The 52,067-nt window shown below is 61.1% G+C and carries 43 protein-coding genes and 1 other RNA gene; 26 read left to right on the top strand and 18 right to left on the bottom strand.

The genetic code is table 11. The features are described 5' to 3' along the window. Positions 1-216: 216 nt before the first annotated feature. The 4 genes from AC1RAC_RS26700 to AC1RAC_RS26685 all read left to right on the top strand — a co-directional run bounded on the left by AC1RAC_RS26700 (position 217) and on the right by AC1RAC_RS26685 (position 8,539). Entirely contained in the window at positions 217-1,899 is a 1,683-nt protein-coding gene (locus AC1RAC_RS26700) for a fatty acid--CoA ligase (RefSeq protein WP_054897009.1), read from the top strand. A 332-nt stretch (positions 1,900-2,231) separates the two neighbouring features. Continuing rightward, positions 2,232-4,091: a DUF1302 domain-containing protein gene (locus AC1RAC_RS26695; RefSeq protein ID WP_003188640.1), complete on the top strand. Its 1,860-nt coding sequence runs from the start codon at positions 2,232-2,234 to the stop codon at positions 4,089-4,091. A gap of 42 nt (positions 4,092-4,133) precedes the next feature. Continuing rightward, on the top strand, positions 4,134-5,498 hold the full coding sequence (locus AC1RAC_RS26690; RefSeq protein ID WP_034126328.1) for a DUF1329 domain-containing protein: 1,365 nt from the start codon (positions 4,134-4,136) through the stop codon (positions 5,496-5,498). A 311-nt stretch (positions 5,499-5,809) separates the two neighbouring features. Next, complete coding sequence (locus AC1RAC_RS26685) at positions 5,810-8,539, top strand: winged helix-turn-helix domain-containing protein (protein WP_054919308.1); 2,730 nt, start codon at positions 5,810-5,812, stop codon at positions 8,537-8,539. A gap of 9 nt (positions 8,540-8,548) precedes the next feature. Here AC1RAC_RS26685 and AC1RAC_RS26680 read toward each other — a convergent pair whose 3' ends face one another. From AC1RAC_RS26680 to AC1RAC_RS26665, 4 genes are read right to left on the bottom strand one after another with little or no spacing between them, the layout of a single operon-like run. After that, complete coding sequence (locus AC1RAC_RS26680; protein ID WP_492617127.1) at positions 8,549-9,106, bottom strand: PqiC family protein; 558 nt, start codon at positions 9,104-9,106, stop codon at positions 8,549-8,551. Between the two features lie 14 nt (positions 9,107-9,120). Continuing rightward, the gene (locus AC1RAC_RS26675) at positions 9,121-10,770 is read right to left on the bottom strand and encodes a PqiB family protein (protein ID WP_054897006.1); all 1,650 of its coding nucleotides are present in this window, start codon (positions 10,768-10,770) and stop codon (positions 9,121-9,123) included. Next, a complete protein-coding gene (locus tag AC1RAC_RS26670; RefSeq protein WP_014716963.1) occupies positions 10,751-11,395 on the bottom strand; it encodes a paraquat-inducible protein A in 645 nt (214 codons plus the stop codon). Before AC1RAC_RS26670 ends, AC1RAC_RS26675 begins: the two co-directional genes overlap by 20 nt. Beyond that, positions 11,392-11,982: a paraquat-inducible protein A gene (locus AC1RAC_RS26665; protein ID WP_034126332.1), complete on the bottom strand. Its 591-nt coding sequence runs from the start codon at positions 11,980-11,982 to the stop codon at positions 11,392-11,394. The genes AC1RAC_RS26670 and AC1RAC_RS26665 overlap by 4 nt, the downstream gene beginning before the upstream one ends. Before the next feature lie 155 nt (positions 11,983-12,137). On the opposite strand from AC1RAC_RS26665, the gene AC1RAC_RS26660 reads away from it, so the two are divergent. Both AC1RAC_RS26660 and AC1RAC_RS26655 read left to right on the top strand, forming a co-directional pair. Continuing rightward, entirely contained in the window at positions 12,138-12,782 is a 645-nt protein-coding gene (locus AC1RAC_RS26660; RefSeq protein ID WP_034126333.1) for an MBL fold metallo-hydrolase, read from the top strand. A 178-nt stretch (positions 12,783-12,960) separates the two neighbouring features. After that, positions 12,961-13,731 carry a YiaD family glycine zipper/OmpA-like lipoprotein gene (locus AC1RAC_RS26655; RefSeq protein ID WP_019816951.1) on the top strand — a complete coding sequence of 257 codons (771 nt, stop codon included), beginning with the start codon at positions 12,961-12,963 and terminating at the stop codon, positions 13,729-13,731. Positions 13,732-13,933: 202 nt separating this feature from the next. Here AC1RAC_RS26655 and AC1RAC_RS26650 read toward each other — a convergent pair whose 3' ends face one another. The 4 genes from AC1RAC_RS26650 to AC1RAC_RS26635 form a co-directional block, all read right to left on the bottom strand. Continuing rightward, the gene (locus AC1RAC_RS26650; RefSeq protein ID WP_003188655.1) at positions 13,934-14,515 is read right to left on the bottom strand and encodes a BON domain-containing protein; all 582 of its coding nucleotides are present in this window, start codon (positions 14,513-14,515) and stop codon (positions 13,934-13,936) included. Further along, on the bottom strand, positions 14,512-15,105 hold the full coding sequence (locus tag AC1RAC_RS26645; RefSeq protein WP_007904374.1) for a phosphoheptose isomerase: 594 nt from the start codon (positions 15,103-15,105) through the stop codon (positions 14,512-14,514). The genes AC1RAC_RS26650 and AC1RAC_RS26645 overlap by 4 nt, the downstream gene beginning before the upstream one ends. 93 nt (positions 15,106-15,198) lie before the next feature. Continuing rightward, positions 15,199-15,570, bottom strand: coding sequence for a YraN family protein (locus tag AC1RAC_RS26640; RefSeq protein WP_034126335.1), 372 nt, complete (start codon positions 15,568-15,570; stop codon positions 15,199-15,201). Continuing rightward, positions 15,570-17,381, bottom strand: coding sequence for a penicillin-binding protein activator (locus AC1RAC_RS26635; protein ID WP_492617126.1), 1,812 nt, complete (start codon positions 17,379-17,381; stop codon positions 15,570-15,572). Before AC1RAC_RS26635 ends, AC1RAC_RS26640 begins: the two co-directional genes overlap by 1 nt. Positions 17,382-17,557: 176 nt before the next feature. Between AC1RAC_RS26635 and rsmI the strand changes: the two genes are divergently transcribed. From rsmI to lpxC, 18 genes are all read left to right on the top strand, one after another. Further along, positions 17,558-18,463: a 16S rRNA (cytidine(1402)-2'-O)-methyltransferase gene (gene rsmI / locus AC1RAC_RS26630; protein WP_087149550.1), complete on the top strand. Its 906-nt coding sequence runs from the start codon at positions 17,558-17,560 to the stop codon at positions 18,461-18,463. Positions 18,464-18,559: 96 nt separating this feature from the next. Beyond that, positions 18,560-18,913: RNase P RNA component class A (gene rnpB / locus AC1RAC_RS26625), an RNA gene on the top strand. A gap of 355 nt (positions 18,914-19,268) precedes the next feature. After that, entirely contained in the window at positions 19,269-19,724 is a 456-nt protein-coding gene (gene mraZ / locus AC1RAC_RS26620; protein WP_004371993.1) for a division/cell wall cluster transcriptional repressor MraZ, read from the top strand. Beyond that, positions 19,721-20,668, top strand: coding sequence for a 16S rRNA (cytosine(1402)-N(4))-methyltransferase RsmH (gene rsmH, locus AC1RAC_RS26615; RefSeq protein ID WP_003188661.1), 948 nt, complete (start codon positions 19,721-19,723; stop codon positions 20,666-20,668). Before mraZ ends, rsmH begins: the two co-directional genes overlap by 4 nt. After that, a complete protein-coding gene (gene ftsL, locus AC1RAC_RS26610; RefSeq protein ID WP_003188663.1) occupies positions 20,665-20,958 on the top strand; it encodes a cell division protein FtsL in 294 nt (97 codons plus the stop codon). Before rsmH ends, ftsL begins: the two co-directional genes overlap by 4 nt. After that, a complete protein-coding gene (locus AC1RAC_RS26605; protein ID WP_019816949.1) occupies positions 20,958-22,700 on the top strand; it encodes a peptidoglycan D,D-transpeptidase FtsI family protein in 1,743 nt (580 codons plus the stop codon). The genes ftsL and AC1RAC_RS26605 overlap by 1 nt, the downstream gene beginning before the upstream one ends. Continuing rightward, complete coding sequence (locus AC1RAC_RS26600) at positions 22,700-24,163, top strand: UDP-N-acetylmuramoyl-L-alanyl-D-glutamate--2,6-diaminopimelate ligase (protein WP_492617125.1); 1,464 nt, start codon at positions 22,700-22,702, stop codon at positions 24,161-24,163. The genes AC1RAC_RS26605 and AC1RAC_RS26600 overlap by 1 nt, the downstream gene beginning before the upstream one ends. After that, entirely contained in the window at positions 24,156-25,526 is a 1,371-nt protein-coding gene (locus AC1RAC_RS26595) for a UDP-N-acetylmuramoyl-tripeptide--D-alanyl-D-alanine ligase (protein WP_072447108.1), read from the top strand. Before AC1RAC_RS26600 ends, AC1RAC_RS26595 begins: the two co-directional genes overlap by 8 nt. Further along, a complete protein-coding gene (gene mraY / locus AC1RAC_RS26590; protein WP_003188670.1) occupies positions 25,526-26,608 on the top strand; it encodes a phospho-N-acetylmuramoyl-pentapeptide-transferase in 1,083 nt (360 codons plus the stop codon). Before AC1RAC_RS26595 ends, mraY begins: the two co-directional genes overlap by 1 nt. A 6-nt stretch (positions 26,609-26,614) precedes the next feature. After that, positions 26,615-27,961, top strand: a complete 1,347-nt coding sequence (gene murD / locus AC1RAC_RS26585) for a UDP-N-acetylmuramoyl-L-alanine--D-glutamate ligase (protein WP_034126339.1) — start codon at positions 26,615-26,617, stop codon at positions 27,959-27,961. Beyond that, entirely contained in the window at positions 27,958-29,181 is a 1,224-nt protein-coding gene (gene ftsW / locus AC1RAC_RS26580) for a putative lipid II flippase FtsW (RefSeq protein ID WP_003188673.1), read from the top strand. Before murD ends, ftsW begins: the two co-directional genes overlap by 4 nt. Continuing rightward, on the top strand, positions 29,171-30,241 hold the full coding sequence (murG, locus tag AC1RAC_RS26575) for an undecaprenyldiphospho-muramoylpentapeptide beta-N-acetylglucosaminyltransferase (protein ID WP_003188675.1): 1,071 nt from the start codon (positions 29,171-29,173) through the stop codon (positions 30,239-30,241). The genes ftsW and murG overlap by 11 nt, the downstream gene beginning before the upstream one ends. Then, positions 30,234-31,682: a UDP-N-acetylmuramate--L-alanine ligase gene (gene murC / locus AC1RAC_RS26570; RefSeq protein ID WP_003188677.1), complete on the top strand. Its 1,449-nt coding sequence runs from the start codon at positions 30,234-30,236 to the stop codon at positions 31,680-31,682. The genes murG and murC overlap by 8 nt, the downstream gene beginning before the upstream one ends. Further along, entirely contained in the window at positions 31,679-32,635 is a 957-nt protein-coding gene (locus tag AC1RAC_RS26565) for a D-alanine--D-alanine ligase (RefSeq protein WP_072447110.1), read from the top strand. The genes murC and AC1RAC_RS26565 overlap by 4 nt, the downstream gene beginning before the upstream one ends. Positions 32,636-32,639: 4 nt before the next feature. Beyond that, on the top strand, positions 32,640-33,509 hold the full coding sequence (locus AC1RAC_RS26560) for a cell division protein FtsQ/DivIB (RefSeq protein ID WP_019816943.1): 870 nt from the start codon (positions 32,640-32,642) through the stop codon (positions 33,507-33,509). A gap of 15 nt (positions 33,510-33,524) precedes the next feature. Then, the gene (gene ftsA / locus AC1RAC_RS26555; RefSeq protein WP_003188682.1) at positions 33,525-34,787 is read left to right on the top strand and encodes a cell division protein FtsA; all 1,263 of its coding nucleotides are present in this window, start codon (positions 33,525-33,527) and stop codon (positions 34,785-34,787) included. Between the two features lie 75 nt (positions 34,788-34,862). Then, entirely contained in the window at positions 34,863-36,059 is a 1,197-nt protein-coding gene (gene ftsZ / locus AC1RAC_RS26550) for a cell division protein FtsZ (RefSeq protein ID WP_003188685.1), read from the top strand. A gap of 112 nt (positions 36,060-36,171) precedes the next feature. After that, positions 36,172-37,083, top strand: coding sequence for a UDP-3-O-acyl-N-acetylglucosamine deacetylase (lpxC, locus tag AC1RAC_RS26545; RefSeq protein WP_003171886.1), 912 nt, complete (start codon positions 36,172-36,174; stop codon positions 37,081-37,083). Between the two features lie 172 nt (positions 37,084-37,255). Here the strand turns inward: lpxC and AC1RAC_RS26540 are convergent, their stop codons facing one another. The 6 genes from AC1RAC_RS26540 to AC1RAC_RS26515 all read right to left on the bottom strand — a co-directional run bounded on the left by AC1RAC_RS26540 (position 37,256) and on the right by AC1RAC_RS26515 (position 46,930). Beyond that, positions 37,256-38,752 carry a GGDEF domain-containing protein gene (locus tag AC1RAC_RS26540; RefSeq protein ID WP_054898815.1) on the bottom strand — a complete coding sequence of 499 codons (1,497 nt, stop codon included), beginning with the start codon at positions 38,750-38,752 and terminating at the stop codon, positions 37,256-37,258. 161 nt (positions 38,753-38,913) lie between these two features. Continuing rightward, the gene (locus AC1RAC_RS26535; RefSeq protein WP_034126341.1) at positions 38,914-40,236 is read right to left on the bottom strand and encodes an OprD family porin; all 1,323 of its coding nucleotides are present in this window, start codon (positions 40,234-40,236) and stop codon (positions 38,914-38,916) included. Between the two features lie 381 nt (positions 40,237-40,617). Further along, on the bottom strand, positions 40,618-41,982 hold the full coding sequence (locus tag AC1RAC_RS26530; protein ID WP_054898816.1) for a heavy metal sensor histidine kinase: 1,365 nt from the start codon (positions 41,980-41,982) through the stop codon (positions 40,618-40,620). Beyond that, positions 41,972-42,664 (bottom strand): heavy metal response regulator transcription factor, encoded by a 693-nt coding sequence (locus tag AC1RAC_RS26525; protein WP_003188690.1) that lies wholly within the window; start codon positions 42,662-42,664, stop codon positions 41,972-41,974. Before AC1RAC_RS26525 ends, AC1RAC_RS26530 begins: the two co-directional genes overlap by 11 nt. Before the next feature lie 7 nt (positions 42,665-42,671). Beyond that, on the bottom strand, positions 42,672-45,767 hold the full coding sequence (locus AC1RAC_RS26520) for a multidrug efflux RND transporter permease subunit (RefSeq protein ID WP_492617124.1): 3,096 nt from the start codon (positions 45,765-45,767) through the stop codon (positions 42,672-42,674). Next, complete coding sequence (locus AC1RAC_RS26515) at positions 45,764-46,930, bottom strand: efflux RND transporter periplasmic adaptor subunit (protein WP_492617123.1); 1,167 nt, start codon at positions 46,928-46,930, stop codon at positions 45,764-45,766. The genes AC1RAC_RS26520 and AC1RAC_RS26515 overlap by 4 nt, the downstream gene beginning before the upstream one ends. 214 nt (positions 46,931-47,144) lie before the next feature. Between AC1RAC_RS26515 and AC1RAC_RS26510 the strand changes: the two genes are divergently transcribed. Continuing rightward, positions 47,145-47,378, top strand: coding sequence for a hypothetical protein (locus tag AC1RAC_RS26510; protein ID WP_034126350.1), 234 nt, complete (start codon positions 47,145-47,147; stop codon positions 47,376-47,378). 162 nt (positions 47,379-47,540) lie between these two features. Continuing rightward, entirely contained in the window at positions 47,541-48,323 is a 783-nt protein-coding gene (locus tag AC1RAC_RS26505) for a transporter substrate-binding domain-containing protein (protein WP_034126351.1), read from the top strand. Positions 48,324-48,586: 263 nt separating this feature from the next. Here AC1RAC_RS26505 and AC1RAC_RS26500 read toward each other — a convergent pair whose 3' ends face one another. The 4 genes from AC1RAC_RS26500 to AC1RAC_RS26485 form a co-directional block, all read right to left on the bottom strand. Next, positions 48,587-49,330: a YkgJ family cysteine cluster protein gene (locus tag AC1RAC_RS26500; protein WP_054898819.1), complete on the bottom strand. Its 744-nt coding sequence runs from the start codon at positions 49,328-49,330 to the stop codon at positions 48,587-48,589. Positions 49,331-49,438: 108 nt separating this feature from the next. Beyond that, on the bottom strand, positions 49,439-49,921 hold the full coding sequence (locus AC1RAC_RS26495) for a GNAT family N-acetyltransferase (RefSeq protein ID WP_034126353.1): 483 nt from the start codon (positions 49,919-49,921) through the stop codon (positions 49,439-49,441). A gap of 3 nt (positions 49,922-49,924) precedes the next feature. Next, positions 49,925-50,827 carry a chemotaxis protein CheV gene (locus AC1RAC_RS26490; protein WP_014716988.1) on the bottom strand — a complete coding sequence of 301 codons (903 nt, stop codon included), beginning with the start codon at positions 50,825-50,827 and terminating at the stop codon, positions 49,925-49,927. A 176-nt stretch (positions 50,828-51,003) separates the two neighbouring features. Next, positions 51,004-51,978: a 2-hydroxyacid dehydrogenase gene (locus AC1RAC_RS26485; protein WP_054898821.1), complete on the bottom strand. Its 975-nt coding sequence runs from the start codon at positions 51,976-51,978 to the stop codon at positions 51,004-51,006. Positions 51,979-52,067 lie beyond the last annotated feature (89 nt).

The raw sequence follows: 52,067 nt of genomic DNA, 5'->3' as shown, positions 1-52,067 counted from the left end.
CGAATGCGGTGCTTCAGTCAAAGATATACCGGCTGACACTCCGCATTCGCGAGCAAGCCCGCTCCCACATTGGGTCTCATTAGGTCCTCGGTAATGGCGTAACGCTAGCATTTACTGGCCCCTGCAAATCATTCCTTTGGCTGATTTGGCTGAAACATAAGCGCTCTACAGTGCAGGTCTTCAAGCCAAGACCGTGCAGTCATTAAAGGGATTCTTATGTTGCAGACCCGTGTTATCCCGCCCGCCGAAGGTGCGTACCAATACCCGCTGTTGATCAAGCGCCTGTTGATGTCCGGGACTCGCTACGAGAAAACCCGGGAAATTATCTATCGCGACAAGCTGCGCTACAGCTACCCGACGCTGATCGAGCGCGTCGCTCGCCTGGCCAATGTGCTGACCGAAGCCGGGGTCAAGGCCGGTGACACGGTGGCGGTGATGGACTGGGACAGCCACCGTTACCTGGAGTGTATGTTCGCCATCCCGATGATCGGCGCGGTGATTCACACTATCAACGTGCGCCTGTCGCCAGAACAGATTCTGTACACCATGAACCACGCCGAAGACCGCTTTGTGCTGGTCAACAGTGAGTTCGTGGGGCTCTACCAGGCGATTGCCGGGCAGCTCACTACCGTCGACAAGACCTTATTGATTACCGATGGTGACACCCACACCGCCGAGCTGCCCAACTTGGTAGGTGAGTACGAAACCCTGCTGGCCGCCGCCAGCCCCACCTATGACTTCAAGGACTTCGACGAAAACTCGGTCGCCACCACCTTCTACACCACCGGCACCACCGGCAACCCCAAGGGCGTGTACTTCACCCATCGGCAACTGGTGCTGCACACCATTGGCGTAGCGACCATCATGGGCAGCGTCGACAGCGTGCGGCTGCTGGGCACCAACGACGTGTACATGCCGATCACGCCGATGTTCCACGTACACGCCTGGGGCTTGCCGTATGTGGCGACCATGCTCGGGCTGAAACAGGTGTATCCCGGCCGCTACGATCCGGAATACCTGGTGGAACTGTGGCGCAAGGAGAAGGTGACGTTCTCCCACTGTGTGCCGACCATTCTGCAAATGGTGCTCAACGCCAAGGCTGCGCAGAACGTGGATTTCGGCGGTTGGAAAATCGTCATCGGCGGCAGCGCCCTCAACCGTTCGCTGTACGAAGCCGCCAAGGCCCGAGGCATTCAACTAACCGCCGCGTACGGCATGTCCGAGACCGGGCCGCTGGTATCCTGCGCTCACCTCAATGATGAGTTGATGGCTGGCAGCGAAGATGAGCGCACCACCTACCGCATCAAGGCCGGTGTGCCGGGGCCGTTGGTCGAGGCGGCAATCATGGACACCGACGGTCGTTTCTTACCCGCCGATGGCGAAACCCAGGGCGAACTGGTGCTGCGCGCGCCGTGGCTGACCGAGGGTTACTACAACGAGCCGCACAAGGGCGCCGAGCTATGGGCCGGTGGCTGGCTGCACACCGGTGATGTGGCCACGCTGGATGCCTTCGGTGTGATTGATATCCGCGACCGCATCAAGGATGTGATCAAGACCGGCGGCGAATGGATCTCTTCCCTGGCACTCGAAGATCTGGTCAGCCGCCACCCGGCGGTACGGGAAGTGGCGGTGGTGGGCATTGCCGACCCGCAATGGGGCGAGCGGCCCTTCGCCTTGTTGGTGGTGCGTGAAGGGCATGTGATCGATGCGCGAGAGCTCAAGGAACACCTCAAGCCTTTTGTCGAGCTGGGCCATTTGAGCAAGTGGGCGATCCCGAGCCAGATCGCCGTTGTTACTGAAATTCCCAAGACCAGTGTCGGCAAACTCGACAAGAAACGTATCCGTGTCGACATCATCGAATGGCAGGCCAACAACAGCACGTTCCTGTCCACGCTCTAAACCCTCTCGCCGCGCCCGTTCGGGCGCGGCAATGCTCTATATCAAGCCTTTACTTGTGATTTGCCGAATTTCAGCCATCCTTCCCGCGTCGACCTTCGTCGGCGTGGCGAAAGGGTTGTGGCAGACAGGTTGGTGATGCAAATCACACTTTAGAGGGATCAAGCACTACCCCCCTCTGGCTATAGTCCCTTTCAGAGTTTTTCGCGGATGTTGCGCTTCGAGCCATGGAGGCTCGGTGGCGATGCGGCATTGGAATCGTTGTATCCCGGCCGTTACATCTGAAGAAAGGGCTCACTGCCATAACAATAAAATATGCACATGGAGTAGCGTCGATGACCTCAGTAAACCAGTTCTGGCGCCGGGCAAGACTGCCCCTGGCCGTCAGCCTCGCTTCTACGCTCGCCGGGCCGGCATTCGGCGTCAGTTTCAACATTGGTGAAATCGAAGGGAGCTTTGACTCGTCGCTTTCCGTGGGGGCGAGTTGGTCCACGGCCAAACCCAATCGTGACCTGATCGGTGCCAACAACGGCGGCAAGGGCCTGTCCCAGACCTCCGATGACGGCCACCTGAACTTCAAGCGCGGCGAGACCTTCTCGAAGATCTTCAAGGGCATCCACGACCTGGAACTGAAGTACGGCGACACCGGTGTGTTTGTGCGGGGCAAGTACTGGTACGACTTCGAACTCAAGGACGAAAGCCGTCCGTTCAAGGACATCAGCGACAACAACCGCAAGGAAGGCGCCAAGTCTTCGGGCGGGCAGATTCTCGATGCATTCGTCTACCACAACTACTCGATTGCCGATGCGCCGGGTTCCGTGCGTTTTGGTAAGCAGGTCGTGAGCTGGGGCGAAAGTACCTTCATCGGCGGCGGCATCAACTCCATCAACCCGATCGACGTGTCGGCGTTTCGTCGTCCGGGGGCCGAGATCAAGGAAGGCTTGATCCCGGTGAACATGTTCTACGTGTCCCAGTCGCTCACCGACAACCTGTCGGCCGAGGCGTTTTACCAACTGGAGTGGGACCAGACCGTGACCGATAACTGCGGCACGTTCTTCTCGCAGCCGGACGTGATCTCCGATGGTTGCAGCAACAACCTGCGGGTACTGAACAAGCGTTCCACCATTCCTGCTGCCGCCCTGCCAACTCTGGGTGCCTTGGGTGTGGACGTGAACAGCGAAGGCGTACTGGTGCGTCGTGGTCCGGACCGTGATGCACGCGACAGCGGCCAGTTCGGCGTCGCTATGCGCTACAACTTCGAACCGCTGGATACCGAATTCGGCGCCTACTTCATGAACTACCACAGCCGTGCGCCGATCTTCAGTGCGCAGGGCGCGCCATCGGCGGCCTACACGCGTCCGCTGGGGCCACTGGGGGCCTTGCGGCCGTTGATCGTGGCGGGTAGCTCGAACTACTTCGTCGAGTACCCGGAAGATATTCGCCTCTACGGCCTGAGCTTCTCCACCACCTTGCCTACCGGCACCGCCTGGAGCGGTGAGTTGAGCTACCGTCCGAATGCGCCGGTGCAGTTGAGCACCACTGACATTCTGTTCGCCGGCGTCACGCCGATCCCCGGCTTTGGCAATGCGTCCGTGCTCAAGGGCACGCCAGGCCAGGACCTGCACGGCTACAACCGCAAGGAAGTCACCCAGTTCCAGACCACTTTCACGCACTTCTTCGACCAGGTCATGGGCGCCAGCCGCCTCACCACCGTCGGTGAAATCGGCGTGACCCACGTGGGTGGCCTGGAAAGCAAATCCCAGGCTCGTTACGGCCGCGATCCGGTGTTCGGCCCAGGCACGCTGCCAGGTGGGTTCTGCAACGCCCTCAACAACTCCACCGCCAACGGCGCCGGCTTGCCCAACGCTGCTGGCCTGAACACCAATTGCAATAACGACGGCTATACCACCGCAACGTCATGGGGCTACCGCGCCCGTGCCATCTGGGAATACCCGGACGTGTTCGCAGGCGTGAACCTCAAGCCCAACGTGGCCTGGTCCCACGACGTCAAAGGTTACTCGCCAGGCCCTGGCGGCAACTTTGAAGAAGGTCGCAAGGCGGTCAGCCTGGGCCTGGATGCCGAATACCAGAACACCTACACCGCGAGCCTGGCGTACACCAACTTCTTTGGTGGCAAGTTCAGCACCGTGGATGACCGCGACTTTGTCGCCTTGAGCTTCGGCGCCAACTTCTAAGCACACTCTTTTCAAGTGGCATGTATTCAGGAAGACCAGAGCATGAAAATAACAAAAAGTCTGTTGCACGTGGGTGTGCTTGGGCTGTCGATCCTGGCGAGTAACGTCATGGCGGCAGTCTCGGCAGATGAAGCCGCCAAGCTCGGCACGACCCTGACCCCGATGGGCGCCGAGATGGCCGGTAACGCGGCCGGCACCATTCCTAAATGGTCGCCATTGCCGACCAATGCCGGCGCGGTGGACGCCCGTGGTTTCCTCGCCAACCCGTATGCCAGCGAGCAACCGCAGTTCACCATCACTGCGCAGAACGTCGAGCAGTACAAAGACAAGCTGGCCCCCGGGCAATACGCGATGTTCAAGCGTTACCCGGACAGCTTCAAGATGCCGGTGTACCCGACCCATCGCGGCGCCACCGTGCCGGCCGAGGTGTTTGCCTCGATCAAGAAAAACGCCACCACCACCAACCTGGTGTCCGGCGGCAACGGCCTGGAAAACTTCGAAACCGCCGTCCCGTTCCCGATTCCCAAGAGCGGCGTTGAAGTGATCTGGAACCACATCACCCGTTATCGCGGCGGCAGCGTGACCCGCCTGGTTACCCAGGCCACCCCGCAAACCAACGGTTCCTATAGCCTGGTGTACTTCCGCGACCAGTTCGTGTTCCGCGACAAGATGAAGGACTTCGATCCGAAAAACCCAGGCAACGTGCTGTTCTACTTCAAGCAGCAAGTGACTGCGCCAGCGCGCCTGGCCGGTGGTGTACTGCTGGTGCACGAAACCCTGGACCAGGTCAAAGAGCCGCGTTCGGCCTGGGTCTACAACGCCGGGCAGCGCCGTGTGCGTCGGGCGCCGCAAGTGTCCTATGACGGGCCGGGTACTGCCGCCGATGGCCTGCGCACCTCCGATAACCTCGACATGTACAACGGTGCGCCGGACCGCTACGACTGGAAGCTGGAAGGCAAGAAAGAGATGTACATCGCCTCCAACAGCTACAAGGTCGACGATCCCAAGCTCAAGTACGCCGACATCATCAAGGCTGGCCACATCAACCAGGACCTGGCTCGCTATGAGCTGCGCCGGGTCTGGCACGTGGTCGCCACCTTGAAGGAAGGCCAGCGCCACATCTACGCCAAGCGTGACTTCTACATCGACGAAGACACCTGGCAAGCAGCGGTGATCGACCACTACGACGGTCGCGGCCAACTGTGGCGCGTTGCCGAAGCCCATGCCGAGAACTACTACGACAAGCAAGTGCCGTGGTACGCCCTGGAAACCCTCTACGACCTGCAGTCCGGCCGCTACCTGGCCCTGGGCATGAAGAACGAAGAGAAGCAGGCCTATGACTTCGGCTTCACCGCCAGCACCAGCGACTTCACCCCAGCGGCCCTGCGCCAGGACGGCGTTCGCTAACTGATCGCTCCCACGCTCTGCGTGGGAGCGCTTCCCGTGACGCTCTGCGTCACGCCTCAAAAGTCGACGCGCAGCGTCGAAGTCTGTATTCCTACGCAGAGCGTGGGAACGATCATTCCTGGATGGGCGCGTTGTTTTTGAGCGCTTCGCGAGCAAGCTCGCTCCTACTTCTTTCCAGGAGGCTGGACGGGATATTTCTTGTCGCAGTTCTTTTTCAGCCATTTGTTGCAAAGATCTACAATCCCGCCGCTTTTACCGCTAGTCTGCGGACATCTGCAATGCCGACAACAGCCTTCTACAAGAGCCCGGCGATGACTGATCTGTCCCGAACCCATGGGCCTGCCAGTGTGGTGATGCCGACCCTGGAAGGCCGCTTCTACCGGCCCCCGCTGCCTGACGGCTACGTGCTGCGCCCGCGCCTGTGCGAACGGCTGAATGCGGGCCTTGATGGGCGACTGTTGCTGGTCAGCGCGCCCGCGGGGTTTGGCAAGAGTTCGTTGGCGGTGGAGTTCTGCCAGGGCTTGCCTGCCCAGTGGCAAAGCCTGTGGTTGGGCCTGAGCCCTCGGGACAGCGACCCCGGCCGTTTCCTGGAGCGGCTGCTCGACGGCTTGCAACAGTATTTCCCGCAACTCGGCGCCCAATCCCTGGGGTTGCTGAAAATGCGCCAGCGTCACCAACCCTTTGCCTTCGAAGAATGGCTCGATGGCCTGCTCGACGAACTGGCAGTGCACCTGTCTGCACGTTCGCCGTTATTGCTGGTGCTGGATGACTATCACCTGGCCCAAGGCCCGGTGCTGGATCGCTGCCTGCAGTTTTTTCTCAATCATTTGCCTGATGGCCTAGTGGTGCTGGTCACCAGCCGGCAGCGTCCGGACTGGCACCTGGCACGCCTGCGCCTGTCGCGGCACCTGTTGGAACTGCATGAGCAAGACCTGCGCCTGACCCATGACGAGTCCCTGGCGGTGCTGGATGGACACGGCGATGCATTGCGCGGCGAGGCGTTGGAAAACCTGATCCGCCGTAGCGAGGGCTGGGTCGCCGGCCTGCGCTTCTGGCTGTTGGCGGCCTCCGAAGCCGGCAGTGAGAGCGCCTTGCCGCAAAGCCTGCACGGTGGCGAGGGTCTGATTCGCGATTACCTGCTCGAAGAAGTCATCGACTGCCTGCCTGCGGAGGTACAAGCGTTCCTGTACGACACCGCACCGCAGGAGCGCTTTTGCAGCGAACTATGCGACGCCGTCCGCGAGGCCCATGACAGCGCAGAAATCCTGCGCTATTTGCAGGCTCATCAAGTGTTCCTGGTGCCGTTGGACGAGCAAGGCCATTGGTACCGCTACCACCACTTGTTCTCCGACCTGCTGCGCACCCGCCGCGAGAAAAGCGCCACCTTGCCGCCGGCCAGTTTGCACTTGCGCGCCTGTCGCTGGTTTAACGCCCAGGGCTTGATCGACGAGGCGGTGGAGCAGGCGCTGCGGGCCGGGCATCTGGATGTGGCGGCGAACCTGGTGCAGAACCTGTCCGAAGAGCAACTGCTGGCAGAGCAGAATGTGGGCATGCTGTTGCGTTGGAAGATGGATTTGCCCGACAGCCTGCTGATCAGCACGCCACGTTTGATCGTGCTGTATAGCTGGGCGTTGGGGCTGGCGTGCCAATTGGATGCGGCACAGGAGCTGTCCAGTTACCTCAGCCGCTTCCTGCCTGCCCCGTCGGCCACCGCGCAAAAATCCATGTTGGCCCAGTGGTTGGCGCTGAGCGGGATTATTGCCCGTGGGCGTGGGGACCGTGAGCTGACCCAGCGCTATTGCCAAGAGGCGTTGGAAAGCCTGCCGCAAAAGCGTTACGGCCAGCGCCTGATGTGCCTTTCGACCCTGTCCAACCTGGCGATCGTCGATGCCGACCTGTGGCGCGCCCGTGGCCTGAACCGCGAATCGTTGGAACTGGCGCAGCGCGTCGGTAACCCCTTGTTTGAAGCCTTGGCCCATTACGACCGGGCCCGGGTACTGCAGGCGCGGGGGGAGATCCTGCGTTCCCTGGATGAAGTCCGTCAGGGCCTGGAGCGCTTGCATGGGCTCGCCTCCCAACGCCTATATGCCGTGCGCGCGCGCCTGTCGCTGTACGAAGGCTACCTGCTGCTGGTGCGTTACCAGCCCGAGGCCGGCCTGGCGCGTTTGCGCGCCGGCCTGGCCGAGGCCCGTGCCTGCCGCGATATCAGCGTGCTGATCGGGCACTGCGTCATCGCCAGCTTCGAAGGGCGGCGTAGGGAGTTTGCCAATGCTTTTGCCGAACTGGCCGAGGCCGAGCGCTTGATGCACATCTGGGATGTGCCGCCGATCTATTACCTGGCGATGATCACCCTGATCAAATGCGAGTTGTGGCTGGCCCAGGGGCGCACTGACCTGGCCGACGCCTGGCTGGCCCGCCTGGGGCAGACCTACAACGGCGAGCACGCCGCGGCGGCCCCCGAGTTTCATCCGCACCTGCCGCAACATATCGAGCTGCAACAAGCTGCGCTCGATGCCACGCGCCATCAGCCCGACAGCGCGCTGCAACGCCTGGAAGCGTTGGCCCAACAGGCCCATGACAGTGGGCGCCAGATGATTGCCCTGATGGCGCTGGTCCAGCAGGTGCAGTTACTTCTGGATAATGGCCTGGAAGCCAAGGCCCGGCCGGTATTCGCCCGTGCCCTGGAAGCCGGTTCGGGCGGTGCGTTGCAGCCGTTTCAACGGTTGTTGGAGGGTTATCCGCAGTGGATACGCGATCAGTTGGGCAAGGATTCCCATGGGCTGCTCAATCAGAGCTTGCTGGCGTTGCTGCCCCAAGCCAGCGCAGTTGAAGCCACACCTCAACAGGAAACCCTCAGCACCCGAGAGCTGGCGGTGCTGCAACTGATTGCCCAAGGCTGTTCAAACCAGGAAATCAGCAACCAGCTGTTCATCTCCCTGCACACGGTGAAGACCCACGCCAGCCATATCAACAGCAAGCTCGGCGTGGAGCGTCGTACCCAGGCGGTGGCGCGGGCCAAGGCCATGGGGTTGTTGGCCTGAGCCCTGGGTTTATGGCGTGGTCGGGCAGCCTTTGAGTGAGGTGTCGACGGTCTGATTGATCAGCGCCGCGAAACGCTTGAGGTTGTTCTGATGCGCCACCACCAACTCGTCGATGCTCGGCCCGGCAGGTGATTGCAAGGTGGTGCGGCAGGTCAAGGCCGGGCGATCGCCATTGACTTGCCTCACGCGCCAGCGCACATCGAGCAATGCGTACTGCCCCGGTACCGAGTCAAACCGCTGCACGTCTACGCGCAAAGCCACGGCTCGCCGGGCATTGCTGTTGGCTAATTGATCCACCAAGGCGCTCCTCAGTTCATCGGCGAGGGTGGCGGCCCACCACTGGGTTTCAAGAATCGCCAGGCCGCTGTCGCCCTGGCGGATAACGATCTGCGCGCGGTCTACCTGAGGCGGCACGCTGATGCTCTCAATGCGCACACCGCCGGCCTCTGCTCGCGTACTCGGGCTCAAGTGCGCCGGGGTCAGGGTGTGAAAGGCGATGGGTTCACTGCGGCAGGCACCGAGCAGCAGCAGGGCGCTCAGCAACGTGATCTTCAACGGCAATGTCATGGCGGCTCCAATGGTCATTTGCGGGGTGGCCCTTGCAGGTCCGTCGGTGCGGCGTTATCGGGGCGGCCGCGAATCAGCGACTCCGGATGCCGGCCCAGGTAATCCGAAAGCTCGCGCAGGGAGCGCGACATGCGCCCCAACTCGTCGAGGGTCTGGGTCAGTTGTTCACGCTGCGGCGAGTCTTCGGCCAAGGTTGAACTGGCCGATTGCAGGGTCTTGCTCACGTCGGCCAAGGTCGTCTGCACACCCGGCAGCGTCTTGGCGTTGAATTGCGCCAGGCCCTTGCGCAGTTCGACCAGGCTGGCGTCGAGGTTGCCGGCAATGCGCTCGACAGGCAGTTGGCTGATCTTGTTGACGATGCCTTCGAACTTCTCTTGCAGTTGTTCCAGGTTGCCCGGGATCGTGGGGATGCCCACGGGGCGCTGGTTCGGGTCGAACGCGACTTTCTCGGCCTTGGGGTAGAAGTCCAGGGCGATGTACAGCTGGCCGGTCAGCAAGTTACCGCTGCGGGCCTGGGCGCGCAGGCCGTTTTCGATGAAGGTGCCGATCAGGCGTACGCCGGCTGCCTCATCGTCAGGGTTATTGTTCATGGCCTTGAGCAACTTGGTGTGGGCCTCGCCGAGCAGTTGCGGGTAGATCACGATGCCGACATTGACCGGGAAGGTGCGTTTCTTCGCATCGAAATCCAGGTTGATCGATACAACCCTGCCGAACTCGACGCCGAGGAACTCCACCGGCGCGTCGACTTTCAACCCACGCAGGGCCTGATCGAAGCGCAGGACCATGTATTGCCCCTTGCCGTTGGGCGGGGCGAGGGCGCTTTGCTGGTCTTCGAACAAGTCAAAGCTGCGACTTTCTTCGGCCGGTTTGTCATTGGGGTTGTAGGGCGGGGCCTGGAAGGCAATCCCGCCCATCAACATGGAGGACAAGGATTCGGTTTTCAGCGCGAAGCCATTGGCACCGACGCTCAAGTCGACGCCGCTGGCATTCCAGAAACGCGTGTTCTCAGTGATGTACACATCATTGGGCGCATGCACAAAGATTTCGACATTCACGCCCTTGCCCTCGTTGTCCAGCTCATAGGCCACTACCTGGCCCACCGGGATCTTGCGGTAATAGACGGGGGAGCCGATATCCAGGGAGCCCAAGGCCTGGGTGTGCAGGGTGAAGCGCTTGCCCGGCTCGCCGTAGGTGATGGGCGGCGGGTTTTCCAAGCCGGTGAAGTGTTTGGCGCGAGTCTCGGACTGGCCAATGTCTGCGCCGATGTAGTCGCCGGACAACAACGTGTCGATGCCCGACACGCCGCCTGCGCCGATGCGCGGGCGCACCACCCAGAATTTTGAATCTTCGCGGGTGAAACTTTCGGCCTGTTTGACCAGCTCGACGGTGGCATTGACGCTTTTCTGGTCATCACTCAGGGCCACGGCGGTTACCTGGCCGATCACCACGTTGCGGTATTTGACCTCGGTTTTGTTGGCAACCAGCCCGCTGCCGGTCTTGAAGTTGAGGACGATGGTCGGCCCTTGTTGCATGACGCTGTGAATCACCAGCGAGATCCCCACCAGTACGGCGACAATCGGCACGATCCAGACCAGCGAGACACTGAAACGACGCGTCTTGATCACGGGTTGCCCCGCAGGGGTGTCAGCCTTGGATGAGCTCATCCGAGGTCTCCTCGTTATGTGGATTTTCCCAGATTAGCCGGGGATCAAAACTCATGGCCGCCAGCATCGTAAACACGACCACCAGGCCAAAAAACAGAATGCCCAGGCGCGGTTCGATCGTGCCCAGGGCTTGAAACTTCACCAGCGCGGCCACCAGGGCAACCACGATGACATCGAGCATCGACCAGTAGCCGATCAGTTCGATAAACCGAAACAGCTTTGAACGCTCCTTGCGCGCCCACTGGCTATTACGCTGCACGGTGACCAGCAGCAGCCCCAGCGACAGGAACTTGATACCCGGCACGGCAATGCTGGCGATGAAAATGATCAGCGCAATGTCCCAGGCGCCATGCTGCCAGAACTCCAGCACGCCACTCATGATGGTGCTGTCTGCGCCCGAGCCGAGCATGGTGGTGTTCATCACCGGCAGTAAGTTGGCCGGGACATAAAAGGCGAGGGCGGTGAGCATGTAGGCCCAGGTTCGGGTCAGGGACTGCACCTTGCGCCGATGCAGTGCGGCGCCACAGCGATCGCACTCGGTGGGCTCAAGGCGCATGTCGCAGGGCTGGCCGCAGGTATGGCACAGGCACAGGTTCAGCTCGCGGGCGGTGGGCGGTGAATTCATACGGTGTCCCACAGGTCGCGTACATCGCGCCCGGCAATGCGGATCAGCAACAGGCTCAGGGCGGCCAAGGCGAACAGGCCGGTGCCAGGGATCACATCCAGCATGCCGGCCAGCTTGAAGACCGCGACCATCGCGCCCAGCAGGCACACCTCCAGCATGCTCCAGGGCCGGAGTGCTTCGAGCCAGCGCATGCACAGCTTGAATGCCGGCGAGCGCTTGCCGGCCAACGCGAAACTCAGCACCCAGATCAGCAACAGCAACTGAAACACTGGCGCGATAATGATGGAAATCGCCGCGACCAAGGCAATGAACGTAATCGGCCCCAGGCTCAATGCAACGACTGAATCCCAGAGCGTCGCGCTGTTTTTCAAGCCCTGCAGGCTGATGCTCATCACCGGATAAAAGTTCGCAAAGGTCCACAGCACTGCGGCGGTCACCGTCAGGGCGAGACGTTGCTGCACCGACAGGCCGTTATAGCGCTGCAGCACGCCAAAACAACGCACACACAGGGCTTTTTGATGTTTGGCGAGCGTGACTTTCTCGTACACGCAGTCGCAGTGTTCGCAGATGATCTGTTGATTCGCCATGGGTGTTGCTCCAAATGCGACTGACTGCAGCAGGGGATTTCAATGGCGCTTGCGTAGCTTAGCAGCGGATGGACCGCGTAATCGACTCCTTCCAGAGCAGGGCCAAGCTACACCATACTGCACTTGGAACGCGCCAGAGAGCTTGCAGGACACCCATGACTATTGAAAAACAACCGTTGATTCGCGAAACCTTTCCCGTCGGCCCGTTGCAGTGCAACTGCACCATCATTGGCGACCCGATCACTAAAAAAGCCATCGTAGTCGACCCCGGTGGCAATCACGAGTTGATCCTGGCGCGCCTTGATGCGCTGGGACTGAAGGTGGTGAGCATTATCCACACCCATGCTCACCTCGATCATTTCCTCGCCTCCGGTCAATTGAAAGAAAAGACCGGCGCCACGCTGCATCTGCACAAAGATGATCAATTTCTATGGGACAACCTGGAAATGCAATGCCAGATGTTTCGCGTGCCCTACGTCCCGGTACCGTCGCCGGATCGCTGGCTGGAGCATGACGAAGAACTGGCCTGCGGCTGTGGCGTAGCCTTGCACACCCCAGGGCATACGCCGGGCTCGATGAGTTTCTGGTTCGCCGACGCCAAGCTGTTGATCGCCGGCGATACCTTGTTTCGTCGCGGCGTAGGGCGCACGGACTTATGGGGCGGCGACCAGGCGACGATCGTGCGGTCGATCAAGCAGCGCTTGTATACGCTGGACGAGGGCGCGACGGTGGTCACTGGGCATGGGCCGGATACTTTGCTGGGCGATGAGATGCGGGAGAATCCTTTCGTGCGTGCGTGATGGGTTGTCGGCTCTGATACAAGCCGGTACAGACACACAGACACAGGCCCGAGCCAAAGACAGCTATGCTTTACGCACCCCTCCACGGAATTTTTGCCGTTTGTCGCGTTCCAAACTCGGCACAGGTCCATTGCCAATGTCCTCTGCATCACAGAATGCAAAAGTAGGAGCTTCCTTCATGTTCACTCCGCGTCGTCTGCTTGTTGTCGCTACCGCCGTAGCCCTGTTGTCTGGCTGCGCCTCACCTAACCCTTATGACGGCAGCCAGGGACAGGCCAGCAATGGTTCCGAAAGCGGCATGAGCAAAACCGCCAAGTACGGCGGCCTAGGTGCGCTGGCTGGTGCATTGGCCGGTGCGGCCATCGACCATAACAACCGTGGCAAGGGCGCGCTGATTGGCGCAGTCGTTGCGGGTGCCGGTGCGGCGGGCTATGGCTACTACGCCGACCAGCAAGAGAAAAAACTGCGTGAAAGCATGGCGAACACCGGGGTCGAGGTGCAGCGCCAGGGTGACCAGATCAAGCTGATCATGCCGGGCAACATTACCTTCGCCACCAACTCGGACGCGATCTCCAGCAGCTTCTACCAGCCGCTGAACAACCTGGCCAACTCTCTCAAGCAGTTCAACCAGAACACCATCCAGATCGTTGGCTACACCGACAGCACCGGTAGCCGCCAACTGAATATGGACCTGTCCCAGCGCCGTGCGCAGAGCGTGGCCAACTACCTGACCTCCCAAGGCGTCAATGGTGCCAACCTGAGCGCACGCGGTGCCGGTCCGGATAACCCGATTGCCAGCAACGCCGACGTGAATGGCCGTGCGCAGAACCGCCGCGTCGAAGTCAACCTCGGCCCGATCCCTGGCCAGCAATACGGCCAGCCTGGTCAGCAGCAGGCACCACAGCAGAACAACCAGTTCCAGGGCAATCCGTACCAGCAATACCAGTAAACCCTGGGCACTAAAAAGGGCGCCGTGCAGTCAATGCACGGCGCCCTTTTTTGATCGTTCCCACGCTCTGCCTGGGAATGCCCGCTCGGACGCTCCGCGTCCCACTGATGGCGCAAAAGTCGAGGCTTGTGGGGTGACGCGGAGCGTCACGGGATGCGTTCCCACGCAGAGCGTGGGAACGATCAGGCAGCTTCGATCTACATCAGTCGATGTATTCGAATACCTTGACGATCTTCTGTACGCCCGACACACCTTGCACCAGGTTGGCGGCGCGGGTGGCTTCTGCCTGGGTCAGCAGGCCCATCATGTAGACGATGCCGTTATCGGTGACGATCTTGATTCGCGAGCCTGGCACTGCACTGTCGGTCAGCATCTGGGCCTTGATCTTGGTGGTCAGCAAGGCATCGTTGCTGATGGCCAGCAGAGTGATCGGGTCCATGACCTGCAGTTCGTTGTGGACCTTCTTGACGCGTTGCACGCCGGCAGCGGCTTGCTCGGCCTGGGCCTTGAGATCGGCGCGGGGTGTTTGGCCTGCCAGCAGGACCACGCCGTTGAAGCTGGTCACCACGATGCGCGAGGCACCGTTGCCCAGGTCGGTAGCAGCCTTGGCGACGTTGACCTTGACCTTGGTTTCGATCAGCGAATCATCAATGGTGCTGCCGAAGGTGCGTGTGCCCCGGTCGTCCTGAATAGGGGTGTCCCGTGTAGCGGTGATAGCCGAGCTGCAGCCGCTGATGGCGACGCACAGCGTAATGGCCAAAAGACTGAGGCGATTAACGGTCATTCTTCACTCCCGAACAGTTGGCTGTCGATCAGATCGCACAGGCAGTGGATCGCCAGCAGATGAACTTCTTGGATACGTGCAGTGACATTGGCCGGGACGCGAATCTCCACGTCCTCGGGCAGCAGCAGCGAAGCCATGCCGCCGCCGTCGCGACCGGTCAAGGCTACGACAATCATTTCGCGATCATGTGCGGCCTGGATCGCTTGAATAATATTCGCCGAGTTGCCGCTGGTGGAAATCGCCAGCAATACATCGCCCGGCTGGCCTAGGGCGCGGATCTGCTTGGAGAAGATTTCGTTGTAGCTGTAGTCGTTGGCGATCGAAGTGATCGTCGACGAGTCGGTGGTCAATGCAATGGCCGGCAGGCTCGGGCGCTCGCGTTCGAAACGGTTGAGCAGCTCGGAGGAAAAATGCTGGGCATCGCCGGCCGAACCACCGTTGCCGCACGAAAGCATTTTGCCTTCGTTGAGCAAGGCATTGACCATGACCTGACTGGCTTGCTCGATGTGCGGTGCAAGTACGTCCATCGCCTGTTGCTTGGTGTCGATGCTGGCCTGGAAAAGCTGGCGAATTCGGGATTGCATGTCCATCTGTGTGACCTTAAGTAGCGCGGCTGTTTGGCACAGGTAGTGTGCAGCCCGCAATGCAAAGAGCAAAAGTGAGTGGTGAGGGTGCCCGGCGAATCAGCTGTCGAAGGCATTTTTAAGCCAGGTCAGATCAGCTGTGCCTGACGGGGTGCTTTCCATTGCAACCACATCGAAACGGCAGGGGCGGTCAGCCCAGCGATGCTCTTTTTGCAGGAAAAACTGCGCAGCGAGTATCAGCTTTTGACGCTTGCGCTCGTCGATACTGGCGAGCGCGCCACCCCATTGTGCGTGTTTTCTGTAGCGGACTTCGACGAATACTACTGTATCGCCGTCAAGCATGACCAGATCAAGCTCGCCGCGTCTACATAACCAGTTCTGCGCCAGAAGGCGCAGACCCTGTTGTTGCAGGTAATCGAGAGCATGCAGTTCGGCATCCTTGCCGCTTTGTGCGCTGGACCGCTGGGGCATCAGCGTGGGGTATCGGGCAGGCGCTGTATTTCGCCGCCGACGAACTTCGCCCAAGGCATCTGGCGGTCCACGCGCTGGTTGGCGCTGATGCCCAGGTTGCCCGAGAGGCCGTCGACACGGGTGTCAGGCAGTGCCTTGAGCTGGCCCAGGCGTGGTGCCAGGCGGTAGGCATCGACGCCCATTGCGTAGAGGCGGCCCAGGCTGCCATTGGCTTGCGGCCATTGCGCCGCAACCTGGTTGCGCAGTGGGTCGGTGGTGTTGAGCAACCAGGGGGTTTCGCAGAACATCACGTTGGTCATGTCCAGGTACTGGTTACGGTCACCGCTGGCACTGAACACGTGGGAGGTTGCGTACACCGGCACATCGCCGGCGTATTGGAAGTTCAGGGTCGGCTTGATCTGCTGGGCCAGTTGTGGCGTGACAGCCAGGAACATGAACTCGATGTCCTGGCGACGCGAAGGCTGGGCGGCTACGTCGGTGCCTACTGTGCTTTGCAGGCTCTTGGCGCGGCCTTCGCTCTTGCGCAGTTGGAACAGATCGGCGATCTGCTGGGCCAGGGCAACAGGCTGATCGACATATTCAACGCCCATGACAGTGCCGCCATTGGCTTCCCAATCCTGGCGGAACGCTTTGTAGACGCGCTCGCCCCATTCGCCACGGGGCACCATGGCGGCGGCACGGTGCAGGCCGTCGGCACGTGCACGGCGCGACACTTCGCGGGCTTCGTCTTCAGCGGCCAGGCCGAACTGGAACAACTGCGCCGGGCCTTGATCGGTCTCGCTGTAGTTCAGGGCGAGGGTGGTGATCGGCAACTGCGGGCGTGCGCTGAGTTGCTTGACCAGCGGTTTTTCCAGCGGGCCGACCACCAGTTGCACGCCGGCGGCCTGGGCCTTGGCGTAGAAGTCGTCGAGGGAGCCCAGGCGCGAGCTGTCATAGAACTCGATGACCGGTGGCTTCTGCCCGGCTTGTTCAGCCTGGTAGTGAGCCGCCATGAAGCCTTCGCGCAGCGCTTTGCCCACAGCCGCCAGCGGCCCTTCCTGCGGCAGCAGCAGGGCGATCTTGTTCAGGGGCTGGCTGGCCAGTTCCTTGAGCTTGGTCAGCGGCGCTGGCAGTTGCACTGCAGCCGGGTGGCCCGGGTTCTGTGCGCGCCAGGTGTCGATGGCGGCTTGTTGTTGCTCCAGCGTACCGGCGCCCTTGACCGCCTGGGCCAGGGTGATCCAGCCATCGAGTGTCGGGTTGCCAGTGGCTTGCAGCTGTTCGGCTGGCAACGCGGCAATCAATACCCAGATGGCCTCGTGGTTGCTGTTGGCAGCCTCACCCGTCAGCAGGGGCGCCATGGACACCCGCTCGCGAGCGGCGGCGAGGGTCTGCCCATCGGCTTCATAGGCACGTGCATGTACGGTACCGGTGCGGATCTGCTGGTCGGTCGGCAGTTCCTTCAGGCTTTGCAGGCTGGGGTGGTTCAGCGCTGCCAAAGCCGCCTTGGGCTGGTTGCGCCCCATGGCCAGTTCTGCGGCCAGGGTGCTGGCAAATACTTGCGCGGCTGGCTTCAGGGCGTCCAGGGGCACTTGCGCAAGGATCTGCGAGGAGCGGCCGGGGTTGTTCTGCTGGTAAGCCAGGTCCGCCGCGCTCAGGCGCAGCAACGCGGCTTTTTCTGGCGTCTTGGCGTTCGTCGCCTGTTCGAGCAGTTGCTCGATACTGGCATCGGGCGTGCGTGGCAGTTCGCCAAGACTGGAGGAGGGCGAACTGGCGCAAGCAGCCAGCAAGGCAGCGAGGCAGAGGGCGGAGAGCAGCCGCAGGCAAGCGATCATGTAAGTGTTCCTGATACCGATCAAATTAGCGTGGAAGTGTACCCAAGCACTGGCCCAGGCGCGATGTTCATGGCGTTAAACCGTGGATTTAGGTCGTGCAAATGTTGTGTTTAGCTAATGGTGGCTGAAACGGCATCGGCCGTGATGGCATATTTTCAAGGCGTCTACGCGCTACAATGTGGCTTTTGCCAACCATCGAGGTGTGCGCTTTGACTGCTCCAGGTCTTTTGAATTCCACTGCTGGCTCGCTTTTTGTGGTGGCGACGCCCATTGGCAACCTGGACGACATCAGTGCCCGGGCGCTGAAAGTGTTGCGCGAGGTGAAATTGATCGCGGCAGAAGACACGCGGCACTCCCAACGGTTGATGCAGCATTTTGGTATCAGCACGCCATTAGCGGCCTGCCACGAACACAACGAACGTGAAGAGGGTAGCCGCTTTATCACACGTCTTTTGGCGGGTGATGACGTCGCGCTGATTTCCGACGCGGGCACGCCCCTGATTTCCGATCCTGGTTACCACTTGGTCCGCCAGGCCCGTGCCGCAGGTATCAATGTAGTGCCTGTTCCGGGAGCCTGCGCGCTGATTGCTGCATTATCGGCCGCCGGGTTGCCCTCGGACCGCTTTATCTTCGAAGGCTTCCTGCCCGCCAAGGCTGTAGGGCGTCGGGCGCGTCTGCAGGCACTTAAAGAAGAACCGCGCACCTTGATCTTCTATGAGGCTCCGCATCGTATCCTTGAATGCCTGCAAGACATGGAGCTGGTGTTCGGCGGTGAGCGCCTGGCCTTGCTGGCCCGAGAGTTGACCAAGACCTTCGAAACCCTCAAGGGGTTGCCGCTGGAGGAGCTGCGAGCGTTTGTCGAGGGCGACAGCAATCAACAACGTGGAGAATGCGTGGTGCTGGTAGCAGGCTGGACCGCGCCGGAGAATGAAGATGCGGTGGGCAGCGAGGCCATGCGCGTCCTCGATTTGTTGCTCAAGGAAATGCCACTCAAGCGCGCCGCCGCCCTGGCAGCGGAAATTACCGGCGTGCGCAAGAACGTGTTGTATCAGGTCGCGCTCGATAAGCAGAAGGCCGAATAGTTCCTGGGGCAAATCTGTATTTCGTCTGAACGTGATGGCAATGCCGCACTTTTAATACTTGTCCTCAAGCCGCCGTGCCGTTAACCTGCGCGGCGGAGAGTCGATTGGACAGTCGCTGCCCTCTATGAAAATTAGGGGGGGGAGGAAAGTCCGGGCTCCATAGGGCGAAGTGCCAGGTAATGCCTGGGAGGCGTGAGCCTACGGAAAGTGCCACAGAAAATAACCGCCTAAGCACTTCGGTGCCGGTAAGGGTGAAAAGGTGCGGTAAGAGCGCACCGCACGACTGGCAACAGTTCGTGGCTAGGTAAACCCCACTTGGAGCAAGACCAAATAGGGTCCCAAGGCGTGGCCCGCGCTGGGACCGGGTAGGTTGCTAAAGATGTCCAGTGATGGCCATCGTAGACGAATGACTGTTCAAGACAGAACCCGGCTTACAGATCGACTCTCCACCTTTTTTCCTTGCGTTCGAATCTCGTGCGCAAACCCGGTAGTAACGCAAGAATCCCTTCCTGCCAAATCATTGGCAGATGCATCTTCGTAATACCAAAAAAATCTTACTCTTAATAAATTACTTTAACTTTAGCCTCTAGCTCTCTGAGCCATTTGCCGTTGTTGAGTCAAAAACATCGCCAAACTCTCGTTTCTCCTCCTTTTGCACTCCTAAATCTCCGTTCTGTAAGGCTTTTCCTTGAATACGCGCCTTGACGGTGTGGTGGGCGCATTCCTATAGTGTGCGCAAGTGGCGGAAAGTGGCACAAAGTGGGTTTTTTGAACGTAAAACGCTAAAATTTGGAGAAACGCATCTGTGTTTCGCGGAGCTAACGCTATCAGTCTCGATGCAAAAGGCCGTCTCGCCATGCCGAGCCGGTATCGTGACGAGCTCATTTCGCGAAGTTCAGGGCAGTTAATCATCACGATTGACGCCGTTGACCCCTGTTTATGTGTTTACCCTCTCGATGAGTGGGAGTTGATTGAAACCAAGTTGCGCGCGCTGCCTTCATTGCGTGAAGAAAACCGCCGCCTCCAGCGTTTGCTGATCGGTAATGCCGTCGACCTTGAGCTCGATGGCAGCGGTCGTTTCCTGGTGCCGCCGCGACTGCGCGAGTACGCCAGGCTCGACAAGCGCGCAATGCTGGTAGGCCAGCTGAACAAGTTCCAATTGTGGGACGAAGATGCCTGGGATGCTGTGTCTGCAGCGGACCTGGCTGCTATTCAACAACCGGGCGCCATGCCTGATGAACTGCGTGATTTGATCCTGTGACTATTGATAGCGGCTTTAACCACATCACCGTACTGCTTGACGAAGCCGTTGAGGCTCTCGCCGTACGTGCCGATGGCTGCTATGTCGATGGCACATTCGGCAGGGGCGGGCATAGCCGGTTGATACTCAGCCAGCTCGGGTCCGACGGCAAACTCCTCGGGTTCGACAAAGACCCTCAAGCGATTGCCACCGGGCAAGCGCTAGCGGCCGAAGACGGCCGCTTTGTCGTTGTGCAGCGCAGCTTTGCCGAGCTGGGTGCCGAAGTTGCCGAGCGCGGTATGGCGGGCAAGGTGGCCGGGGTTCTGCTCGACCTGGGCGTGTCTTCGCCACAGCTCGACGACCCGGAGCGCGGCTTCAGCTTCATGAACGACGGCCCCCTCGATATGCGTATGGACCCCACTCGTGGGGTCAGTGCCGCACAATTCATCGCCACCGCGCCGGTAGAAGAAATCGCCCGTGTGTTCAAGGAATACGGTGAAGAGCGCTTCGCCGGTCGAATGGCGCGTGCCGTGGTCGAGCGCCGCGAAATCCAGCCGTTCGAACGCACCGCTGACCTGGCCGAAGTGCTCAAGGTCGCCAACCCTGCCTGGGAAAAGGGCAAGAACCCGGCCACCCGCGCATTCCAAGGGTTGCGCATTCACGTCAATAACGAATTGGGCGATCTGGAAGCCGGCCTCGAGGCCGCTCTGGATGCTTTGGAAGTGGGCGGTCGCCTGGTGGTGATCAGCTTCCACTCCCTGGAAGACCGCATCGTCAAACTCTTCATGCGTCGTCTGGTAAAGGGCGAGTCCGATAACCTGCCGCGTAACCTGCCGGTGCGTTTCGAAGCCTTCGTGCCGAAAATCAAAATCCATGGCAAAGCGCAGTTCGCTTCCGAAGCCGAACTCAAGGCCAACCCACGTTCCCGTAGCGCCGTCATGCGTGTTGCGGAGAAATTGCGGTGAGCAAGCTTTTCGCCAAGCCCCTCCCGGGCGGTAGCTTCTTTATGTTGCTGCTGTTTGTCGGCGTGCTGGTGTCCGCGATAGCGGTGTCCTACAGCGCCCACTGGAACCGTCAGTTGCTCAATACCCTTTACGGGGAATTGAGCGTGCGCGACAAAGCCCAGGCAGAATGGGGCCGGTTGATTCTTGAGCAAAGCACCTGGACGGCCCACAGCCGTATCGAAGTGCTGGCTACCGAACAGTTGAAGATGCACATCCCAGGCGCGGCTGAAGTTCGCATGGTGGCGCCATGATGAAACTCGAAGGGGCACTCTACCCATGGCGCTTTCGCCTGATGCTCGGCTTGCTGGCATTGATGGTGGGCGCGATCGTCTGGCGCATCTTCGACCTTCAGGTCGTCGACCGCGACTTCCTGATCGGCCAGGGTGACGCTCGCAGCCTGCGGCACATCCCGATTCCTGCACACCGTGGCCTGATCACCGACCGTAACGGCGAGCCTCTGGCCGTCAGTACCCCGGTGACCACCCTGTGGGCCAACGCCAAAGAGCTGCAAGTTGCCAAGGACAAGTGGCCTGAACTGGCCGCTGCCCTCGGGCAGGACCGCAAGGCCCTGACCGAACGCCTGGAAGCCCAGGCCAATAAAGAATTCATCTACCTGGTTCGTGGGCTTACCCCTGAGCAAGGCCAGCAAGTGCTCGATCTCAAAATTCCCGGCGTCTACGGCATCGAGGAATTTCGGCGTTTCTACCCGGCCGGTGAAACCACCGCGCACATGGTGGGTTTCACCGACATCGATGACCACGGCCGCGAAGGGGTCGAACTGGCCTATGACGAATGGCTGGCCGGGGTTCCGGGCAAGCGTCAGGTCATCAAGGATCGGCGCGGCAGGCTGATCAAGGACGTCCAGGTCACCAAGAACGCCAAGGCCGGCAAGCCTCTGGCGTTGTCGATCGATTTGCGTCTGCAATACCTGGCCAACCGCGAACTGCGTAACGCGATCATCGAGAACGGCGCCAAGGCCGGCAGCCTGGTGATCATGGATGTGAAAACCGGCGAGATCCTCGCCATGGTCAACCAGCCCACCTACAACCCGAACAACCGCCGCAACCTGCAGCCGGCGATGATGCGTAACCGCGCGATGATCGACGTGTTCGAACCTGGTTCCACCATGAAAGCCATCTCCATGAGCGCTGCCCTGGAAACCGGCCGCTGGAAACCCAGCGACAAGGTCGAGGTTTACCCAGGCACCTTGCAGTTGGGCAAGTACACCATTCGTGACGTGTCCCGCACCGAGGGGCCAGTGCTGGACCTGACCGGCATCCTGATCAACTCCAGTAACGTCGGCATGAGCAAGGTTGCTTTCGATATCGGCGGCGAGACCATCTATCACCTGGCGCAAAAGATCGGCCTGGGGCAACCCACCGGCCTCGACTTCCCGGGCGAGCGGGTCGGTAACCTGCCGAACTACCGCGAGTGGAGAAAAGCCGAGACTGCCACGCTTTCCTATGGCTACGGCCTGTCGGTGACCGCCATCCAGTTGGCCCACGCGTTCTCGGTATTGGCCAATAACGGCCGTATGGTTCCGCTGAGCCTGATCCACGTCGACGAAGCGCCAAAAGCCACCCAAGTGATCCCGGAAAACGTCGCCAAGACTATGCAAGGCATGCTGCAACAAGTGATCGAGGCACCGCGTGGCGTATTCCGCGCCCAGGTGCCGGCGTACCACGTTGCTGGCAAGTCCGGTACGGCGCGTAAGACCTCGGTGGGCACCAAGGGCTATGCCGAAAACTCCTACCGTTCGTTGTTCGCCGGCTTCGGCCCGATGAGCGACCCACGCTATGCCATCGTCGTGGTCATCGACGAGCCTAGTAAAGCCGGCTACTTCGGTGGCCTGGTTTCGGCGCCGGTGTTCAGCAAAGTGATGTCCGGCACCCTGCGCTTGATGAATATCACGCCGGACAACCTGCCGCCAACGCAACAAGCCAACGCTGGTCCACCGGCTGCCGCTGTCAAAGCCAATGGAGGGCGCGGCTGATGTCTCTTAGCCTGAACAAGATTTTTGCCCATGCCGGCCACGATCTGCTTATTCGTGAGCTGACGCTGGATAGCCGTAATGTACGCGCCGGTGACCTGTTCCTGGCGGTACCTGGCGGCAAGCTCGATGGCCGTGCGCATATCGCCGATGCCCTGCAACGCGGTGCGGCTGCGGTCGCCTATGAAGTGGAAGGCGCCACCGTGCTGCCGATCACCGATGTGCCGTTGATTTCGGTCAAGGGCCTGGCAGCGCAGTTGTCCGACATCGCCGGGCGTTTCTACGGTGACCCGAGCCGTCAACTCAACCTGGTGGGCGTGACTGGCACCAACGGCAAGACCAGTGTGACCCAGTTGGTTGCCCAGGCTTTGGACCTGCTGGGTCAGCACTGCGGCATCGTCGGCACCCTGGGCACCGGTTTCTATGGCGCGCTGCAAAGCGGCCTGCACACCACGCCAAACCCGATTGCCGTACAAGCGACCCTGGCCGACCTGAAAAAGGCCGGTGCCAAGGCGGTAGCCATGGAAGTGTCTTCCCATGGCCTGGACCAAGGGCGTGTCACCGCACTGGCTTTTGACGTGGCCGTGATGACCAACCTGTCCCGCGATCACCTCGACTACCACGGCACCATGGAGGCGTACGCCGCCGCCAAGGCCAAGCTGTTTGCCTGGAATGACCTGAGGTGCCGGGTGGTCAACCTCGACGACGCATTCGGCCGCCAACTGGCGGGCGAAGACAGCGATGCGCGCCTGATCAGCTATAGCCTGCAAGATGCCAGTGCCTACCTGTACTGCCGCGAAGCCCAATTCAATGATGAAGGCGTGCGCGCCACATTGGTGACGCCGCAGGGCGAGCACCACTTGCGCAGTGCCTTGCTTGGGCGGTTCAACCTGAGCAACGTGCTCGCCGCTATCGGTGCACTGCTGGGCCTGGACTACGCCCTGGATGAAATCCTGCGGGTATTGCCGAAGCTGGAAGGCCCGGCCGGTCGCATGCAGCGCCTGGGTGGCGGCACGCAACCGTTGGTGGTGGTCGATTACGCCCACACCCCGGATGCCCTGGAAAAAGTCCTCGAAGCGCTGCGCCCACATGCCAAAGGCAAACTGCTTTGCCTGTTCGGTTGCGGCGGTGATCGCGATCGCGGCAAGCGCCCGTTGATGGCCGAAATTGTCGAGCGCTTGGCCGATGGCGTACTCGTCACCGACGATAACCCGCGCAGCGAAGACCCGAGCCAGATTTTCGACGACATCCGTGTCGGTTTCAAAGACGCCTCCAACGTCACTTTTGTGGCTGGTCGCGGCGCCGCCATTGCCCAGTTGATCGCCGGTGCCGGCGCGGACGACGTAGTGGTGCTCGCGGGTAAAGGCCACGAGGACTATCAGGAAATCAACGGTGAGCGTCATGCCTTCTCCGATCTGGTCGAGGCGGATCACGCCCTGACCGCCTGGGAGGTCGCCCATGCTTAAGGCGATGACGTTCAGCGAACTGGCCCAGTCCCTGTCGGCCCGTGTGCTGTCGAGCGACTGCACATTCACCGGCGTCAGTATCGACAGTCGTAACATCCAGCCGGGGCAGCTGTTTGTCGCCCTGGCCGGCCCGCGTTTCGATGGTCACGACTACCTCAACGACGTTGCCGCCAAAGGTGCCGTCGGTGCCTTGGTGCAGCGTGAAGTGGCCGATTCTGCCTTGCCGCAATTGCTGGTACCCGACACCCGCCTGGCCCTGGGCCAACTGGGTGCGCTTAACCGTGCTGCTTTTGATAAGCCGGTGGCGGCCATTACCGGTTCCAGCGGCAAGACCACGGTCAAGGAACTGCTTGCTGGCGTCTTGCGTACGCGCGGGCCGGTACTCGCGACCCGTGGCAACCTGAACAATGATTTCGGCGCACCGCTGACCCTGCTCGAACTGGCCCCGGAACACACGGCGGCAGTGATTGAACTGGGGGCTTCGCGCATCGGCGAAATCGCCTATACCGTGGCGCTGACCCAGCCTCACGTGGCGATCATCAACAACGCCGGTACCGCCCATGTCGGTGAGTTCGGCGGCCCGGAAAAAATCGTCGAAGCCAAGGGCGAAATCCTTGAGGGCCTCGACGCCTCGGGCACTGCGGTACTGAACCTGGATGACAAGGCCTTCGAGACTTGGCGTGTACGCGCCGCCGGTCGCAAGGTCCTGACGTTTGCAGTGCTGAATGCCGCAGCCGATTTCCACGCCTCCAACATCAATGTCGATGCCCGTGGCTGCCCGTCCTTCACTTTGCACACCCCGCAAGGTGATGAGCACGTGCAGTTGAACCTGCTGGGTAACCACAACGTCGCCAACGCCTTGGCCGCCGCCGCTGCCGCCCATGCCCTGGGCGTGTCGCTGTTCGGTATTGCCACCGGCCTGGGCGCGGTGCAGCCGGTCAAGGGCCGCACCGTGGCGCAACTGGCTGGCAACGGCATGCGCGTGATTGATGACACTTACAACGCCAACCCGTCCTCCATCAATGCCGCTGTGGACCTGCTCAAAGGCTTTGATGGGCGCAAGGTGCTGGTGCTGGGCGATATCGGCGAATTGGGCGATTGGGCTGAACAGGGCCACCGTGAAGTCGGCGCCTATGCCGCCGGCAAAGTGGACGCGCTCTACGCCGTTGGCACAAACATGGCCCATGCGGTCAACGCTTTCGGCCCTGGCGCGCGGCATTTCCCGAGCCAGGCCGAGCTGATCCAGGCGTTGACGGCGGCTGAACATGACAAACACACAACCATTTTGATCAAGGGATCGCGCAGCGCGGTGATGGAAAACGTCGTCGCAGCCTTGTGTGGCTCAAGTACGGAGAAACATTAATGCTGCTGCTGCTGGCTGAGTATCTGCAACAGTTCCACAAAGGCTTCGCGGTCTTCCAGTACCTGACCCTGCGCGGGATCCTGGGTGTGCTGACCGCGCTGTCTTTGTCACTGTTCCTGGGGCCGTGGATGATCCGCACCCTGCAGAACCTGCAAATTGGTCAATCGGTTCGTAACGACGGCCCGCAGTCGCACCTGTCCAAGTCTGGCACGCCGACCATGGGCGGTGCGCTGATCCTGTCGTCCATCGGCGTCAGCACCTTGCTCTGGGCCGACCTGCATAACCGCTACGTGTGGGTGGTGTTGCTGGTGACCCTGCTGTTCGGTGCCATCGGCTGGGTGGATGACTACCGCAAAGTGATCGAGAAAAACTCCAAGGGGCTGCCAAGCCGCTGGAAGTATTTCTGGCAGTCGGTGTTCGGCCTGGCCGCCGCGATATTCCTGTACACCACCGCGCCGAGTGCCGTGGAAACCACCTTGATCATCCCGATGCTCAAGGATGTGAGCATCCCGCTGGGTGTGGGCTTTGTGGTGCTGACCTACTTCGTGATCGTCGGCTCCAGCAACGCGGTGAACCTGACCGACGGCCTCGACGGCCTGGCGATCATGCCGACGGTGATGGTGGGCGGTGCGCTCGGCATCTTCTGCTACCTCTCGGGTAACGTGAAGTTCGCTGAATACCTGCTGATTCCCTATGTACCGGGCGCCGGTGAGTTGATCGTGTTCTGCGGCGCCTTGATCGGTGCCGGCCTGGGGTTCCTGTGGTTCAACACCTACCCGGCACAAGTCTTCATGGGCGACGTCGGCGCACTGGCGCTGGGCGCAGCCTTGGGCACCATCGCGGTGATCGTTCGCCAGGAAATCGTGCTGTTCATCATGGGCGGTGTGTTCGTGATGGAAACCCTGTCGGTGGTCATCCAGGTGGCGTCCTTCAAGTTGACCGGGCGTCGTGTGTTCCGCATGGCGCCGATTCACCACCACTTTGAACTCAAGGGCTGGCCTGAGCCACGCGTGATTGTCCGCTTCTGGATCATCACCGTGATTCTGGTACTGGTCGGCCTTGCCACCCTGAAACTGAGGTAGAAACGAGTGTCCTTGATCGCTTCAGACCACTTCCGCATCGTTGTCGGCCTCGGCAAGAGCGGCATGTCCCTGGTTCGCTTCCTGGCGAACCGGGGCACGTCGTTTGCCGTGGCCGATACGCGGGAAAATCCACCGGAGCTGGTCACGCTGCGCCGTGACTACCCGCACGTGGAAGTGCGTTGTGGCGAGCTGGATGTCGAGTTTCTGTGTCGTGCCGACGAGCTCTACGTGAGCCCGGGCCTGGCCCTGGCGACACCGGCCCTGCAAGCAGCTGCGGCCCGTGGCGTGAAGCTGTCTGGCGATATCGACCTGTTCGCACGCAACGCGAAGGCGCCGATCGTGGCCATCAGCGGTTCCAACGCCAAAAGCACCGTTACCACTCTGGTCGGCGAGATGGCAGCGGCGGCGGGCAAGCGTGTGGCCGTCGGCGGCAATCTTGGCGTGCCGGCTCTGGACCTGCTCAGCGACGACGTCGAGCTGTATGTGATGGAATTGTCGAGCTTCCAGCTGGAAACCACCCACGACCTGGGCGCTGAAGTGGCGACGGTATTGAACGTCAGCGAAGACCATATGGACCGCTACAGCGGCCTGCCGGCTTATCACCTGGCCAAGCACCGAATCTTCCGGGGCGCCAGGCAATTTGTCGTCAACCGCCAGGATGCCCTGAGCCGTCCGCTGATGGGCGAGGGCATGCCCTGCTGGACCTTCGGTTTGGGCAAACCGGACTTCAAAGGCTTCGGCATTCGTGAAGAGAACGGCGAGAAGTACCTGGCGTTCGAATTCCAGAACCTGATGCCGGTACGCGAACTGAAAATCCGTGGCGCACACAACCAGTCCAATGCCCTGGCGGCCTTGGCACTCGGTCACGCGGTTGGCCTGCCATTCGACGCCATGCTCGCGAGCCTGCGCACGTTTGCCGGGCTTGAGCATCGCTGCCAGTGGGTGCGCGACCTCAATGACGTCAGCTATTACAACGACTCCAAAGCCACCAACGTCGGTGCAGCCCTGGCGGCCATCGAAGGCCTGGGTGCCGATATCGACGGCAAGCTGGTGCTGATCGCCGGTGGTGATGGCAAGGGCGCCGACTTCAAGGACCTCAAAGCGCCAGTCGCCGCCCATTGCCGCGCCGTGGTGCTGATGGGCCGCGATTCGGACCTGATCGCCGCCGCCCTCGGTGACGCTGTACCGCAAGTACGCGCAGCTTCCCTGGATGATGCCATTGCCCAGAGCAAAGCCCTGGCCCAGCCTGGCGATGCGGTGTTGCTGTCGCCCGCGTGCGCCAGCTTCGACATGTTCAAGAACTATGAAGAGCGCGGCCAACTGTTCGCCCGCGCCGTGGAGGCTTTGGCATGAGCCTCAACCTGAGAAACATCATCAAGCCATACCCGTCGCCGATCATTACCGGGCGCGGCATTGACCTTGATTTCCCTATGCTCGCCGGTTGCCTGGCGCTGCTCGGCCTGGGCCTGGTGATGATCACTTCGGCGTCCTCCGAAGTGGCTGCCGTGCAGTCGGGCAACACGCTGTACATGATGATCCGCCACCTGGTGTACCTGGTGATCGGCCTGGGCGCCTGCATCGTCACCATGATGATTCCGATTGCCACCTGGCAGCGTCTGGGTTGGCTGATGCTGATCGGTGCGTTCGGCTTGCTGGTCATGGTGATCGTCCCGGGCATTGGCCGCGAGGTGAACGGTTCGATGCGCTGGATCGGCTTCGGCGCGTTCAACGTGCAGCCTTCGGAAATCGCCAAGGTGTTCGTGGTGATCTACCTCGCCGGTTACCTGGTGCGCCGTCAGAAAGAAGTACGCGAAAGCTGGATGGGCTTCTTCAAGCCGTTCATCGTGCTGCTGCCCATGGCTGGCCTGCTGCTGATGGAGCCCGACTTCGGGGCCACGGTCGTGATGATGGGCGCCGCCGCCGCGATGCTGTTCCTGGGTGGGGTAGGGCTGTTCCGCTTCACCTTGATGGTGGTGCTGGCGGTGGCGGCCGTGACCATTCTGGTACAGGCGCAACCCTATCGGATGGCGCGTTTGATCACCTTTACCGACCCCTGGTCCGACCAGTTCGGCTCCGGCTACCAGTTGACCCAGGCGCTGATTGCCTTCGGTCGAGGCGAGTGGCTGGGTGTGGGCCTGGGCAACAGTGTGCAGAAGCAGTTCTACCTGCCGGAAGCCCACACCGACTTCGTGTTCTCGGTATTGGCCGAAGAGTTGGGTGTGGTGGGTTCGCTGTGCACCGTGGCACTGTTTGTATTCGTCTGTGTGCGCGCCATGTACATCGGCTTGTGGGCCGAGAAGGCCAAGCAGTTCTTCGCCGCCTACGTTGCCTATGGGTTGGCCTTCCTGTGGATCGGCCAGTTCCTGATCAACATCGGCGTGAACGTCGGCCTGCTGCCGACCAAGGGCCTGACCTTGCCGTTCCTCAGTTACGGCGGCAGCTCGTTGGTGATTTGCTGCGCCTGTCTCGGGTTGTTGCTGCGTATCGAGTGGGAGAGTCGCACCCACCTGGGCAGCGAAGAGATGGAGTTCAGCGAGAGCGACTTCGCCGAGGAGCCGACTCATGGGCGCTAACGTGCTGATCATGGCGGGCGGTACCGGGGGGCATGTGTTCCCGGCCCTGGCCTGCGCCCGTGAATTCCAGAACCGTGGCTATACCGTGCACTGGCTGGGTACGCCCCGTGGCATCGAAAACGAATTGGTGCCCAATGCCGGTTTGCCGCTGCATTTGATCAACGTCACCGGGTTGCGCGGCAAGAGCAAGTTGTCATTGCTCAAGGCGCCGTTCGTGTTGCTCAAGGCGGTCATGCAGGCGCGCAAGATCATTCGCGAGTTGAAGCCGGTGTGTGTGCTTGGCTTTGGTGGTTATGTGACCGGCCCTGGTGGCGTTGCGGCGAAACTCGCGGGCGTGCCGGTGATCGTCCATGAACAGAACGCCGTCGCCGGTACCGCCAACCGCCTGCTGGTGCCATTGGCCGCGCGGGTGTGTGAAGCCTTTCCGAAAACCTTCGCCGCCTCCGACAAGCTTCGCACCACCGGTAACCCGGTGCGTACCGAACTGTTCATGGCCATTGCGCGTGACGCGCTGGCCGGGCGCAAGGCTCACCTGCTGATCCTGGGCGGAAGCCTGGGTGCCGAGCCACTGAATAAATTGCTGCCTGAAGCCGTTGCGCAACTTCCTGAGGATGTGCGCCCGGAGATCTTCCACCAGGCCGGCAAGAACCACGATGAAGTCACCGCCGCGCGTTATCGCGAGGCCGGTGTAGAGGCCAATGTACAGCCCTTCATCAAAGACATGGCCCAAGCCTATGGCTGGGCCGACCTGGTGGTCTGCCGCGCTGGTGCGCTGACCGTCAGTGAACTGGCGGCCGCCGGTCTGCCGTCCTTGCTGGTGCCTTTGCCCCACGCCATCGACGATCACCAGACCCGCAACGCCGAATATTTGGCCGGGGAGGGCGCTGCCTTCCTGCTGCCGCAAAGAACGACTGGCGCCGCCGATTTGGCCGCACGCCTGACCGAGGTTTTGATGCAACCGGAACGACTCAACAGCATGGCGAGCACCGCAAGCCGCCTGGCCAAACCTGACGCAACCCGCACCGTGGTCGATATCTGCCTGGAGGTGGCCCATGGTTGAGAATCAGAAAGCCATGCCGCAACCCGAGATGCGCCGCATCCGTCGTATTCACTTCGTCGGTATCGGTGGCGTGGGCATGTGCGGGATTGCCGAAGTGTTGCTGAACCTGGGCTACCAGGTGTCCGGCTCGGACTTGAAAGAGTCGCCGGTCACCGAGCGCCTGAAGTCCTTTGGCGCACAGATCTTCATCGGCCACCGTGCCGAGAACGCCGCCGAGGCTGACGTGCTGGTGGTGTCCAGCGCCGTGAACACGTCCAACCCGGAAGTGGCGACCGCCCTTGAGCGCCGTATCCCTGTGGTACCGCGTGCCGAGATGCTTGCCGAGCTGATGCGCTATCGCCACGGCATCGCCGTGGCCGGTACCCATGGCAAGACCACCACCACCAGCCTGATCGCCTCGGTGTTCGCCGCCGGTGGCCTGGACCCGACCTTCGTCATCGGTGGCCGCTTGAATGCAGCTGGCACCAATGCCCAGCTGGGCACCAGTCGCTACCTGATCGCCGAAGCCGATGAAAGTGACGCGAGCTTCCTGCACCTGCAACCGCTGGTTGCCGTCGTCACCAACATCGACGAAGACCACATGGCGACCTACGACGGCGACTTCAACAAGTTGAAGAAAACCTTCGTCGACTTCCTGCACAACCTGCCGTTCTACGGGTTGGCGGTGGTGTGCCTGGACGACCCGGTGGTGCGTGAAATCCTGCCCCAGGTCAAACGCCCTACCGTGACCTACGGCTTCAGCGAAGACGCCGACGTGCGCGCAATCAATGTGCGCCAGGAAGGCATGCAAACCTTCTTCACCGTGCTGCGCCCCGATCGCGAGCCTCTGGACGTGTCGGTGAACATGCCGGGCAATCACAACGTGCTGAACTCTTTGGCGACCATCTGCATTGCCACCGATGAAGGCGTCAGCGATGAAGCCATCGTCGAGGGCCTGTCGCGCTTTGCCGGTGTGGGCCGTCGCTTCCAGGTCTACGGCCAACTGCCGGTCGAAGGCGGTGACGTGATGCTGGTGGACGACTACGGGCACCACCCGACCGAAGTTGCGGCCGTTATCAAGGCCGTGCGCGGTGGTTGGCCGGAGCGCCGGCTGGTGATGGTGTACCAGCCGCACCGCTACAGCCGCACCCGCGACCTGTACGACGATTTCGTCAATGTACTGGCCGATGCCAACGTGCTGCTGCTGATGGAAGTCTACCCGGCCGGTGAAGAACCGATCCCGGGCGCTGACAGCCGCAAGCTGTGCAACAGCATCCGCCAGCGCGGCCAGTTGGACCCGATCTACATCGAGCGTGGTGTGGACCTGGCGCCTATCGTCAAGCCGCTGTTGCGTGCTGGTGACATCCTGCTGTGCCAGGGGGCCGGTGATATCGGTGGCCTTGCGCCCAAATTGCTGGCGAGCCCGCTGTTTGCAGCCGCCGCCAAGGGGAAGTCGAAATGACCACTGATTACGGCTCCCTGTTTTCCACCCTTGAGCCTGCCGACTTCGGTCGCGTGGCCGTGTTGTTCGGCGGCAAGAGCGCCGAGCGCGAAGTGTCGCTCAAGTCCGGCAATGCGGTGCTTGAGGCGCTGCAAAGTGCTGGCGTGAACGCGTTCGGTATCGATGTGGGCGATGACTTCCTTGCCCGCCTGCAGGCCGAGAAGATCGACCGTGCCTTTCTCATTCTTCACGGCCGCGGCGGTGAAGACGGCAGCATGCAGGGCCTGCTCGAATGCGCCGGCATCCCTTACACCGGCAGCGGCATCCTCGCGTCGGCCTTGGCGATGGACAAGTTGCGCACCAAGCAGGTGTGGCACAGCCTGGGCATTCCGACCCCACGTCACGCCGTACTGTGCAGTGAAGACGATTGTATTTCTGCGGCCAAGGAACTGGGCCTGCCTTTGATCGTCAAACCAGCCCATGAAGGCTCCAGTATCGGCATGGCCAAAGTGAACTCGGCCGCCGAATTGATCGACGCATGGAAAGCGGCAAGTACCTACGATTCGCAAGTGTTGGTGGAACAGTGGATTTCCGGTCCCGAGTACACCATCGCCACCCTGCGTGGCCAGGTATTGCCGCCCATCGCTTTGGGCACGCCCCACACCTTTTATGACTACGACGCCAAGTACCTGGCTTCCGATACTCAGTACCGGATCCCGTGTGGGCTCGAAGCAACCAAGGAACAGGAATTGATGGACCTCACGGCGAAAGCCTGTGAGGCGCTGGGTATCGCCGGTTGGGCGCGGGCAGACGTGATGCAGGATGACCAAGGGAATTTCTGGTTCCTTGAAGTCAACACCGCACCGGGCATGACCGACCACAGCCTGGTTCCCATGGCAGCCCGTGCCGCCGGTCTGGATTTCCAGCAGTTAGTGCTGGCGATCCTGGCCGACAGCATTGAGCCAAGAGGCTAAACACATGAACGGCGCATCGCTTCGTCATCAGCCCCCACAAGCACCGAGCCGCAAGCCGGTGCCACGGGGTGCAAGCCGAATGGTGGCTAAAGAGCCGATGTCGGCGCGCCTGCCAAAAGCCAACTTTGGTTTTATCAAGGCGCTGTTCTGGCCGGTGCTGCTGGTGGTGCTGGGCTTTGGCACGTACGAAGGCGCGCAGCGTCTGTTGCCGTATGCCGACCGGCCGATCACCAAGATCAGCGTGCAGGGCGACTTGAGCTACATCAGCCAGCAAGCGGTACAGCAGCGCATCGGCCCATACCTGGCGGCGAGCTTCTTTACCATCGACCTGGCCGGCATGCGCTCGGAGCTGGAACAGATGCCGTGGATCGCCCACGCCGAAGTTCGCCGGGTATGGCCGGACCAGGTCACGATCCGCCTGGAAGAACAACTGCCCGTGGCCCGTTGGGGCGATGAAGCGCTGTTGAACAACCAGGGCCAGGCGTTCACTCCGCGTGAGCTGGCCAACTATGAACACCTGCCGCAGCTGTTCGGGCCGCAGCGGGCGCAGCAGCAAGTGATGCAGCAGTACCAGGCCTTGAGCCAGATGCTGCGGCCACTGGGCTTCTCCATTGCACGCCTGGAATTGCGTGAGCGGGGCAGCTGGTTTTTGACGACCGGGGCAGGCAGTTCCGGCCCGGGCATCGAGTTGTTGCTGGGACGCGACCGCTTGGTGGAAAAGATGCGCCGCTTTATTGCCATCTATGAAAAAACCTTGAAAGAACAGATTACGAACATTGCGAGCGTCGACCTGCGTTACGCCAACGGCCTGGCCGTCGGCTGGCGTACACCGGCTGCGCCCACGGCAGCACAACCCGCTGTCGCGAAGAATTAAGAAGAGGCAGGACCCATGGCAAACGTGCAAAGCGGCAAAATGATCGTCGGTCTCGATATCGGCACCTCCAAGGTGGTGGCGCTGGTGGGCGAGGTCGGGGAAGACGGCGCGATCGAAATCGTCGGTATTGGCACGCATCCGTCCCGGGGCCTGAAGAAGGGCGTGGTGGTGAACATCGAGTCCACCGTGCAATCGATCCAGCGCGCCATCGAAGAAGCGCAGCTGATGGCCGGTTGCCGGATTCACTCGGCGTTCGTCGGCGTGGCTGGCAACCACATCCGCAGCCTGAACTCCCACGGCATCGTGGCGATCCGCGACCGTGAAGTCAGCTCGGCCGACCTTGAGCGCGTCCTCGACGCTGCCCAGGCCGTGGCGATCCCGGCGGACCAGCGCGTGCTGCACACCCTGCCGCAGGACTACGTGATCGACAACCAGGAAGGCGTGCGCGAGCCCCTGGGCATGTCGGGCGTTCGCCTGGAAGCCAAGGTCCACGTGGTGACCTGCGCCGTCAACGCCGCACAGAACATTGAAAAATGCGTGCGCCGCTGCGGCCTGGAAATCGACGACATCATTCTCGAGCAGTTGGCCTCGGCCTACTCGGTCCTGACCGACGACGAAAAAGAACTGGGCGTGTGCCTGGTGGACATTGGCGGCGGCACCACCGACATCGCGATCTTCACCGAGGGTGCGATCCGTCACACCGCCGTGATCCCGATTGCCGGCGACCAGGTCACCAACGACATCGCCATGGCGCTGCGCACACCGACCCAGTACGCCGAAGAAATCAAGATCCGCTACGCCTGCGCCCTGGCCAAGCTGGCCGGTGCCGGCGAGACCATCAAGGTGCCAAGCGTGGGTGATCGTCCACCTCGCGAGCTGTCGCGCCAGGCCCTGGCCGAAGTGGTCGAGCCACGCTACGACGAACTGTTCACCCTGATCCAGGCTGAACTGCGCCGCAGCGGCTACGAAGATTTGATCCCGGCCGGCATCGTGCTGACCGGTGGCACCTCGAAGATGGAAGGCGCGGTCGAGTTGGCCGAGGAAATCTTCCACATGCCGGTGCGCCTGGGCGTGCCCCATGGCGTGAAGGGCCTGGGCGACGTGGTGCGTAACCCGATTTATTCCACCGGTGTGGGCTTGCTGTTGTACGGGCTGCAAAAGCAGACCGACGGCATTTCCCTGTCGGGCCCGAGCATCCGTGACAGCTACCGCAGCGACGACGAGGCGAAAGCGCCATTGTTCGAGCGGCTGCAGGCTTGGGTAAAAGGCAATTTCTAAAGATTTACCGCGACACCGCAGCACCCGCAATAAGCAGTAGGCGAAAAAACTAGAGAAAATGAAAGGAGAGGGAACATGTTCGAACTCGTAGACAACATCCCCGCTAGCCCGGTTATCAAAGTAATCGGTGTCGGCGGTGGCGGCGGCAACGCTGTCAACCACATGGTCAAGAGCAACATTGAAGGCGTTGAGTTCATCTGCGCCAACACTGATGCCCAGGCGCTCAAAAGCATCGGCGCGCGGACCATCCTGCAATTGGGCACCGCGGTGACCAAAGGCCTTGGCGCTGGCGCCAATCCGGAAGTCGGCCGTCAAGCCGCCCTGGAAGACCGCGAGCGTATTGCCGAAGTGCTGCAAGGCACCAACATGGTGTTCATCACCACTGGCATGGGCGGCGGTACCGGTACCGGTGCGGCCCCGATCATTGCCGAAGTGGCCAAGGAAATGGGGATTCTGACCGTTGCTGTCGTGACGCGTCCGTTCCCGTTCGAAGGCCGCAAGCGCATGCAGATCGCCGACGAAGGTATCCGTCTGCTGTCTGAAAGCGTCGACTCGTTGATCACCATCCCCAACGAGAAATTGCTGACCATCCTGGGCAAGGATGCCAGCCTGCTGTCCGCCTTCGCCAAGGCTGACGATGTACTGGCCGGTGCCGTTCGCGGTATCTCCGACATCATCAAGCGCCCAGGCATGATCAACGTCGACTTTGCCGACGTACGTACTGTCATGAGCGAAATGGGCATGGCGATGATGGGCACTGGCTGCGCCAGCGGTCCGAACCGTGCACGCGAAGCCACCGAAGCGGCCATCCGCAATCCGTTGCTCGAAGACGTGAACCTGCAAGGTGCACGCGGCATCCTGGTGAACATCACCGCCGGTCCTGACCTGTCCCTGGGTGAGTACTCCGACGTGGGTAGCATCATCGAAGCCTTCGCGTCCGAGCACGCCATGGTCAAAGTCGGTACCGTTATTGATCCGGACATGCGCGATGAGCTGCATGTAACCGTGGTTGCTACCGGCCTGGGTGCAAAAATCGAGAAGCCTGTGAAGGTCATCGACAACACCCTGCACACCAGCCAGGCCAGCCAGGCAGCTGCCGCTCCAGCCCCTGCTCGCCAGGAACTGCCGTCGGTCAACTACCGTGACCTGGACCGTCCGACCGTGATGCGCAACCAGGCTCAGGCCGGTGCTGCGGCGTCCCGTAGCCCGAATCCGCAAGATGACCTGGACTATCTGGACATCCCGGCATTCCTGCGTCGTCAGGCCGATTAATGGAATGTATCAGGGCTATGAAGGTGATTGGTGTTCAGCAAAGGTCTGGTCTGCTATTATCGCCAGCCTTTGTTGATACCAGTTCGCAATTTGCGCTGAAGCGGTCCAAGCCATGATTAAACAACGCACCCTGAAGAATATTATTCGTGCCACAGGTGTAGGTCTGCACTCCGGGGAGAAGGTATACCTGACCCTCAAGCCTGCACCTGTCGACACCGGCATCGTGTTTGTGCGTGCCGACCTGGACCCTGTGGTGCAGATTCCTGCTCGCGCGGAAAACGTTGGCGAAACCACTATGTCGACCACATTGGTCAACGGTGACGTCAAAGTGGACACGGTGGAGCACTTGCTCTCGGCCATGGCTGGCCTGGGCATCGATAACGCCTACGTCGAGCTCTCCGCGTCCGAAGTCCCGATCATGGATGGCAGCGCTGGCCCCTTCGTATTCTTGATTCAATCTGCCGGCCTGGAAGAACAGGACGCAGCCAAGAAGTTCATTCGCATTCTGCGGGAAGTGACAGTAGAAGACGGCGACAAGCGCGCCACCTTCGTCCCGTTCGAAGGCTTTAAAGTGAGCTTTGAGATCGATTTCGATCACCCGGTATTCCGTGACCGCACCCAAAGTGCAAGCGTGGATTTTTCCAGCACTTCGTTCGTAAAAGAAGTCAGCCGCGCCCGCACCTTTGGTTTCATGAGTGACATCGAGTACCTGCGCAAGCACAACCTCGCACTCGGCGGCAGCGTGGAAAACGCCATTGTGGTCGACGCGGATGGTGTACTGAACGAAGACGGCCTTCGCTATGAAGACGAATTCGTGAAGCACAAGATCCTCGATGCAATCGGTGACCTCTACCTGCTGGGCAATAGCCTGATAGGCGAGTTCAAAGGCTTCAAGTCGGGCCACGCCCTTAACAACCAGCTGCTGCGCAAGTTGATTGAGCAGACAGACGCTTGGGAAGTCGTGACCTTCGAAGATGCCAGCACCGCACCGATCTCTTACATGCGTCCCGTTGCGGCGGTGTAAGTAACAACTCTCTTTCTTTAGTTTTGAAAGGCTACCTTCGGGTGGCCTTTTTTTATGCCCGACGAAGATCCAAATGTGGGAGCTGGCTTGCCTGCGATAGCGGCCTGCCAGTTAGCTTATAGGTAGCTGACCCACCGCCATCGCAGGCAGCCAGCTCCCACACCTGACCTCATCAGTTTGAGGTTTTTGAAACATCCACTATCCGGTTACGGCCGCTGTGCTTGGCCTGATACAACGCCTGGTCAGCCTTGAGCAGCAGGTCTTCAAGGGAGATACGGCTGTGCTTCTGCCAGGTACTCAGTCCGATGCTCACAGTGATCGGTTGCTCATCCCCGGCCACTCTCGGCAAGTGCTGGACCCCCTTGCGGATATGCTCGGCGATCACCCACGCGCCCTTGGCGTCGGTATTGGGCAGCACCACCGCGAACTCTTCACCGCCATAACGCGCCGCCAGGTCGGCAGGGCGGCGGATATGGCTGGCGATCACATGCGCGACTGCACGCAACGCCTCATCGCCGCCCTGGTGACCATGGCGGTCGTTGAAGGCCTTGAAGTGGTCCACATCGATCATCAGTACGCTCAACGACTCGGTGGAGCGTTGTGCCCGGTCCCATTCCAGCCGCAAGCGTTCGTCCAGCGTGCGACGGTTGGCCAGGCCGGTAAGGGCGTCGGTGGCTGCCAGTTCTGACAGCACCTGTTCAGCCCGATGGCGGCGGCGCAACTCCATGCACAGTGCCCAAGTCAGCCACAACAGGCCCACGCACAACACTCCGGTCGCGATGCTGACCAGCCACGCCGCACGCCGCCAGGGTGCGAACATTTCATCGCTGGACAAGGCCACCGCCACGATCAGCGGCAAGTTGCCCACATTCGAAAAACTGTAGAGCCGTGCCTGGCGATCGACACTGGAGATACTTTGGAAGCTGCCGTCCCGTTCGCGCAGCATGCGCGCCACATTCGGGCGCTGGCTCAGGTCCTTGTCGACGATATCTGCTTCCAGCAGAGGCTCTTGCGCCAGCAGGATGCCTTGGTGGTTGAGCAGGTTGATGGTGCTGTTGCTGCCGATGTTCAAGCTGCTGAACAACTGATGAAAGTACGACAGGCGCATGGACGCGACCGCCACTCCCAGGAAACGCCCATCCGGTGACGAAACGCGACGGCTGAACGCGATGCGCCAGGGGTCGGCACACTGGCAGCGCGCCATGAACGGGCGGCTGATATACAAGCCCAGGTCGGGGTTGGTGCGGTGCGCCTGAAAATAGTCCCGATCGGCAAAGTTACCCAGCTTTGGCGTGAGCAGGGACGAATCGGCAATCACCTCGCCGGCCGGGTCCAACAGCAGGATATCGCCCTTGTAGGGCGCCGCTGCGGAACGATCAAACAGCACCAAGTGCCTGATGCTCTCTGAAACGTCTTGCAGGTCGGTGCGCTCGGTGGCGCTGATCAAGCCTTTGAGGGCCATGTCGTAAAGTTCGACATTGCGCAGCACGTCCGCGTCGATCAATTGAGTGATGGTATTGGCGGTGCGCTTGGCCGTCTGCAGGGTATTGGCATGTTCACGAATCAGCAGCGCAGTGACGACCCCCACGATCAGCAACACCGTGAGCGTACTGCCCAGGATCAGCAGGCGCTCCGGGCGGCGGTTGGGGCGGGTAAGGCTTGAACTCATCGGGCACACTTCTGCGTTGAGAATGCCCTTAGCGTAGTAGCAACTCTTAAATATGGCTGTAGGAGCGAGCTTGCTCGCGAAAACTCACAGACGCCGCGTTTATTCAGGAAGCACGCGTTATCGTTAACGTTTTTCGCGAGCAAGCTCGCTCCCACCTGTACTCAGAACACGTTGATCGGGTAATCCACGATCACACGGTATTCATCCACATCGCGGTCCACTGCAGAGTAGCCATTGCTGCCGCGATTGGTCGCCCATTGCAGGCGCACGGCCAAGTCCTTGGCCTTGCCGCCCTGCACCACATATTTCAGGTCGATATCGCGCTCCCAGTGCTTGGCGTCCTTGCCATCGGCGCTGTACCAGTTGCTGTAGCCACGACTGTTGGGGTCGACCTTGGTCAGGTCGGTCTTGCCGCTGATGTAGGACACGGCGGACGTCAGGCCGGGCACGCCGAGGCCGGCGAAGTCGTAGGCGTACTTGAGCTTCCAGGAGCGCTCGTTGGGCCCGTTGAAATCCGAGTACTGCTGGGAGTTGTCCAGGTACACGCTGTCGCCCTGGGTGATGTAGTCGAACGGCGTGTTGCCATTGACCCGCTGATAAGTCGCCGTGACGCTGTGGTTGCCCACGCCCACGGTGAAATGCAGGCTGTAGGTGTTGTTGTCGATATCCCCCAGCAGCGATTGGCCGGTGTCCTGGGTATGGTAGTAGTGCAGGCCGGGCGTCAGGCTGACCAGGTTGTTCAGGGCATAGGTGTATTCCACGTCGTAGTAATACTGGTGCCAGACGTCCTTGAGTTCGGAGGCGTACAGGTTGCTGGTCAGCCCCTCGATCCCGCTGAACGACACGCCAGCCCAGTCCAGATGCTGGCTGTCGGTGTTGGCGGGCAGTGTGCCGTAGCTGGTGCCGATGCGCCGATGGCCGCTCTGGTTGTAGAGCTTGGTAAAACTGGCCTGGCCACCTTCGATCATCCAGCCGTCAAAGCTGTGGTTGGTCAGGCTCACGCCACGGAAAGTCTGCGGCAACATGCGCGTCATGCCGCCGGCGATCACCGGGTTGTTGAGGAACAGGTCGCCGGCTTTCAGTTCGGTGTCGAAGGCGCGCAGCTTCAAGGTGCCGCCAGCCGTCGAGAACGAACCCGGCGCTTTGCCGTTGCCGCTGCCATACGGAAGGATGCTGGAACCATCCGTACCACCACCGCCGTCGAGCTTGAGGCCGAGCATGGCATTGACGTCCAGGCCGAAGCCGACGGTGCCCTGGGTGTAGCCGGATTCGAAGGTGCCGATAAAGCCCTGGCCCCATTCCTTGCTGTCATCGGTATGAATATCGCGCCGGTCGCGGTTCATGTAGTAGTTGCGGGTGTTGATCGTGAGGTGTGAACCCTCGACGAAACCTTCGACGGGCGGGGCGTCTGCCGCGTGGGCAAGGGGGATGATCGTTGCTGCGATTGCGAGGAATAACGGGGTGAACGTCAGCGAGTTCTTCACCGGTGGAGCTCCTTTGGTCAATCATGAACGGCCAGTGTCGTGGGGGTGTGCCCGGCCTTTTTTCACGGCAAAAAAAAGCCGCTGAAGTCAGCGGCTTTAAGACAGATTCCCAGTGTAGAGCCCTGGAAATAAGTCGAGGGAAATTCGGGTGAGTGGTCAGCTGCCTTTGCCGTCGCGCTCATCGATGCGTCAAAGTAACGCAGGCGAGCGGTGCGATACAGAGTGTAACAAGATAATAACTATTGCCCAAACCGCAACAGTGAGGGCCATGGGATCTTCTGTGGGAGCTGGCTTGCCTGCGATGCAGACACCTCGGTATGCCAGGCCTACCGTGGTGATGCTATCGCAGGCAAGCCAGCTCCCACATTTTGACCGAGTTGTTTAGATCGGCAGGGTGATACCAAACGTATTGCCACCGCCTTCACTACGCACAAACACATCCCCCCCATGCATCAACGCAATCGCCTTGACGATGGCCAGCCCCAGCCCATGATTGGCCCCGCTGTTGCTGCGCGATGCATCCACCCGATAGAAGCGTTCGAACAGGCGTGGCAAGTGTTCGCTGGCAATGACCTCGCCGGGGTTGGTCACGCCAATCGTCACCTGGTGTGCCTGCACTTCAATGTGCACGTCGATGACGTGCCCCGGCGCCGTGTGTTGCACGGCATTGCTCAGCAGGTTGATCAGTGCGCGACGCAGGTGGGCCTTTTCGATCTGCACCACGGCATCGCCGTGCACGCGCACTTCGACCTGGGCGTCTTCGAGGATGAAGTCCAGGTAGTCGAGGGTGGTGGCCACTTCATCGGCCAGGGCGCTTTCGATCAGCTTGGTGGCCTTGCTGCCCTGGTCGGCGCTGGCGAGGAACAGCATGTCATTGATGATCGAGCGCAGCCGTTCCAGTTCTTCCAGGTTCGATTGCAGCACCTCGAAATACTGCTCCGCCGACCGACCGCGAGTGAGGGCCACCTGGGTCTGGCCGATCAGGTTGGTGAGCGGCGAACGCAGTTCATGGGCGACGTCGGCGTTGAACGATTCCAGGCGCGAATACGCCTGCTCGACACGGTCGAGGGTGGCGTTGAACGAATTGACGAACTGGCTCAATTCCGGCGGCAGCGGCGACAGGTGCAGGCGCCCGGAGAGTTTCGGCGGTGCAAGCTTTTGCGCCTCATCCGAGAGTTTGCCCAGGGGCTTGAGGCCGATACGCGCGACCCAGAACCCCAACAGTGCCGCCAGTACCACACCGACCAGCGCCAGGCTGACCAATGCCACCAGCAAGTGATGCTGGGTGGCGCGGAAGTTCTCCGTGTCGATGGCAATCATGAAGCGCAGCGCCGGGCGCTGGTCCTTGGCTGCAAACTGGCTGACCAGCACCTTGAAGGGATAATCGTGACCCGGCAGGCGCAGGTCGCGCTTACCCGTGGCGCCCTCGGCAAAGGCACGAATCTGCGCATCCGGCTCACCGTATTCGTAGCTCGGGTCGCTGCTGACCACCCAGAAACGGATGCGCTTGTCTTCTTCCCCCAACAGCTTGAGCTTGGACCTGATCTTGGCCCAATGCTCCGGCGTGCCGAAGCGATTGATCGACGACTCCAGCACGCTGTAGCGCGCATCCAGCTCGGCACCTGGCAACAACCCCAGGCCACGGTCGACCTGCTGGTACAGCGCGCCGCCGATCAACAGAAAGATCAGCAGCGCCACCAGGGTGAACATGCCACTCAGGCGCAGGGCGATGGAATTAGCGACCACTGTGGTTTTCCTGCATGCGGTTCTCCAGCACATAGCCCATGCCACGAATGGTGTGCAGCAGCTTGTGTTCGAACGGCCCGTCGAGCTTGGCGCGCAGGCGCTTGATCGCCACTTCCACCACGTTGGCATCGCTGTCGAAATTGATGTCCCAGACCATCTCGGCAATCGCAGTCTTGGACAGGATCTCGCCCTGGCGCCGCGCCAATACGCTGAGCAGCGAGAACTCCTTGGCGGTCAGGTCCAGGCGCAGGCCGTTACGGCTGGCCTTGCGACTGATCAGGTCGATCCACAGGTCTGCGACGGTGACCTGCACCGGTTCATGGCCGCCGCTGCGGCGGGTCAGGGCTTGCAGGCGGGCCACCAGTTCCAGGAACGAAAACGGCTTGCCCAGATAATCGTCGGCGCCTTCGCGCAGGCCGCGGATGCGGTCTTCAACGCGCTCGCGAGCGGTGAGCATGATCACCGGCGTCTGCTTGCGGGCGCGTAAGGCACGCAACACACCGAAGCCATCCAGGCCGGGCAGCATCACGTCGAGCACGATCACGGCGTAATCGTTTTCCAGCGCCAGGTGCAGGCCCTCGATACCTTCCCGGGCCACATCGACGGTGTAGCCTTGCTCGGTCAGGCCGCGGTGCAGGTAGTCCGCGGTTTTTTCTTCATCTTCAATAATCAGGACGCGCATGACCGCCTCAGTGTGTGGTCGCCAGCGTCAGCGCTGGTTTGGGCCTGTGGAAAAAACGTTCAAGGTACAAGTATATGACCGGCGTGGTGAACAGCGTCAGCGCCTGGCTCACCAGCAAGCCACCGACCACCGCGATGCCCAGCGGCTGGCGCAGTTCCGCCCCAGGGCCTGCGCCGAGCATCAACGGCACCGCGCCGAGCAACGCAGCAAGGGTGGTCATGATGATCGGCCGGAACCGCGTGACGCAGGCTTCATAAATCGCATCTTCGGGTGACAGCCCGCGTACCCGCTGCGCCTCCAGGGCGAAGTCGATCATCAAGATACCGTTTTTCTTCACGATGCCGATCAGCAGCACCAGGCCGATCAAGGCCATGATCGAAAAGTCCTGGCCCAGCAGCCACAGCATGATCAGCGCACCGAGGCCCGCCGAGGGCAGGGTGGAAATGATCGTCAGCGGGTGCACAAAACTCTCATACAGCACACCCAGGATAATGTAGACCGCCACCAGCGCCGCGAGGATCAGCCAGGGTTGGCTGGCCAGCGAGCTCTGGAACGCCTGGGCCGCACCCTGGAAGTTGCCGATGATTGTGCTCGGCATCCCGATTTCGTTCTTGGCCTGGTCGAGCATGATCACTGCGTCGCCCAGGGCCACGCCGGGCGCGAGGTTGAATGACAGGTTGGCGGCGGGGAACATGCCGTCATGGCTGATGGACAACGGCCCGACTGTGGGCGGGTCGACTTTGGCCAAGGCCGACAGCGGCACCATTTCATTGGTCAGTGGCGAGCGCAGGTAAAAATAGTCGAGGCTTTCGGCCTTGCCGCGCTGTTGGCTGTCCAGTTCAAGTATCACTTGGTACTGGTTGATCTCGGTCTGGAACTCGTTGATCTGGCGCTGGCCGAAGGCATCGTACAAAGCCTGGTCGACATCGGTGGCGGTCAGCCCGAAGCGCGCGGCGGCCTGACGGTCGATGCTGATATGGGTGATGCTGCCGCCCAGTTGCAGGTCGTTGGACAGGTCGCGAAACGCCGGGTTGGCGCGCAGTTTTTCGGTGAGGCGCTGGGTCCAGGTGTTCAGCGTCGGGCCATCGTTGCTCTTGAGCACGTATTGGTACTGGGCGCGGCTGGGGCCGGAGCTCAGGTTGATGTCCTGGCCGGCGCGCAGGTACAGCACGATGCCCGGCACCTTCGCCAACTGCGGGCGGATGCGGTCGATGAACTGGCTGGCGGACACATCGCGCTCACTGCGGTCTTTCAAGGCGATCCAGAAGCGGCCGTTGGCGATGGTCTGGTTGCTGCCGGTAACGCCCACCGAATGGGAAAACGCCTGCACCGCCGGGTCGGCCTTGACGATCTCGGCCAGGGCCTTGTGCTTGGCGACCATGTCCTTGTACGACACATCGGCCGCCGCTTCGCTGGTGCCGAGCACGAAACCGGTGTCCTGCACCGGGAAGAATCCCTTGGGAATGAACACATAGCCGACCACCGCCAGGGCCAGGGTTACCACGAAGATCGCGGCCATGCTGCGTTGGTGCGCGAGGGCACGGCGCAGGTTGCGCGCATAGCCGGCCAGCAGGCGTTCGCTGAAGCTGGGTTTGGCGTGGGCAGGGTGGGTAGGGGCACGCATGAACAAGGCGGCCAGCGTCGGTGCCAATGTCAGCGAAACCACCACTGAAATCAGAATGGTCGCGGTGGCCGTCAACGCAAATTCCTTGAACAACCGCCCGACCACTCCGCCCATGAACAGCAGCGGAATAAACGCCGCCACCAGCGAGAAGCTGATGGACACCACGGTAAAGCCAATTTCACCCGAGCCCTTGATCGCTGCTTCGCGCTTGCCCAGGCCAGCCTCCAGGTGCCGATGGATGTTCTCCACCACCACAATCGCATCGTCCACCACAAAGCCCACGGCGATCACGATGGCCACCAGGGTCAGGTTGTTCAGGCTGAACCCCATCACATACATCAGGGCGAAACTGGCCACCAGCGAGACACCCAGCACCGCAGACACAATCAGCGTCGCCGACAGTTGACGCAGGAACAACGCCATCACCGCCACCACCAGCAGGATGGCGATCAGCAGGGTCATTTCCACTTCATGCAGTGAGGCGCGGATAGTCTTGGTGCGATCGGTCAACACGCTGACCTGCACCGAGGCCGGCAACATGCCTTGCAGGCGCGGCAGCTCGGCTTGAATGCGGTCGACGGTGTCGACGATGTTGGCGCCGGGCTGGCGCGAAATCACCAGGTTCACCCCCGGCGTATCGCCGGACCAGGCTTGTACGTAGGCGTTTTCCGAACCATTGATGACCTTGGCGATATCGCGCAGTTGAACTGGCGCACCGTTCTTGTAGGAAACGATCAGTTGGCCGTATTCCTGCGGGTGAAACAGCTGGTCGTTGGTCGACAGGGTGGACACGCTGTTTTCGCCATAGATCGCGCCCTTGGCCAGGTTGAGGCTCGACTGCTGGATGGCCAGGCGTATATCGGCGAGCGTCAGGCCAATGGCCGCGAGCTTGTCAGGGGAGGCCTGCACGCGAATCGACGGGCGTTGCTGGCCGGTGATGTTGATCTGGCCGACGCCGTCGATCTGGCTGATCTGGCGCGCCAGCAGGGTTTCCACGTAGTCGCTCAGCTCGGTGCTGGGCATGCTGCTGGAACTGACGCTGAGGATCAGCACCGGGCTGTCTGCCGGGTTGACCTTCCTCCAGGTAGGCAAGCTCGGCATGTCGCTGGGCAGCTTGCCGGACGCGGTGTTGATCGCGGCCTGGACTTCCTGGGCGGCGGTGTCGATGCTTTTTTCCAGGGTGAACTGCAGGGTCAAGAGGCTGGAGCCCAAGGCGCTGCTGGAGGTCATCTGGGTCATGCCGGGGATGGCACTGAACTGCACCTCAAGAGGCGTGGCCACCGATGAGGCCATAGTGTCCGGGCTGGCGCCAGGAAGTTGCGCGGTAACCTGGATGGTCGGGAATTCCGCTTCCGGCAGTGGCGCGACGGCCAGGTTCGGGAAGGCAATAATCCCCAACAGCACCAAGGCGAAGGTCAACAGCAGGGTGGCGACCGGGTGATCAACGCACCAGGCCGAGGGCGACCGGCTGGCGCTCATGGCTGCACCTGGGCGTCGGCGGTGTGGATCACTTGCGGCGGCTCCTTGAGCACCTCCACCTGCGCACCGGCCTTGAGCCGAGATTGCCCATCGCTGACCAGCACATCGCCGGCCTGCACGCCTTTGATGATATTGATGTCGCTGTTCTGGTAGGCGACTCGCACCGGTACCACCTCGACTTTGTCAGCGTTTACGCGGTACACGAAATGTGAGTCCAGCCCACGCTGCACCACGGTCGGCGGTACCACCAGGGCGTTCTTGTCGAGGGCCGTCTGGATTTTGATGGTCACCAGTTGTCCCGGCCATAGCTTATGCGCCGGGTTGCTGAACTCGGCCTTGGCCCGCAGGGTGCCGGTGGTGGAGCTGATTTGGTTGTCGATCAGGCTCAGGTGGCCTTCGCCGAGCAGGTCGCCGGTCTGGCCATCGGTGTCGGCGCCCAGGTAGGCGTCGACGGTGGCCCGGGTGGGGGCGGCGATCAGGCCCTGCAAGGTTGGCAGCATCTGCTGTGGCAGCGAGAACTCAACGGCAATCGGGTCGAGTTGGGTGACGGTAAACAGCCCCTGGGTGTCGCTCATGCGCAGGAAGTTGCCTTCGTCCACGTTGCGGATGCCCACGCGGCCACTGACCGGGGAGCGAATCTGGGTATAGGAAAGTTGTACTTGAGCCGCATCAATGGCCGCCTGATTGCCCTGCACCGTGGCCTTGAGCTGGTTGACCAGTGCCTGTTGCTGGTCATAGGTCTGTTTCGACACACCGTCGTCGATGCTTAGCGCCTTGTAACGCTTGAGATTGACCAACGCCACTTGCAACTGTGCCTGGCTTTCGCCCAATTGCGCCTTGGCCTGGTCGAGGCTGGCGCGGATCGAGCGGTCGTCGATGGTAGCCAACAGATCGCCAGCTTTCACCGACTGGCCTTCCTTGACCAGCAGCTGTGTGAGGATGCCGTCGATTTGCGGGCGAATCACCACGCTGTGCAACGACAGCACTGAGCCTATGCCGCTGACAAACCTGGGAACGTCCTGTTGCGCGACGCTCACTACCCGTACCGGGATCGCCGTGGGCGCTGCCAGGCGGGGCTTGGCAGGCCGTGTTACTGCCCAGGCGGCCACCGCCAATACCAAGAGGATGCCCACCATCAGGGCCGAGTTTCGTTTTATCTGCATGGGAGGCGCCGGGGCGCAGTTGCACGTTTTAAGCTGCAAGCTGCCAGTTGAAGGTTGGGTAGCTGCTTTATAGCCCGTTAATGCGGTCAGCACGGTGACGCCAAACTGACAGCCGCGACAGCTAGCGCTTTTTACTTGTGGCTTGAAGCTTACCGCTTGCCGCTTTGCCCCCGTATACTGGCGCTTTTACGCCTATCGCTGCGCCGGAGCCCCTATGACTTCCCCAACCCAACCCCCTGTCGACGCGGCTGACCTCGTCGATTCGGCCACCGCCGACGGCGTTGAAAAAGCCGAGATCCCGGCGTTCAAGTTCCCCTTCAAACCGGGTGAGCTGGCTGGCGCCAAGAATGCCAGTCAGCCCTGGTACAAAGGCGGCGCCAAGAACGGCCATACCAAGACGCCAGGCATGGCGCCTCCGGGCACTCGCCGCTCCATGGGTAAACGCTAAGATTAAAGCGTTGCGTGCGTTATAGGCAGTTGCCTACATCGCCCGTGGACATTTCTGCTTGTAGGTCCGCGACCGATTCTTGAAAGCTTGCACAGCGTTTGCTTCGTCCCGATGACGCTCATCGGGGCGTGGTGAGTCAGCTTTCCGGAAAAGGACATTCCCGTGGCCCTGATACACCTTTGTGCGGTGCTTGCCCTCTTGCTCTCGACAAGTGTCGTTGCCGCCGACGTTCAACCGCGGCGTGAAATCCGTTTCGCCGTCGCTGCACATTTTCCGCCTTTTCAAAGCCGCAATTCCCAAGGGCAATTGGTGGGGCTGAACATCGAACTGGGCAATGCCCTGTGCGAGCAGCTCAATGTGCGCTGTACCTGGGTTGACCAGATCGTCATGGAAAATTTCCCCGCCCTTGAGGCCAGGCAGTTCGACGCGATCATGGGCATGGCGCCCACCTGCAGTCGACGGCGACGGGTGAGTTTCACCCGTGATCTCTACCCGATCACCACTCGGCTGGTGGCGCGTAAAACCTCGGGCCTGCGCCCTAATCGACGGTCGCTCAGGGGCAAGCGTGTCGGGGTGCTGGTGCGCAGTAATCGGGAAGCCTTTGCCCTGTCGCAGTGGGCGCCGGCAGGGGTAATCATCAGGAGTTTCTGGCTCAACGACCAACTGGTGCAGAGCCTGGTTTCGGGCGATATTGATGCGACCCTTCAAGGCGCCGTGGAGATCCGAGAGGCCCTGCTAGACACGCCCCAGGGCTTGGACTTCAATTTCATGGGGCCGCCTGTGTCATCTGGCCTGCTGGGTAATAGCGTGGCGATTGCGGTGCGAAAAACCGATACCGCGTTGCGTAATGAGCTTAATCACGCGTTTGAGCAACTGATGCACAATGGCGAATACCAACGCATCCTCCAGCCCTATCGCCTCGATGTGTTGCCTGCCCATCCATGAGCGCTATTGTGTGAGTGCAACTCTGTTCCCGAGAGGCGCCTATCTACCTGACACTCCGAGCTCCAAATGTGGGAGCTGGCTTGCCTGCGATGACGGCCTGACAGCCTGCGACTATCTAGCTGACACCCCACAGTTGGATCGAGGGGCGTCAGGGAAATTGTCGTCGAATGGTAGGCCGTCGCGGGAGCAAGCTCCCTCGCCACAGGGTCCAGCGTCGCGCTGAAGTTGAGTAGATACCTACGCCAAAATAAGGCCGTAGTAGCCTAAGCCGCCCTCAACGAGATAAACGCATAATTGGCCGGCACCTCGGTGGCAATGCGCGCCCCGGCATCCAGCACCTGTTCAGCGATGTCCATCCCCGACACATGAAACACCCATTCATTGGCCATTGCCGGCTGTTCAACCGCCTGTTCAATGGCCTGGGCAAACGCCTGCATGTCCGGCAAGTACGCGGTAAACCCGTCGCCCTTGAGTGCGGTCGTGCGAATGCCAAGCAACGCGCACACCGCTTCCTTGGTCTGCACGTCATCACGGTCGGCCTGGCGTGAACGGCGAATCAGTTCGGCCAGTTGCGCATCCATCAACTCACCACCGACGATCAGCGCAGGGCCTTGCTCCCAGGATTCCGGCGGGCAGTCCTTGGCGCTTGGGTTCAGTGGGATATGCGGGTTGATCTCCATCGGGTAGATGCGGCACACCAGCGGGCGCCGTTCGTAGATGCGGCAGCGGTTGTCTTCGTCAAGATTCCGGCAGCGTCCGGCGTTGTAGGCGGCAAAGGTAATTGCCACAAACGCCTCGGTATTGCCGCTGGGCACGATCACTGAACGGCGCTCGGCATGTTCCCGTTGTTGCAGGGGCAGGCCCAGGCCGTTACCCAGAAAGCCTTCCACCAGAACGATGACGTTACCGCCGTCCGCCGCCCAGCTGCGGGCTTCTTCGAGGGTCAGGGGCACATGATGGTCGCTGCAGCATTTACCGCAACCGACGCAGGAAAAGTGTGTGTTCATGGCGGATCTGTCACCAGGCAAGGTCAGAGGGCACGCTTGAGGGGTGACGGGTTTTTACCTCTATCTACCGCTCAGGGGCTCTGGAAGCAAGTTATGCGCCAGTGAGGATCAGCCCTTGGATACGATGTCGCGCAGCACAAATCGCATGCCCGCACTTTCATACAGTTGCCGGGCGCGCAGGTTGCTCTCCAGCACCTTGAGGTCCACATAGGGTTCACCGCGCTGCTTGAATACCTGGAAGCTGTGCAGCAGCAAGGCGCGGCCCAGCCCTTGGCCTTGGGCGCAGGGGTGTACGGCCAGGTTCTTGATAAAGGCGCTGGTCCAGCATTGGGCCACTGCGAGGACACCGTCGTGGTTACTGGCCACCAGACACAGCGTCGGGTCGTACTCGGCATCGGTGACGAACTGCTGGCGCCACTCCTCCAGGTGGCCGACACGGCCGCCGCCCTGGTCCTGGGTCATGCGCAGCACGGCATGGATCGCCGGGGCCAGTTCATCGCGATAATGATCCAGCCGGGTATCCGCTGGCCACTGCGGGGCGGGCAGGCTGCCGGTGAGGTCGCGACGCAGCAGCTGGTAATACTCGCCCAAGGCTTACAGGCCCTTTTGCGCCACGGTTTGTGCGGCGACGACCAGGCATTTGGTCAATTCTGGGGATGAGAATTTGGTGAGTACTGAGTCGGCACCGGCCAGGCGTGCTTTTTCGCTGTTCATCGCGCTGTCCAGGGAGGTGTGCAACAGCACGTAGAGGTCCTTGAAATCCGGGGTTTCGCGCAGGGTGCGGGTGAGGGCGTAGCCGTCCATCTCAGACATCTCGATGTCCGACACCACCACGTTGATCTGTTCAACCGTGCCTTGCAGCTCCAGCAACACGTCGATGGCTTCCTTGGCGCTGCGGGCGGTGTGGCAGGTCAGGCCGAGGTTGCGCAGGGTGTGTACCGATTGCTGCAAAGCCACCTGGCTGTCGTCCACCACCAGGATGCGGGCGTTACCCAGCACTTCGGCTTCTTCCATGGTCAGGTCGGTCGGCGCCGCTTCAATCGGTGCCGGGGCGATGCCATGGATGACTTTCTCGATATCCAGCACCTGCACCAGGCCACCTTCCACTTGGGTAACCCCGGTGATAAACGCCCGATTGCCGCCGGAGCCGTAGGGAGGCGGGCGGATATCGGTGGTCAGGCAATGCACGATCTTGCTCACCGCCTGCACGTGCAGGCCCTGTTTGGAACGGCTGACATCGGTGACGATCAGGCAGCCGCCATCCGGGTCTTGCAAGGGCATTTCACCCAGGGCGCGGCTCAAGTCGATCACCGACAACGAAGCGCCGCGCAAGGTGGCGATGCCTTTGACGTGCGGGTGGGACTCCGGCAGCTTGGTCAACGGCGGGCAGGGGATGATCTCGCTGACTTTCAACAGGTTGATGGCCATCAGCTTGCCGCTGCGCAAGGTAAAGAGCAGAAGCGAGAGTGAGTCTGCGCGGGCTTTGGTGGTGGACATAAAAACCTTCTGTGGATCAGGGATGACGATCTATACACCGTTATCGACCTTGTCCTCGAAAACTGTAGGAGCGAGCTTGCTCGCGAAGAACTTCAAAGCGCCGCGTTAAAACAGATTTTGCGCGTTATCGTTGACGTTTTTCGCGAGCAAGCTCGCTCCTACAGTGGGGTGGGGTGTCAGCCCTTCCAGGCCTGTGGGTTCACCAGATCCTGCGGGCGTTGGCCCAGCAGGGCGCTGCGCAGGTTGTCCACGGCGCGGTTGGCCATGGCTTCGCGGGTTTCACCGGTGGCCGAACCAATATGCGGCAGGGTCACCGCATTGCTCAGCTGGAACAACGGCGATTCAGCCAGCGGTTCCTTTTCGTACACATCCAGCCCGGCACCACGAATGCGCTGGGTTTGCAGGGCTTCGACCAGCGCAGGCTCATCCACCACTGGCCCACGGGAGATATTGATCAGGATCGCGCTGGACTTCATCAACCCCAGCTCCCGGGTGCTGATCAGGTGATGGGTCTTGTCGCTCAACGGCACCACCAGGCAGACGAAATCCGCCTCGGCCAGCAACTGCTCCAGGCTGCGAAACTGCGCGCCCAGTTCCTGCTCCAGCGCGGTCTTGCGGCTATTGCCGCTGTAAAGGATTGGCATATTGAAGCCCAGGCGCCCACGCCGGGCCACGGCCGCGCCGATATTGCCCATACCGACGATGCCCAGGGTCTTGCCGTGCACATCGCAACCAAACAAAGGCGCGCCCACGCTGGCTTTCCATTGGCCGGCCTTGGTCCAGGCATCCAATTCGGCCACGCGGCGGGCGCTGCTCATCAGCAACGCAAAGGCCAGGTCGGCAGTGCTCTCGGTGAGCACATCGGGGGTGTTGGTGAGCAGGATCCCGCGCTCATTGAAGTACGGCACGTCGTAGTTGTCGTAGCCCACCGACACACTGGACACCACTTCCAGCTTGCTCGCGCTTTCAAGCTGCTCGCGGCCCAGCTTGCGACCCACACCGATCAAACCATGGACGTGGGGCAGGGCTTCGTTGAACTGTGCATTGATGTCACCCAGCTTGGGGTTGGGCGCGATCACCTCGAAATCCTGTTGCAGGCGTTCGATCATCGGCGGGGTGATACGGCTGAAGGCCAGGACAGTCTTTTTCATGGCAGAACTCCACTCAACATGTGGGAGCTGGCTTGCCTGCGATGACGGTGTGTCAGCCACTATTGTGTTGGCTGATCCACCGTCATCGC

Source organism: Pseudomonas sp. GW823-FHT02F05 (genome assembly GCF_058797315.1).
This window is presented reverse-complemented; position numbering and strand designations above follow the sequence as displayed.

Excerpts from the sequence above, each read along its gene's own strand:
- AC1RAC_RS26700 (WP_054897009.1), top strand. The coding sequence starts at position 217 with ATGTTGCAGACCCGTGTTATCCCGCCCGCCGAAGGTGCGTACCAATAC.
- AC1RAC_RS26695 (WP_003188640.1), top strand. The coding sequence starts at position 2,232 with ATGACCTCAGTAAACCAGTTCTGGCGCCGGGCAAGACTGCCCCTGGCC.
- AC1RAC_RS26690 (WP_034126328.1), top strand. The coding sequence starts at position 4,134 with ATGAAAATAACAAAAAGTCTGTTGCACGTGGGTGTGCTTGGGCTGTCG.
- AC1RAC_RS26685 (WP_054919308.1), top strand. The coding sequence starts at position 5,810 with ATGACTGATCTGTCCCGAACCCATGGGCCTGCCAGTGTGGTGATGCCG.
- AC1RAC_RS26680 (WP_492617127.1), bottom strand. The coding sequence starts at position 9,106 with ATGACATTGCCGTTGAAGATCACGTTGCTGAGCGCCCTGCTGCTGCTC.
- AC1RAC_RS26675 (WP_054897006.1), bottom strand. The coding sequence starts at position 10,770 with ATGAGCTCATCCAAGGCTGACACCCCTGCGGGGCAACCCGTGATCAAG.
- AC1RAC_RS26670 (WP_014716963.1), bottom strand. The coding sequence starts at position 11,395 with ATGAATTCACCGCCCACCGCCCGCGAGCTGAACCTGTGCCTGTGCCAT.
- AC1RAC_RS26665 (WP_034126332.1), bottom strand. The coding sequence starts at position 11,982 with ATGGCGAATCAACAGATCATCTGCGAACACTGCGACTGCGTGTACGAG.
- AC1RAC_RS26660 (WP_034126333.1), top strand. The coding sequence starts at position 12,138 with ATGACTATTGAAAAACAACCGTTGATTCGCGAAACCTTTCCCGTCGGC.
- AC1RAC_RS26655 (WP_019816951.1), top strand. The coding sequence starts at position 12,961 with ATGTTCACTCCGCGTCGTCTGCTTGTTGTCGCTACCGCCGTAGCCCTG.
- AC1RAC_RS26650 (WP_003188655.1), bottom strand. The coding sequence starts at position 14,515 with ATGACCGTTAATCGCCTCAGTCTTTTGGCCATTACGCTGTGCGTCGCC.
- AC1RAC_RS26645 (WP_007904374.1), bottom strand. The coding sequence starts at position 15,105 with ATGGACATGCAATCCCGAATTCGCCAGCTTTTCCAGGCCAGCATCGAC.
- AC1RAC_RS26640 (WP_034126335.1), bottom strand. The coding sequence starts at position 15,570 with ATGCCCCAGCGGTCCAGCGCACAAAGCGGCAAGGATGCCGAACTGCAT.
- AC1RAC_RS26635 (WP_492617126.1), bottom strand. The coding sequence starts at position 17,381 with ATGATCGCTTGCCTGCGGCTGCTCTCCGCCCTCTGCCTCGCTGCCTTG.
- rsmI (WP_087149550.1), top strand. The coding sequence starts at position 17,558 with ATGTGGCTTTTGCCAACCATCGAGGTGTGCGCTTTGACTGCTCCAGGT.
- AC1RAC_RS26605 (WP_019816949.1), top strand. The coding sequence starts at position 20,958 with ATGAAACTCGAAGGGGCACTCTACCCATGGCGCTTTCGCCTGATGCTC.
- AC1RAC_RS26600 (WP_492617125.1), top strand. The coding sequence starts at position 22,700 with ATGTCTCTTAGCCTGAACAAGATTTTTGCCCATGCCGGCCACGATCTG.
- AC1RAC_RS26595 (WP_072447108.1), top strand. The coding sequence starts at position 24,156 with ATGCTTAAGGCGATGACGTTCAGCGAACTGGCCCAGTCCCTGTCGGCC.
- mraY (WP_003188670.1), top strand. The coding sequence starts at position 25,526 with ATGCTGCTGCTGCTGGCTGAGTATCTGCAACAGTTCCACAAAGGCTTC.
- ftsW (WP_003188673.1), top strand. The coding sequence starts at position 27,958 with ATGAGCCTCAACCTGAGAAACATCATCAAGCCATACCCGTCGCCGATC.
- murG (WP_003188675.1), top strand. The coding sequence starts at position 29,171 with ATGGGCGCTAACGTGCTGATCATGGCGGGCGGTACCGGGGGGCATGTG.
- murC (WP_003188677.1), top strand. The coding sequence starts at position 30,234 with ATGGTTGAGAATCAGAAAGCCATGCCGCAACCCGAGATGCGCCGCATC.
- AC1RAC_RS26565 (WP_072447110.1), top strand. The coding sequence starts at position 31,679 with ATGACCACTGATTACGGCTCCCTGTTTTCCACCCTTGAGCCTGCCGAC.
- AC1RAC_RS26560 (WP_019816943.1), top strand. The coding sequence starts at position 32,640 with ATGAACGGCGCATCGCTTCGTCATCAGCCCCCACAAGCACCGAGCCGC.
- ftsA (WP_003188682.1), top strand. The coding sequence starts at position 33,525 with ATGGCAAACGTGCAAAGCGGCAAAATGATCGTCGGTCTCGATATCGGC.
- ftsZ (WP_003188685.1), top strand. The coding sequence starts at position 34,863 with ATGTTCGAACTCGTAGACAACATCCCCGCTAGCCCGGTTATCAAAGTA.
- lpxC (WP_003171886.1), top strand. The coding sequence starts at position 36,172 with ATGATTAAACAACGCACCCTGAAGAATATTATTCGTGCCACAGGTGTA.
- AC1RAC_RS26540 (WP_054898815.1), bottom strand. The coding sequence starts at position 38,752 with ATGAGTTCAAGCCTTACCCGCCCCAACCGCCGCCCGGAGCGCCTGCTG.
- AC1RAC_RS26525 (WP_003188690.1), bottom strand. The coding sequence starts at position 42,664 with ATGCGCGTCCTGATTATTGAAGATGAAGAAAAAACCGCGGACTACCTG.
- AC1RAC_RS26520 (WP_492617124.1), bottom strand. The coding sequence starts at position 45,767 with ATGAGCGCCAGCCGGTCGCCCTCGGCCTGGTGCGTTGATCACCCGGTC.
- AC1RAC_RS26515 (WP_492617123.1), bottom strand. The coding sequence starts at position 46,930 with ATGCAGATAAAACGAAACTCGGCCCTGATGGTGGGCATCCTCTTGGTA.
- AC1RAC_RS26510 (WP_034126350.1), top strand. The coding sequence starts at position 47,145 with ATGACTTCCCCAACCCAACCCCCTGTCGACGCGGCTGACCTCGTCGAT.
- AC1RAC_RS26500 (WP_054898819.1), bottom strand. The coding sequence starts at position 49,330 with ATGAACACACACTTTTCCTGCGTCGGTTGCGGTAAATGCTGCAGCGAC.
- AC1RAC_RS26490 (WP_014716988.1), bottom strand. The coding sequence starts at position 50,827 with ATGTCCACCACCAAAGCCCGCGCAGACTCACTCTCGCTTCTGCTCTTT.
- AC1RAC_RS26485 (WP_054898821.1), bottom strand. The coding sequence starts at position 51,978 with ATGAAAAAGACTGTCCTGGCCTTCAGCCGTATCACCCCGCCGATGATC.